General features: G+C 70.5%; 46 protein-coding genes (1 of these 46 running past the window's edge). 23 read left to right on the top strand and 23 right to left on the bottom strand.

Going from position 1 to position 57140, the window contains the following annotated elements:
• Window positions 1-519, top strand: the 3' portion of a protein-coding gene (locus tag K8638_RS25860; RefSeq protein ID WP_223757292.1) for a DUF6348 family protein. Its footprint begins 309 nt before the window's first position; the window shows 519 of its 828 coding nt (coding positions 310-828); its start codon lies off the left edge, out of view; the stop codon is at window positions 517-519.
• A 58-nt stretch (window positions 520-577) separates the two neighbouring features.
• On the opposite strand, the gene K8638_RS25855 is transcribed toward K8638_RS25860, so the two are convergent.
• Both K8638_RS25855 and K8638_RS25850 read right to left on the bottom strand, forming a co-directional pair.
• Window positions 578-2239, bottom strand: a complete 1662-nt coding sequence (locus K8638_RS25855) for an acyl-CoA dehydrogenase family protein (protein ID WP_223757291.1) — start codon at window positions 2237-2239, stop codon at window positions 578-580.
• 128 nt (window positions 2240-2367) lie between these two features.
• On the bottom strand, window positions 2368-3147 hold the full coding sequence (locus K8638_RS25850) for a DUF6209 family protein (protein WP_223757290.1): 780 nt from the start codon (window positions 3145-3147) through the stop codon (window positions 2368-2370).
• A gap of 232 nt (window positions 3148-3379) precedes the next feature.
• Between K8638_RS25850 and K8638_RS25845 the strand changes: the two genes are divergently transcribed.
• Window positions 3380-5161, top strand: coding sequence for an ATPase (locus K8638_RS25845; RefSeq protein WP_223757289.1), 1782 nt, complete (start codon window positions 3380-3382; stop codon window positions 5159-5161).
• Here K8638_RS25845 and K8638_RS25840 read toward each other — a convergent pair.
• Window positions 5147-5944 carry a WbqC family protein gene (locus tag K8638_RS25840; protein ID WP_223757288.1) on the bottom strand — a complete coding sequence of 266 codons (798 nt, stop codon included), beginning with the start codon at window positions 5942-5944 and terminating at the stop codon, window positions 5147-5149. The genes K8638_RS25845 and K8638_RS25840 overlap by 15 nt on opposite strands.
• A gap of 198 nt (window positions 5945-6142) precedes the next feature.
• Between K8638_RS25840 and K8638_RS25835 the strand changes: the two genes are divergently transcribed.
• Window positions 6143-8209 carry an ATP-binding protein gene (locus K8638_RS25835; protein ID WP_223757287.1) on the top strand — a complete coding sequence of 689 codons (2067 nt, stop codon included), beginning with the start codon at window positions 6143-6145 and terminating at the stop codon, window positions 8207-8209.
• A gap of 9 nt (window positions 8210-8218) precedes the next feature.
• Here K8638_RS25835 and K8638_RS25830 read toward each other — a convergent pair whose 3' ends face one another.
• Entirely contained in the window at window positions 8219-9001 is a 783-nt protein-coding gene (locus tag K8638_RS25830) for a phytanoyl-CoA dioxygenase family protein (protein WP_223757286.1), read from the bottom strand.
• A gap of 143 nt (window positions 9002-9144) precedes the next feature.
• Here K8638_RS25830 and K8638_RS25825 point away from each other — a divergent pair, with 143 nt between their 5' ends.
• The 5 genes from K8638_RS25825 (at window position 9145) to K8638_RS25805 (ending at window position 15223) form a co-directional block, all read left to right on the top strand.
• On the top strand, window positions 9145-10116 hold the full coding sequence (locus K8638_RS25825; RefSeq protein WP_223757285.1) for an alpha/beta fold hydrolase: 972 nt from the start codon (window positions 9145-9147) through the stop codon (window positions 10114-10116).
• Window positions 10117-10414: 298 nt separating this feature from the next.
• Entirely contained in the window at window positions 10415-11380 is a 966-nt protein-coding gene (locus K8638_RS25820; RefSeq protein WP_223757284.1) for a hypothetical protein, read from the top strand.
• Between the two features lie 161 nt (window positions 11381-11541).
• On the top strand, window positions 11542-13560 hold the full coding sequence (locus K8638_RS25815; RefSeq protein WP_223757283.1) for a lamin tail domain-containing protein: 2019 nt from the start codon (window positions 11542-11544) through the stop codon (window positions 13558-13560).
• Between the two features lie 79 nt (window positions 13561-13639).
• A complete protein-coding gene (locus K8638_RS25810; RefSeq protein ID WP_223757282.1) occupies window positions 13640-14422 on the top strand; it encodes an exodeoxyribonuclease III in 783 nt (260 codons plus the stop codon).
• Between the two features lie 18 nt (window positions 14423-14440).
• Complete coding sequence (locus K8638_RS25805; protein WP_223757281.1) at window positions 14441-15223, top strand: 1-acyl-sn-glycerol-3-phosphate acyltransferase; 783 nt, start codon at window positions 14441-14443, stop codon at window positions 15221-15223.
• Window positions 15224-15268: 45 nt separating this feature from the next.
• On the opposite strand, the gene K8638_RS25800 is transcribed toward K8638_RS25805, so the two are convergent.
• Window positions 15269-15793, bottom strand: a complete 525-nt coding sequence (locus tag K8638_RS25800; protein ID WP_223757280.1) for a hypothetical protein — start codon at window positions 15791-15793, stop codon at window positions 15269-15271.
• 187 nt (window positions 15794-15980) lie between these two features.
• Here K8638_RS25800 and K8638_RS25795 point away from each other — a divergent pair, with 187 nt between their 5' ends.
• The 5 genes from K8638_RS25795 (at window position 15981) to K8638_RS25775 (ending at window position 21827) form a co-directional block, all read left to right on the top strand.
• Window positions 15981-17417, top strand: a complete 1437-nt coding sequence (locus K8638_RS25795; protein ID WP_223757279.1) for a ferredoxin--NADP reductase — start codon at window positions 15981-15983, stop codon at window positions 17415-17417.
• 56 nt (window positions 17418-17473) lie between these two features.
• Window positions 17474-18217: a MerR family transcriptional regulator gene (locus tag K8638_RS25790; RefSeq protein WP_223757278.1), complete on the top strand. Its 744-nt coding sequence runs from the start codon at window positions 17474-17476 to the stop codon at window positions 18215-18217.
• A 33-nt stretch (window positions 18218-18250) separates the two neighbouring features.
• On the top strand, window positions 18251-19447 hold the full coding sequence (locus K8638_RS25785) for a ferritin-like domain-containing protein (RefSeq protein ID WP_223757277.1): 1197 nt from the start codon (window positions 18251-18253) through the stop codon (window positions 19445-19447).
• Between the two features lie 47 nt (window positions 19448-19494).
• A complete protein-coding gene (locus K8638_RS25780) occupies window positions 19495-20712 on the top strand; it encodes a retropepsin-like aspartic protease (RefSeq protein WP_223757276.1) in 1218 nt (405 codons plus the stop codon).
• Window positions 20713-20951: 239 nt separating this feature from the next.
• Window positions 20952-21827, top strand: coding sequence for a hypothetical protein (locus tag K8638_RS25775; protein ID WP_223757275.1), 876 nt, complete (start codon window positions 20952-20954; stop codon window positions 21825-21827).
• A gap of 16 nt (window positions 21828-21843) precedes the next feature.
• Here the strand turns inward: K8638_RS25775 and K8638_RS25770 are convergent, their stop codons facing one another.
• Entirely contained in the window at window positions 21844-22305 is a 462-nt protein-coding gene (locus K8638_RS25770; protein ID WP_223757274.1) for a universal stress protein, read from the bottom strand.
• A gap of 183 nt (window positions 22306-22488) precedes the next feature.
• On the opposite strand from K8638_RS25770, the gene K8638_RS25765 reads away from it, so the two are divergent.
• Window positions 22489-23361, top strand: coding sequence for an SDR family oxidoreductase (locus K8638_RS25765; protein WP_223757273.1), 873 nt, complete (start codon window positions 22489-22491; stop codon window positions 23359-23361).
• A 9-nt stretch (window positions 23362-23370) separates the two neighbouring features.
• Here the strand turns inward: K8638_RS25765 and K8638_RS25760 are convergent, their stop codons facing one another.
• From K8638_RS25760 to truD, 7 genes are all read right to left on the bottom strand, one after another.
• A complete protein-coding gene (locus K8638_RS25760) occupies window positions 23371-24165 on the bottom strand; it encodes a serine protease (RefSeq protein WP_223757272.1) in 795 nt (264 codons plus the stop codon).
• A 355-nt stretch (window positions 24166-24520) separates the two neighbouring features.
• Window positions 24521-26008, bottom strand: coding sequence for an FAD-dependent oxidoreductase (locus tag K8638_RS25755; RefSeq protein WP_223757271.1), 1488 nt, complete (start codon window positions 26006-26008; stop codon window positions 24521-24523).
• Window positions 26005-27351 (bottom strand): 2Fe-2S iron-sulfur cluster-binding protein, encoded by a 1347-nt coding sequence (locus tag K8638_RS25750; protein ID WP_223757270.1) that lies wholly within the window; start codon window positions 27349-27351, stop codon window positions 26005-26007. Before K8638_RS25750 ends, K8638_RS25755 begins: the two co-directional genes overlap by 4 nt.
• 225 nt (window positions 27352-27576) lie before the next feature.
• Window positions 27577-29100, bottom strand: a complete 1524-nt coding sequence (locus K8638_RS25745; RefSeq protein ID WP_223757269.1) for a polymer-forming cytoskeletal protein — start codon at window positions 29098-29100, stop codon at window positions 27577-27579.
• Between the two features lie 7 nt (window positions 29101-29107).
• Entirely contained in the window at window positions 29108-29611 is a 504-nt protein-coding gene (locus tag K8638_RS25740) for a hypothetical protein (RefSeq protein WP_223757268.1), read from the bottom strand.
• A complete protein-coding gene (locus tag K8638_RS25735) occupies window positions 29608-30180 on the bottom strand; it encodes an RNA polymerase sigma factor (protein ID WP_223757389.1) in 573 nt (190 codons plus the stop codon). Before K8638_RS25735 ends, K8638_RS25740 begins: the two co-directional genes overlap by 4 nt.
• Window positions 30181-30291: 111 nt before the next feature.
• Entirely contained in the window at window positions 30292-31881 is a 1590-nt protein-coding gene (gene truD / locus K8638_RS25730) for a tRNA pseudouridine(13) synthase TruD (RefSeq protein ID WP_223757267.1), read from the bottom strand.
• A 70-nt stretch (window positions 31882-31951) separates the two neighbouring features.
• On the opposite strand from truD, the gene K8638_RS25725 reads away from it, so the two are divergent.
• The 3 genes from K8638_RS25725 to K8638_RS25715 all read left to right on the top strand — a co-directional run bounded on the left by K8638_RS25725 (window position 31952) and on the right by K8638_RS25715 (window position 37082).
• Window positions 31952-32881 (top strand): hypothetical protein, encoded by a 930-nt coding sequence (locus K8638_RS25725; RefSeq protein WP_223757266.1) that lies wholly within the window; start codon window positions 31952-31954, stop codon window positions 32879-32881.
• Between the two features lie 128 nt (window positions 32882-33009).
• A complete protein-coding gene (locus K8638_RS25720; RefSeq protein ID WP_223757265.1) occupies window positions 33010-34671 on the top strand; it encodes an adenylate/guanylate cyclase domain-containing protein in 1662 nt (553 codons plus the stop codon).
• On the top strand, window positions 34668-37082 hold the full coding sequence (locus K8638_RS25715; protein WP_223757264.1) for a serine/threonine-protein kinase: 2415 nt from the start codon (window positions 34668-34670) through the stop codon (window positions 37080-37082). Before K8638_RS25720 ends, K8638_RS25715 begins: the two co-directional genes overlap by 4 nt.
• Before the next feature lie 7 nt (window positions 37083-37089).
• Here K8638_RS25715 and K8638_RS25710 read toward each other — a convergent pair whose 3' ends face one another.
• Window positions 37090-37854 (bottom strand): hypothetical protein, encoded by a 765-nt coding sequence (locus K8638_RS25710; protein ID WP_223757263.1) that lies wholly within the window; start codon window positions 37852-37854, stop codon window positions 37090-37092.
• Between the two features lie 307 nt (window positions 37855-38161).
• On the opposite strand from K8638_RS25710, the gene K8638_RS25705 reads away from it, so the two are divergent.
• Window positions 38162-39100 carry a hypothetical protein gene (locus K8638_RS25705; RefSeq protein WP_223757262.1) on the top strand — a complete coding sequence of 313 codons (939 nt, stop codon included), beginning with the start codon at window positions 38162-38164 and terminating at the stop codon, window positions 39098-39100.
• Between the two features lie 51 nt (window positions 39101-39151).
• Here the strand turns inward: K8638_RS25705 and K8638_RS25700 are convergent, their stop codons facing one another.
• From K8638_RS25700 to K8638_RS25690, 3 genes are all read right to left on the bottom strand, one after another.
• Window positions 39152-41527 carry a hypothetical protein gene (locus K8638_RS25700; protein ID WP_223757261.1) on the bottom strand — a complete coding sequence of 792 codons (2376 nt, stop codon included), beginning with the start codon at window positions 41525-41527 and terminating at the stop codon, window positions 39152-39154.
• 158 nt (window positions 41528-41685) lie between these two features.
• Window positions 41686-43281: a sigma 54-interacting transcriptional regulator gene (locus K8638_RS25695; RefSeq protein WP_223757260.1), complete on the bottom strand. Its 1596-nt coding sequence runs from the start codon at window positions 43279-43281 to the stop codon at window positions 41686-41688.
• A 14-nt stretch (window positions 43282-43295) separates the two neighbouring features.
• Window positions 43296-44129, bottom strand: coding sequence for an MBL fold metallo-hydrolase (locus K8638_RS25690; RefSeq protein WP_223757259.1), 834 nt, complete (start codon window positions 44127-44129; stop codon window positions 43296-43298).
• Between the two features lie 341 nt (window positions 44130-44470).
• Here K8638_RS25690 and K8638_RS25685 point away from each other — a divergent pair, with 341 nt between their 5' ends.
• From K8638_RS25685 to K8638_RS25675, 3 genes are all read left to right on the top strand, one after another.
• Window positions 44471-44716 (top strand): ParA family protein, encoded by a 246-nt coding sequence (locus K8638_RS25685; protein WP_223757258.1) that lies wholly within the window; start codon window positions 44471-44473, stop codon window positions 44714-44716.
• Window positions 44717-45036: 320 nt separating this feature from the next.
• Entirely contained in the window at window positions 45037-45696 is a 660-nt protein-coding gene (locus K8638_RS25680; protein WP_223757257.1) for a hypothetical protein, read from the top strand.
• 439 nt (window positions 45697-46135) lie between these two features.
• Entirely contained in the window at window positions 46136-47209 is a 1074-nt protein-coding gene (locus K8638_RS25675; protein WP_223757256.1) for a C39 family peptidase, read from the top strand.
• Between the two features lie 65 nt (window positions 47210-47274).
• Here K8638_RS25675 and K8638_RS25670 read toward each other — a convergent pair whose 3' ends face one another.
• From K8638_RS25670 to K8638_RS25660, 3 genes are all read right to left on the bottom strand, one after another.
• Complete coding sequence (locus K8638_RS25670; RefSeq protein ID WP_223757388.1) at window positions 47275-48642, bottom strand: serine/threonine-protein kinase; 1368 nt, start codon at window positions 48640-48642, stop codon at window positions 47275-47277.
• A gap of 226 nt (window positions 48643-48868) precedes the next feature.
• Window positions 48869-49123 carry a complement resistance protein TraT gene (locus tag K8638_RS25665; protein ID WP_223757255.1) on the bottom strand — a complete coding sequence of 85 codons (255 nt, stop codon included), beginning with the start codon at window positions 49121-49123 and terminating at the stop codon, window positions 48869-48871.
• Window positions 49124-49218: 95 nt separating this feature from the next.
• The gene (locus K8638_RS25660) at window positions 49219-50832 is read right to left on the bottom strand and encodes a glycine--tRNA ligase (RefSeq protein WP_223757254.1); all 1614 of its coding nucleotides are present in this window, start codon (window positions 50830-50832) and stop codon (window positions 49219-49221) included.
• 135 nt (window positions 50833-50967) lie between these two features.
• On the opposite strand from K8638_RS25660, the gene K8638_RS25655 reads away from it, so the two are divergent.
• A complete protein-coding gene (locus K8638_RS25655) occupies window positions 50968-51537 on the top strand; it encodes a tRNA-uridine aminocarboxypropyltransferase (RefSeq protein ID WP_223757253.1) in 570 nt (189 codons plus the stop codon).
• A 73-nt stretch (window positions 51538-51610) separates the two neighbouring features.
• Window positions 51611-52180 carry a hypothetical protein gene (locus K8638_RS25650; protein ID WP_223757252.1) on the top strand — a complete coding sequence of 190 codons (570 nt, stop codon included), beginning with the start codon at window positions 51611-51613 and terminating at the stop codon, window positions 52178-52180.
• Here K8638_RS25650 and K8638_RS25645 read toward each other — a convergent pair.
• The 3 genes from K8638_RS25645 to K8638_RS25635 all read right to left on the bottom strand — a co-directional run bounded on the left by K8638_RS25645 (window position 52137) and on the right by K8638_RS25635 (window position 56619).
• Complete coding sequence (locus tag K8638_RS25645; RefSeq protein WP_223757251.1) at window positions 52137-53696, bottom strand: glycosyltransferase family 39 protein; 1560 nt, start codon at window positions 53694-53696, stop codon at window positions 52137-52139. The genes K8638_RS25650 and K8638_RS25645 overlap by 44 nt on opposite strands.
• 231 nt (window positions 53697-53927) lie before the next feature.
• Entirely contained in the window at window positions 53928-54929 is a 1002-nt protein-coding gene (locus tag K8638_RS25640) for an alpha/beta fold hydrolase (protein ID WP_223757250.1), read from the bottom strand.
• A gap of 328 nt (window positions 54930-55257) precedes the next feature.
• Entirely contained in the window at window positions 55258-56619 is a 1362-nt protein-coding gene (locus tag K8638_RS25635; RefSeq protein WP_223757249.1) for a triacylglycerol lipase, read from the bottom strand.
• Between the last annotated feature and the right edge of the window lie 521 nt (window positions 56620-57140).

Here is a 57140-nt window from a genome sequence, read left to right as displayed (position 1 = left end):
GCCGCGCTGGACTTCTCCTGTGAGGTCGACGGAACCCCGATGAAGTCTCTCTATTCCGGCAGCATCGGTGTCGACACGAGCCGAGACAGTGCACTGCTGACCGCGGTTGTTGAATGGGTTGCACAGTACGGGTTCGCGATCGGCAGCGCGCTCGCGAGCCCCAGGCGGCAAGGCACGCTGGCTGTGGGGGGATTTCTCGTCCACGAGGGGGCCACGGGAGTTCGCGGCCAGGCTCCGCCGGGCTTCAGCCCCGACAAGGCCTTCCATGCACAGGTCCTGAATCACCTGGAGCCACTACTCCGGGAGAGCTTCTCAAAGGATCCCCCAGCAAGGCTGCATGCACTCACGTTGACGCTTGCGTTGGGGGGAGAACAAGCCCAGGGGGAGTGCCGGGCGGACGGTGTCGTGGCGCCACGACTCTGCGAGCGTGCGCTCGCGTTCGCGTGGCCGCAGGGGTCGGACCCGTACATGTTCAAGCAGTACTACGTGTTCGTGCCCGCTCAGCTCCAAGAAGAATGATTCAGTGGCGGTGCTGCGCGTGCACCTCCGTCAGGGAAGGTGGCACGACCAGCCCGATTCACCCCAGCAGCTGCGCATCATCCAAGTCCATCTCATCCCGGATGAGATCCACGCCATGCTGCGCGAACCGCCGCGCCGCCGCCTTGCTTCGCGGCCCGTGCCCATTATCGAGGCACCACTGCGCATGATCGCTCAGCAGCGCCAGTTCCAGGGTCCGTCCCAGCGTCAGTGAGAACCGCCGGGCCCCGGCCTCCAGCGTCGCGGGATTCCCCATCGCCCCAGCCACCCACGCCCGTGCGTGCTCCAGCGCGTTGTTCGCCGCGTCCACACAGGGCCGCAGGCCCGAATCGCGCACCTGCGCGAGCCGCCCCTCCACCTCGTGGAAGAACGCCTCCAGCGTGCCTTCCTTCGCCAGCGCCCGCAGCGCATCCAGCGACAGCACGTTCGTCGTGCCCTCCCAGATGGACAGGACCTGAGCGTCCGCCTGAATGCGCGGCACGCCCGTGTCCTCCACGTACCCCGCGCCGCCGAACGCTTCGGAGACCTCCGAGGTGACGTGCACCACCTGGCGCCCCGTCGTCAGCTTCGCCAGCGGCGTCACCAGCCGTTGCAGCAGCAGGTCCTGCTCCGTGGCCACCTTCGCCTCCAGCCGTCCCAGCAGCTCCACCGCGCGGAAGGCCAGGAGGAACCCCGCCTGGAACTCCGCCTCCAGGCCCGCCAGCGTGTCCATGTGCAGCGGCTTCTCCGACAGCTTCGCTCCGAACTGCACCCGCCGCTGTGCGTAGTCGCGCGCCAGCGCCAGCGCCCGGCGCATGCTCCATGCCGAGCCCGTGGCATTCCACGTGCGCGTCACGTTCAGCATCCACGCCATGTTCTTGATGCCGTCCGTCAGCCCCGCCACCGGAATGGCCAGCGTCCCATCCAGCGTCAGCTCCGCCGTGGGCACCTTCCGCGTCCCCAGCTTGTCCTTCAGCCGGTTGATCTGGATGCCGTTCAGCTTCCCCGCGGCGTCCCGGGTCTCCACGTAGAAGATCGCCAGCCCCTTGCCACCGGGGCCGTTCCCCTCGGGGCGCGCCAGCGTCAGCGCCATCTGCGCCGTCGTCGCGGAGGTGAACCACTTCGTCCCGTACAGCCGCCACCCCTCCGGAGACTGCCGCGCCACCGTCTGCGTCAGGCCCACGTCCGAGCCTCCGGTCCGCTCGGTCATCCACTGGCCGGACGTCCAGAACGTCGCCGGGTCGCGCGAGGTCAGATGGGGCAGGGCGCGGTCGATCAGCGCCTGGTTCCCCAGCATGAGCAGCGAGCGGGCCGCGCCGTCCGTCATCGCCAGCGGGCACGAGTACACGTCGAGCGACGCCTGCACGAGGTAGTTCAGGACGAACTGGTGCACGCGGCTGAGCTCGGCGCTCTTCTGCTCGTACGCCGTCGCCACCAGCCCGCGCCGCGCGGACAGGGCCTCGGCCTCCTTCCACAGCGGGGAGACCTCGATGTGGTCGATGCGCTGGCCCCATGCATCCCACTGCGTCAGCACGGGCTCGTTCAGCCGGTCCCGGAGCTGGAACTGGTAGAAATGGTTCCCGCCCAGGTCACCCAGCTCGCGGAACTCGTCCGTGAGCGAGCGGCGCAAGTCTTCAGGCAGGGTGCGCGCCAGGTAGCTCTGCAAGAGCGCGTCGTCGTCGTACTGATTCCCAAGCCTCGGCGGGTCCTGGAAGAAGCTCATGCGCCGAAGTTAACACCCGCGCCCGCTTCCCGGCGCCACTCCCATGTGCCTCCCCGCCTCACGGAAGACGGGGAGGCGGACGGGACACCGGCGCGGCTTCGATGCCGGCATCCGTTCACGGGCCCGGCCTACGGCTGCTGCAACCAGAAGGTGTAGTTCGCGCCGTAGTAGGAGTCCCAGCGCACGCAGGAGCCGCGGTCCCAGTTCTCGAACCACATCGTCACGGAGCGAGCCCCGGCCGGAGCGTTGAGCGTTACCGGCACGCCACGCCGGCTGTAGCCGGAGACCGCCGTCACGCTCGTCTTGGTGACGGGCCCGTTGTCGAAGCGGTAGTGCACCGCCACATCCCAGGTGGGAGCGCCGTTGTAGAGGAGCCGGCACTCGGGGAGCCGGTCGATGTCGTAGTCCACCACGAGCGGCTGGCCCGATTTCAGCGTGCCGGCGACGTACTCCACCCAGCCCTCCTGGAACACGATGGTGGGGGGCACGGCGGTGCCGGCCGGGTGGACGGTGAAGCGGAAGTTCGTCCCGTAGTTCGAGTCATACTGCTCGCAGTCCGTGCCATTCACGCGGAACCACACCTCCAGCGCGCCGGCCTCGGGCAGGGCGATGACCGGCGCGGCGCCGGTGGACGGCTGGCCCGCGACGTCGAAGCTGCCCGGGGTGCCGTTGTTGAGGCGGTAGTGGCCGGTGATGCTCCAGTTCGGGGTGCCGTCCGGCAGCGTGGTGCGGCACTGCGGCAGACGGGCGGCGTCGTAGGCGATCTGGACCTCGCCGCCGGCAACCAGAGGCGCGGACTCGCTGAGGCTCCAGTTGGCGTTGAAGGTGATGACGGGGGACGTCTGGGCCGCCGCCGCGGTGCCGAGCAGCAGCAGGGGCAGGGCGAGAAGGGACTGGAGTCGGTTCACGGCTGTGTCTCCGGGGGAGGGGGGATGCACTGCGACCGCGGAGGGCTCGGACGGACGCGCCACGCGAGGCCACCCTCCGCGGGGGCGGAAGGCGTACGCTTGATAGGGCGAAACCAGGAAATATGGAAAGCACACAGTGAAGCAGAAACCCCCGCCCACTCCGTCACCTCCGTGTTTCGTTCAAACCGGAGCAATGCGGTAGGCTCGCGCAAACACCCTCGAGCGAGCACGAATGTCCCTGTTCAGGAGGCCGTCCCCCCCGGCCGCAGGTCAGCCGGAGGACGATTCGAACCGCAGCGTCACTCCCGTGGAGACGCCCGCGGTACAGGCTCCCGCCCCCACCCCGGTGCTCTCCAGCCCGCCGCGCCCGCGCCCGGGGCTCACCGGCGCCACGCAGGCACTCCCTCCCCGTCCGCCCCCCGCGGCCCCGCGTCCTCCGGAAGAGGGCGCCGACATCGACACCGAGCGCCGCTCCGTCGTCGTCTCCCCGGACGCACTCATCCCCGAGCGCCGAGCGGCCCCTGCATCCCCGCTCACCGCCCCGCCCGAGCGCCGCGCGCCTCCACCTCCCGGCGCCGCTCCCGCCGGCCCCGACCGCCGCGCCCCCCAGGCCCCCGGCTACACGGGCCCCGATCGCCGAGGCTCCGCGCCCGCCGCCGCCGGCTACACGGGCCCCGAGCGCCGGGGCATGCGCCGGAGCTCCGACGGCCCCATGCCCCCGGCGCAGGGAGACCGCTACTGGCCCACGCAGCCGCGAACCCTGGAGGAGACGGGCCTCACCGCGACCTTCGTGGAGGAACTCGTCCTCAAGGCCCTCTTCGCCGCCGGAGAGATGCGGGGCATGGACCTGGCCGCCCGCCTCCAGCTCCCCACCTCCATCGTCGATGACATCATCGAGGGCCTGCGCCGCCAGAAGTACGTCGACATCCGCGGCGGTGGCGCCTCGGGCGTGGGCAAGTCGACGATGATCTACCAGCTCACCCCGTTCGTGACGGACGTGCTGCGGCAGATCAACGACCGCAACCGCTACAACGGCCCGGCGCCCGTGCCCTTCCAGGAGTGGGTGGCCGCGGTGAAGAAGCAGACCGTCCGCGGCAACCGCATCACCCGCGCGAGGATGCAGGACAAGTTCGGCGACCTCATCATCCGCGACTACATCTTCGACGGCATCGGCCCGGCGATGAACTCCGGCCGCGCCATCTTCTTCTACGGCCCGCCCGGCAACGGCAAGACGGCCATCTGCCAGGGCATGGTCAACTGCTTCGAGGGGGACATCTTCATCCCCCACGCCATCCTCATCGACGACTTCGTGGTGCGCATCTTCGACGCGAACCTCCACAAGACGGTGGAGGACGACGGCGCGTCCGCGTATGACAGGCGCTGGGTGCGCTGCCGGCGCCCGCTCGTCGTCGTGGGCGGAGAGCTGACGCTGGAGATGCTCGACCTCGTCTACTCGCCGGAGGTGAAGTACTACGAGGCCCCGTTCCAGATGAAGGCCACCAACGGGATGCTCCTCATCGACGACTTCGGCCGGCAGAAGGTGTCTCCGAAGGACCTCCTCAACCGGTGGATCGTCCCGCTGGAGAGCGACATCGACCTGCTCACCCTGCACACCGGCAAGAAGGTGCAGGTGCCCTTCGACGTGTTCGCCGCCTTCTCCACCAACCTGGACCCGAGCGACCTCGTGGACGACGCCTTCCTGCGCCGCGTCCGCTACAAGCTGGAGGTGCAGCGCCCGGACGAGGAGCAGTTCCACGAAATCTTCCAGCTCATGTGCCGCAAGCGGGGCGTCGCGTACGACGCGTCGGTGGTGGACCACCTCATCGACACGCACTACCGCCCGGTGGGGCGTCCCTTCGCGGCCTGCCAGCCACGGGACTTGCTCGACCAGGTCATCGACATGGCCCACTACCAGGGCACGGAGCCGCGCCTGACACCCGAGCTGCTGGACGCGGCGGTGCGCAGCTACTTCGTGCGCTTCGACAGGGACAGGGCCGCTTCAGGCCCCGCCTGAGCCACCGGGCGCAGGAGCGAAGGGGCCCCAGGGCGAGGGCTCCAACCACCGGCGCACCTCGTCCACCGGAACATTCGCCAGCACGTCCACCAGGGACATTCCGTGCACGAAGCGCCCCTCGCGGCCCTGCGCGTAGGGCGGGTGCCGGAAGCGCTGCCACAGCACGCGCACGTCCGCGTCGCGGAAGAGGCCCAGCTTCAGGTACAGCGACGAGCCCATGCCCGAGTAGTACGTGTGGGCCCCCACCTGCTGGCAGTACGCGACCAGGCGGCCTGTCTTGTCGTCGCCCTGGCGCTCCAGCGTGGAGGCCAGGACGATGTTCGGCCGCAGGCCCAGCGGCTCATGGAACAGCGCCATGCTCGCCAGCAGCACCCGCAGCAGCGAGCCCGGCCCGCCCTCGCGCGCCGCCGCGTCGTAGAAGGGCTCCAGGAGCGGCAGCACCTGTGTGCCGAAGTACGGCCGCTTCCCGTAGAGCGTCACCAGCGTCTGGAGGTGCTTGCGCGCCCACGGCTGGCGGGTGTCCACCGCGAGGTCCTGGATGAGCGTGTCCCGGTGCGGGTCCTCCAGGGGGATGGACAGCCACTGGAAGCCGGGCTCGGTGGGCGGGGGAGTGGGCACGTTGGCGGGCAGTGCCACCCGCGTGCGCCGCTGCCAGCCGCGCCGCAGCCACTGCACGTTGTCCAGCACCAGCAGGGTGCCCGAGCGCGCCACCTGCTCGTAGAAATCAACCCACGGCAGGTAATGGGGCTGCTCGGCGACCAGGACTCCGGGTATACCCGCCACGCTTCAATGATATGCGCCCGTGGCTCCTCCGGTGGCCACCTTCCTTCGACGCGAGTCCCTCCGTTGCACCCTGCCTGCATGGCAGCCCTGGGGCGCCCGGGACTCATCGTCCCGGGGTGCTGCGGCGTGGTGGATTTCCGTATGACGGAACTGTAAGATTCCAGGAAGGCCGCTCCTCAGGGGGCAGGGAAGGGCTGGATGAAGTTCCTGTGCATCACCGCTGATCTCCATCACCCCGTGGCGGAGGAGCTTCGCCGCCAGGGGCAGGACGTCTCGGCCGCCGCGAGCGTGGCCGAGGCGGGAGCAGCGCTGGTGCATGGGCCGGTGGACGTGCTGGTGGTGGAGGCGGCGGCGCTGGCGGAGGACGCGCGCTGGCTGGATTCGCTGCGGGTGCGCGCTCGGCCGGACGAGCCGCTCGTGCTGGGGCTGGCGCGGACCGCCACGGAGAAGGAGCTGGAGCCGCTGCTGGCGGCGGCGGTGGACGAGTACCTCGTGGAGCCCTTCACGCCCGGTGACGTGCGCGCGCGCACGTTGCTGCTGGAGCGGCGTGGCGCGGCACGGCGGCAGCGGCGCACGTCCGAGGCGGCGGCGCGCGGGGAGATGGACCGGCTGGCCGCCATCATCCAGACGCAGTCGGACGTGGCGCTGGCGGGGCTGGACCTGGACGAAATCATGCGCCTGCTGTGCGAGCGCTCGCGGGTGCTGTGCGGCGCGGACGGCGCGGCGGTGGCCCTGCTGGAGGGCGAAGAGGTGCATTACCGGGTGGCCACCGGCAGCGTGGAGGCCCACTCGGGCTTCCGGCTGAAGGTGGAGGGCAGCCTCACGGGCTCCAGCCTGCTGCGAGGTGACGTGATGCGCACGGACGACACGGAGGACGACGTGCGCGTCAACGTGCGCGCCACCCGTCAGGTCGGCGCGCGTTCGATGATCTGCGTCCCGCTGTGGCGCGAGGCGCGGCCGGTGGGGGCGCTCAACGTCATCTCCAGCCGGCCGCACGCGTTCGATGATCGCGACGTGCGCACGCTGGAGCTGATGGCGGGCCTGCTGGGCGCGGCCATGGGCAACGCGGCGGAGGCGCAGGCGCGCCAGGAGCTGATGGTCCAGCGCACCGCCGCGCTCGCCGCGCTGCAGGAGTCGCAGGAGCTGTTCGCCTCCTTCATGAACAACAGCCCGGTGGTGGCCTTCATCAAGGACGAGAAGGGCCGGCGCATCTGGGTGAACGAGCAGTACCGCCGCTTCTTCCGGCTGCCGGAGGGCGCGGACCTGACGAACATCGACGACACGGAGCTGATGCCCCCGGCGTCCGCGGAGCACGTGCGCCGGGATGACCGGGCGGTGCTGGCATCCGGCAAGCCCACCGCCACCGAGGGAATGATTCCGACGCCGGACGGCGACGTGCGCTACTGGCTCACCTACCGCTTCCTCGTGAGGGACCAGCCCGGGCGGAAGCTGCTGGGCGGCGTGGCGCTGGACATCACCGACCGCAAGGCCATGCAGGCGCAGCTCGTGGTGTCGGACCGGCTGGCCGCGGTGGGGACGCTGGCGGCCGGCGTGGCGCACGAAATCAACAACCCGCTGGCCTTCGTGCTGTCCAACCTGTCCTTCCTCTCCGGCGAGCTGCAAGGCGTGGCCCGCGAGCTGCCGCCGGGGCGCACCGCGGAGATGGAGGAGGTGCTGCGCGAGGCGTCCGACGGCGCGCACCGCGTGCGGCAGATCGTCCGGGATTTGCGCACGTTCTCCCGCGGCGACGACGAGGTGGCCACGTCCGTCAACATCCAGGCGGTGCTGGAGTCCGCCATCACCATGGCGCGCGGCGAGCTGAAGATGCGGGCGCAGATTGTCCGCGAGTACCGCGAGGTGCCGCTGGTGGAGGGCAACGAGGGCCGCTTCGGGCAGGTGTTCCTCAACCTGCTCATCAACGCCGCGCAGGCGATTCCGCCCGGCAAGCCGGAGCAGCACGAGGTGCGCCTGGTGCTGCGGCACTCGGGGGAGCGGGTCATCGTGGAGGTGCACGACACCGGCAGTGGCATGCCTCCGGAGGTGCGCGCGCGCATCTTCGACCCGTTCTTCACCACCAAGCCGGTGGGCGAGGGCACCGGGCTGGGGCTGTCCATCTGCCACGGCATCGTCACCGGCTTCGGCGGGGAGATCACCGTGGAGAGCGAGGAGGGGCGGGGCAGCACCTTCCGCGTGTCCCTGCCGGTGGCGCAGCGCGCGCGGGACTCGGGGATGCCGAGGCCCCTGCCGCTGCACCTGCTGAGCTGAGACGTCCCGCTACCCGCGGAACACGGGCGGGAAGACGCGGGGGGCCTTCTTCTTGCGCAGGCAGTGCACGTCCGCGCCCATGTAGCAGGCGGAGAAGGCGCGGCGGCGCAGCCCGGGACGGCCGCGTCCGGAGCGGTGCCACACGTGGTTGTGGACGAGGATGGACTCGCCGGCGCGGACGGGGAGGGGAATGGCGTGGCGCTCGGCCCCGGCGGCGGCCACCGCGTCCGCGGGGATGACGCCGCCCAGCGGTGTCACCAGCCCGCCCCGGTGACTGCCGGGGATGACCTCCAGGCAGCCGCCGTCCTCGGGCGCGTCGTCCAGCGCGGTCCAGATTTGAAGGTCGGGCTCGCGGCTGAGGCCCCACAGCCGGCCTCCGTCCTGGTGCCAGGGCAGGTTGCTGCCGCCGGCCTGGCCCTTGTGGAAGAGGATGGCGCGGTAGAGGACGATATCGCCGGGGATGCGGGCGCGGGCGATGCGCTCGAAGAGCGGGTTCTCCAGCCACGCCAGGAAGCACGGGTCCTTCTCCAGCTTCTCCAGCTTGCGGTAGTCCAGCGAGGGGCCCTGCCAGCCCAGGCCCAGGGGCGCGTCCTCGTAGCGGCCCGTGGTGGCGTCGGGCTGGAAGAACATGCCTTCGTGGACGACACGGCCGAGCATGAGGTCGTCCGCCCGCTCGCGCAGCAGGGCGAGGCCTTCGTCGGAGAGGACACGTCCCAGGCGTGCGTAGCCGTGCTCGGTGTAGTTCGCGAGCGGGGGAGCGATATCGAATTGTTCCGCGTCCACGCAGAGCATGGTCCTTCTCATAACCCGGCGGTGCGGGGTGGTGGGAGCGTCACGGTGGGGTGAGCGGGCAGGAGGGGGGGGCCGGATGGAGCCCGCCTGGCTACCGGGAGACCTTGCGCCCATGACGGGGGCGCCCCATGGTTGGGAGTGGCATGCCCTATCGTCGAGCCACCCGCTTCGTGACCGCCCCGGATGGGACCCGGGTGGCCTGGCATACGCACTTCGGGAACCTGCGGGAGGAGACCGCGGACGCGGAGATGGCCGGGCGTCGCACGGTGCTGCTGACCAATGGCATCGGCACGTCGGAGAACTTCTGGCGGTACATCGTCGCCAGCCTGGAGCAGGACCACCGGGTGGTGCACTGGGACTACCGAGGGCACGGCGGCAGCGAGGACTCGCGGAGCGGGGACTACCGCGTCCCCGTGCACGTGGAGGACCTGGAGCGCATCACCGAGGAGGTGATGGCGCGGGGCGACGGGAGCCCGCCGCTGCACGTGGCCTTCTCCATGGGCGTGCGCGTGCTGCTGGAGCTCTACCGGAGGCGGCCGGACCTGGTGCCCGCGATGACGCTCGTCGCCGGCACGCCCGGGGCGCCGGGCTCGGGGACGGGCCGGCTGCTTCCACGCGCGATTCTGTTCGCCACCCGTGGCGTCTTTCGCGCCGCCACGCCCGCCCTGCCGCTGGCCGCGCCGATGGCGCACTCGGTGATGGCCAGCCGCTTCGCGTACCCGCTGGGCCGGGCGGTGGGCGCCCTGAGGCCCCGGGCGCCGCGGGCCGACATCGACGAGTTCATGAAGGCCCTGCGGCGGATGAGCCCGGAGGCGTACTGGTACACGCTGCGAGGGCTGGCGGAGGGGCACGCCTGGGACGTGGTGCCCGGGGTGCGGGTGCCCACGCTCATCATCGCCGCGCGCGACGACACCCTCGTGCCGCTGCGCGAGATGGAGCGCATGCGGGATGCCATGCCGCACGCGCACTGGCTGCGGGTGGATGATGCAGGACATGCCGGGCTGCTGGAGGCGGGCACGGAGATCGCCGACGCCGTCCGCGGCTTCCTCATGCAGCACGGCATGGAGCCACCGGGAGTGGGGCGCGCGTCCGGGCCCGAGCCGTTCTCGGGTTGAGGGGCCGTGCGTCAGTTCAGCGGCGCGGGCTGCTGCCTGAGAAGTCTCAAGGAAATGCCGGTGTGACAGCCGCGAAGCGGCCACGCCGCGATTCATCCGATCATCCACTTCCGGATGAAGGCGCACGCGTACGTCCGGTTCCGGACGCGGAATGTGTCTGCCATTGGGAAGTAGCCGGGGGCGGAGGGGCAGGTGCTCGCGATACAGGTGCCATGGGCTTACAAGATTTCAAATGAGAGGGGGCACCGAGCGCGGGTGTCTCTGCTTCCCTTCCCGGGCGTCCTCCAAGGGGAATCACATGCATACCGTCGATCTCGGCCGCCGCCGCGGCATGATGTGTCGTGCTGGTTCGTGGGCCCTGGTGTCATGCGTCCTGCTGCTGGGGATGGGAGGCGGGTGTGGGCCGGCGGAGCTCCTGCCCGAGCCACCCGAGCCACCCGAGCCTCGCGCCCAGGTCCAGGACGTCTTGGTGGACAACGGCCTGTCGTTCAACGGGCTCTCGTTCAACGGGCTGTCTTTCAATGGCTTGTCATTCAACGGCCTCTCGTTCAACGGCCTGTCCACCGAGGCCTTCAAGAACTGGTTCCATTCGAATCCGGTGCTGGCGGACGAGGTGATGCGCTACGTCGTCCGTTGCGCCGTGCCCGCCGGACAGGCGCGCACGTACACGTGTCCGCAGACCGGAAAGACGTACGCCTGGACGGGCTCGCTGGGACTGGCACCCCGATGGGCAGGCGGCTCGGCCTCGTCGGAGCTCGAGCAGGAGCTCGTCTCCGCGTGCCTGGCCGCCCACGTCAACCCCTACAAGGTGAGCATCCCCATCTCCGTGCTGGGCAGACATGCGAGTGGGCAGGTCATCGCGTACACGAACGATGAGCTGAACATGTTCCCGAAGCATGAGTCGTGCTTCTTCGGCAACCTCTTCACCGGTCAGGGCATCTACGCGGGCAGCCGGGGGACGCTCTTGAGCCAGAACCAGAGCAGCGCGCGGGCGTGCGCGGTGGTGGACAACTCGGGTAGCCAGCGCCTGAAGTGCCCGCCCCTCGTCTACGTGGGGGACTGCTCCAGGCACTGCACGCTGGATTCCACGGGGCTGTTCTTCGACAGGTGCGTCTACTCGGGCGCCGAGTACCGGCCTCTCGCGACGAGGATGCGAGATCAGGACATCTACCGGTGCGGAGATGGCACCTGCCAGGTCACCGAGTCGTGCGGGACCGCCAACTGGTACAACAGCTGTCTGCCGGACTGCGGCATCTGCAGGTGAGCCCGCGTGGAGCTCCTGGTCGCTTCCCCAGCAGGGCCTGCCTTGCGAGCGGGCATGGGAGCGTGGCTTCCGGCGTGGTTGTAATCTGCCGCCAATTGCGTACTCGGTGACGTCCATGAGATGTGAGGAGCGCCCCCTCCCGCCGTACGGAGTCCACCCTCATGCCCTGGTCCTTCCGGCCGCTCATGGCTCCGCTGTCCGCGTTGCTGCTCCTCGCCTCGGCCTGCGGCGATGACCCGGTCTGCGGAAACGGCCTCGTGGAGGCGGGCGAGCAGTGCGACGACGGCAACACCGCGGACGGTGACGGTTGCGCGAGCAACTGCCAGTCCGCTCCAGAACCGGATGCCGGCGGCGCCGTGTGCGGCAACGGCCGGGTGGAGGGCACCGAACGCTGCGATGACGGCAACCGCACCCAGGGAGACGGCTGCGAGAACGACTGCACCCTTACTCCCGAGCAGCAGCCGGACGGCGGCGCGGATTCGGGGATACCGACGGACGCCGGGACGGAGGATGACGGCGGTACGGACGCGGGTGGTGGCAGCGACGCCGGCTCCGGCACGGACGCGGGGACAGGCACGGACGCGGGGACCGGCACCGACGCGGGCCCTGGCGCGGACGCGGGCTCGGACACCGACGCGGGGACAGGCACGGACGCGGGCAGCGATGCAGACGCGGGGGCTGATATCGACGCGGGAGCCGTCACGGATGCGGGCGCCGACGCCGACGCGGGCAGTGGCGCGGACGCCGGTTCTTCCCCGGACTCCGGCACCTGGCTGGACGCGGGCTCTGATACTGACGCGGGCACCGATACGGATGCGGGTAGCGACCCGGATGCGGGCTCCGGCTTCGATGCGGGCACGGACATCGATGCAGGCACCGATGCCGGTTCCGTCCTCGATGCTGGCGCCGACGCGGGGCCCGGCGCGGATGCCGGCACCGGCACCGACGCGGGTACCAGCAGCGATGCCGGCACCGACGCGGGCACCACGCAGGTGGCCCTGTCCACCTTCGGCCCGACGGGTACCTTCGTGCGCTCGGGCTTCACGGGCCCGACCTTCCCGGAACAGCTCACGCTCTCACTGAAGGAGCCCGCGCCCACGGACGTGTGGGTGGAGATGTCCTCCTCCAGCCCGGCCGTCGTGGTGGAGAGCGGCAACCTGGTGCGAATCCCGGTGGGCGCTCGCTCGGCCGTGGTGGTGGTGAGCGCGGACCTGGACGCGGAGCCGGGGGTGACCAAGGCGGTGCTGACGGCCAGGCTGGGCGCCGAGACGCGCGAGGCCACGGTGCGGGTGCTCGCGGTGGATCAGCCCGCGGCGCTGGCGCTGCTGACGCCCGAGGCGGCGGTGGTGGCCGGAGGCGGCACGCACACCTTCACGGTGATGTTGGACGTGCCCCCGCCGGTGGACACGCCGGTGGACCTCGTGCTCCAGCCCGCGGCGCTGGGCACCGCGCCGGTGCGTGTCACGGTGCCCGCCAACACGCTGTCCGCCAAGTTCGACTTCACGGCGGGCGGCGCGATCGGCGCGGGCCGGTTGGTCGCCATGCTCGGGACGCAGTCCGCCGCGTCGAGCATCCAGGTGACGGGCTCCACCGCGAACCACATCGTCATCAGCGAGCTCGCGCCCCGGAGCGTGAGCAGTGAGAACGACGAGTTCATCGAGCTGTACAACCCCACCGCGAGCACGGTGAACCTCGCCGGGTGGAAGGTGCAATACAAGAGCGCGGCGGGGGACAACTACGTCAGCTTCACCCTGCCTTCCGGTTCGAGCATCGCTCCGCGCGGCTACTTCCTGGTGGGCGGCAGGAGCTACTCGGCCGGCACGGGAGGGGCGACGCAGGACGCGAACTGGGACAATCTGTTCCTCATGGGGGCCAGCGGGGGCCACGTGCGCGTCGGCCCACCGGAGCTGACCGTGGACCCGGACGACCCGACGGCGGTGGACACGGTGGGCTACGGCACCGCCAACAGGCCGGAGGGCACCGCCATCCAGCCCGTTCCGGACGCGGCGGGCAGCTTCGAGCGCAAGGCCCACTCCGCCTCCACCACGGCCTCCATGGAGGAGACCGGCGCGGACGCGCTGAAGGGCAACGGGCACGACACGGGCAACAACGCCGCCGACTTCATCCTGAGGACGGCGCGCCAGCCGCAGAACAAGGCGAGCCCGGCCGAGCCCCAGTAGCCGGGCATGCCCCCACCCCTACCGGGAGTGCGCGCGGTAGGGGCTGGAAATACCGTGCGGGCCGGGTCATAAGCCTTCCGTGCGAGTCGTTTCCTGGAACGTCAACGGATTGCGCTCCGTCCACCGCAAGGGCTTCCTGCCGTGGCTGGCCGGGGCCCGGGCGCAGGTGGTCGCCGTGCAGGAGGTGCGCGCGCGGGCCGACCAGCTCCCGGATGAGGTGCGGGCGCCCTCGCGTTGGAAGACGCACTTCGTGGCGGCGGAGCGCCCCGGCTACAGCGGGGTGGGGCTGTTCTGCCGGACGGAGCCCGATGACGTGGAGACGCGCCTGGGCGAGGCGGAGTTCGACGTGGAGGGGCGGCTGCAGATTGCCCGCTTCGGCAAGCTCACGGTGGTGAACGGCTACTTTCCCAACGGCAATGGGAAGGACCGTGACCTCAGCCGCATCCCCTACAAGCTCGCCTTCTACCGGCGCCTCTTCGAGCAGCTGGAGAAGCCGCTGCGCGACGGGGGGCGGGTGTTGGTGGTTGGGGACTTCAACACGGCGCATCAGGACCTCGACCTGGCGCGCCCCCGGGAGAACCGCGAGACGAGCGGCTTCCGCCCGGAGGAGCGCGCGGAGTTCGACCGCTGGATTCGCGCCGGTTGGGTGGACACCTTCCGTCACTTCCACAAGGGCGGCGGGCACTACTCGTGGTGGAGCCAGCGCGTCGGAGTGCGGGAGAAGAACATCGGTTGGAGGATTGACTACGTCCTGGCCACGCCGGCGGCCATGGCCTACGTGAAGAAGGCCGCCATCCATCCGGATGTGACAGGCTCGGACCACTGTCCGGTGAGTGTGGACCTGGACCCGGCGGTCCGCTGAAGCTTGCTCGAGGCTCTCATGAACGCATTGCTGTCCATCTGGACGTGGATCGAGATTGGCCTGGTGGCGCTGGTCGGCTTCTTCGTGCAGCTCGCGCTCGCCATCGTCACCTGGCCGTTCGAACGGCGCCGTCACGTGACGGGGCGGTGCTTCCGGCTGGTGGGCGTCACCGCGGCGAAGCTGACGCCGTTCTGGCGCTTCGGCGTGCACGGCGATGTGCCGGCGCGGGTGGCGCCGAACACGGTGGTGGTGAGCAACCACGAGTCCAACGCGGACCCGTTCCTCATCTCGCACCTGCCGTGGGAGATGAAGTGGCTGGGCAAGGCCAGCCTCTTCAAGATTCCGGTGGTGGGCTGGATGATGTGGATGGCGGGGGACATCCCCGTGCACCGCGGCGATCGTGACTCCGCCACGGGGGCCATGGCCCGCTGCCGCGAATGGCTGGCGAAGGGCATGCCGGTGATGATCTTCCCGGAGGGCACGCGCTCGAAGACGGACGAGCTGCTGCCCTTCAAGGACGGCGCGTTCCGGCTGGCCATCGAGGCGCAGGCGGACGTGCTGCCGCTCGCGGTGAGTGGGACGCGCCGCGCGCTGCCGAAGCACTCGTGGCGCTTCGCCACGTCACGCGGGCTGGTGACGGTGGGCACGCCCATCTCCACCAAGGGGATGACGCTGGCGGACCTGGAGAAGCTGAAGGACCTGGCGCGCACGCAGATTCTCGCCCTGCGCGCCGGGCTGATGCCCCACACCAGCGCCGGGGCTCCGGCCTCCGAGTCCTCCGGCGCCGCTCCCGCCGCTTGACACCTGCCGTTTCCCGCGGAGAGGCCGACAAGGGCCCGCGGGCTGTCAGACGTCCTTGTCCTCGTTGTCGATGATGTGGCAGCGCATGTCCTTGTCGAGGGCCCCCTCGATGAGGCCGCGCACCACGTCCTTGCCGCCAATCTCGAAGGACAGGCTGACCTTGTCGCCCGCGACGGCGTCTTCCTTGTCCATGTTGAGCCTGCCGCCGAGCGCCACGGCGTCACCGTCGATGCGGGCGCCATTGTGGACGCGGACCTCTCCGCCGAGTGACACCGCGTCGCCCTTCACGCGGGCGCCGGCCTCGACGATGACCCGGCCGCGGATGGCGACGGCGTCCTCCACCACGGCGCCCTTGCGGATGATGACGTTGCCCTCCACGGCGACGGCGTCCTTCACCTTCTCCCCGGCCTCGATGACCAGGTCGGTGCCCTGGACGGCGCGGCTGCCATCCTTCGTGTTGGTGGCGCACACCACCCGCCAGTCATCAGGCTTCTTCGCGGCGTCCTCCGCGAGGGCCGGAGTGGCGAGGGTGAAGGCGAGGGCCAGGGCGGGCAGGGTAGGCAGGCGCATGGGCGGCTCCTGAAGATTCCGGGATACCCCTCCTACGGACGTGCCGCCGGTCGATTGCATGGCCCGTGAGTCCCTGTCGAATCAGGGGCTCGGGTGGGAGCACCCATCCGTCGGAAATGCGACTTCAGAACGTAAAGTGTCTAGTGGCACTTTGCACAACGGAGAGTGCGGGTCTACGCCTTTGGGGGTGAAGACCCCCTCGCGCCACAAGTTCGTCTCGGCCCTCGACGTCGCCGCCAGCGTCGCGGCCCGGCTGTTGCCGTCCGCGCTCACGCCGCGCATCGACCAGGCTCGCAGGGATGCCCGCATGGTGCTGGACGGTCTGCGGGGCGTGCACGAGCCGCCGGTGATGACGCGGGGGCTCGGTTCACGTGCCTCCCGGCCGCTGGAGGAGATAGACCCGGTCGCCGAGCTGCTCCCCGGGATGCTCTGCGAGCGCTACGGCGCACTGAAGCGGGACGTGGCCATGTTGGGGGCGACCGTGCTGGGGCGGCACCCTCCACCGCTGGTGGCGCGCCGCTCTCGCCCGGGGCCGCTGTCCTCCGTCGCGCCGGCCCCGGTTCCCGGCCTCCATTCGCGGACGCTGCGCGTGGAGCGCGTCGTGCGGGAGACCACGGACGCGGTGACGCTGGTGCTCGGGGACCCGAGCGGCGCGCCCATCACCTTCCAGCCCGGTCAGTTCTTCACCGTGCTCGTCACCGTGAACGGGCAGTCGCTGCGCCGTGCCTACTCGGCCTCGTGCGCGCCGGGCGGGGAGGGGCCTTCGCGCGTGGCCCTCACCGTCAAGCGCGTGCCCGGTGGATGCGTGTCCAACTTCCTCAACGACCGGGCCGAGCGGGGCATGCGCGTGGAGGTGCTCGGGCCCTCTGGAGCCTTCACGCCGGAGCCCTCTTCAGGCGCGCCCCGGCACCTCGTGCTGCTGGCGGGCGGCAGTGGCATCACTCCGCTCATGTCCATCGCGCGCACGGTGCTGGCCTCAGAGCCGGCCACCCGCGTGTCGCTCGTCTATGGCAACCGGCGGGAGGTGGACATCATCTTCCGCGAAGCCCTGGCCACGCTCGCCCGGGAGCGGCCCGGCCGCTTCGTCCTCCGCCACGTGCTCTCGGAGCCGCCCCCGGGTTGGGAGGGCGGGGTGGGCCTGCTGGAGCCGCGCCGGGTGGAGGAGGAGCTGGCCGCGCTGCCCATCCACGTCGAGGAGCCGGCCACGTACTTCCTCTGTGGCCCGGAGCCGATGATGCAGGGGGCCCGCGCGGCGCTGCTCGCCCGGGGCGTGCCTGCCGAGCGGATTCGCGAGGAGCGCTTCACCCGACCCCACCTGCGCCCATCGACTCCGAGCGCACCGGAGAGCGCGGGACATCAACCGCTGACGGTGCATCTCCGAGGCGCTGTGCGCGAACTGACCGTGCCGGCCGGCACCACGGTGCTGGAGGCGGCCCTGTCGGCGGGGCTGCCCATGCCGTACTCGTGTGCCATGGGAGGCTGCGGTGCATGCCGGGTGACGCTGCGCTCGGGTGAGGTGCGGATGGAAGAGCCCAACTGCCTGACCGTTGACGAGCACGAGCGAGGCCAGGTGCTGGCGTGCGTGGCCCGTCCGGTGACGCCGGTGACCGTGGAGGTGCCGTGAAGCGCGCGCGGACAGCGGCTCGGAATCGAGGCCCGGTGGGCGAGGGTGGCTCCTCGATGCCGGGGGCACGAGGTGCTGGCGCCACGGTGGACCGCCAGTCCTTCCCGTACCGGATGAAGGACCTGTGCGAGCGCGCGGGCCTGTCCCGGCAGGTGGTGCACTTCTACGTCCAGCAGGGCCTCTTGCCCGAGGGGCACAAGACGGGCCGCAACATGGCCTGGTACGGCGAGGCGCACCTGGAGCGCCTGCGCCTCATCCGCCAGCTCCAGGAGGAGCGCTTCCTGCCGCTCAAGGCCATCCGCGCCATGCTGGACGAGAAGGACGAGGCCTTCACGCCGCGCCAGCGGGAGCTCATCCACGAGGTCCGCCAGCGGCTCGGACCCACGCTCGGCGCGGGTGCCGATGCGTCGGCCACCGTGGACGCCGCGGAGCTGCTGCGGCGGACGGGCGTGAAGCGCGCGGAGCTGGACCGCATGGTGGAGCTGGGCCTGCTGGCCACGCGCCAGGAGCGCGGCCGCACGGTGCTCGCCTTCGACGACGTGTACATCGTCGAGCTGTGGGGCCAGCTCCGCACCGCGGGCTTCACGGCGGAGCTGGGCTTCACCGTGGACGACCTGTCCATGTACGTGGAGGCCATGTCGGGGCTGCTCGCCAACGAGGCCCGGCTGCTGGCGAAGCGGCTGTCGGGGCTGCCCCCGGGCCAGGGCGCGGAGCTGGTGCGGCGCGCGCTGCCGCTCATCAACACCTTCCTTGCCCGCTACCACACCACGCAGGCCCGGAACTTCCTGGCCGCGCACTGACGCCCCTCGGGGACGTCCGAAGAGGAGGAAGCCATGGTGGAGCTTCAGAGACTGGTGGGCCTCCTGCCCCCGCGGGTGCGGGACCAGGTGGACAGCTACCTGGAGACGCTGGAGGTGATGGCGGAGATGAAGGACCCGCGCGTGCGCTCCGCGCTGCTCCCCTCCGGCGTGCGCGGGCTCCTGCTGCGCCGGGGCAAGCAGGGCGTGCCCACGCGAATTCCCTCCTCGCACGAGGCCCACTTCGACTGGACGTACCCCAGCGACCAGCCGGCCATGGCGGAGCTGTACCGCCGCGCCAAGCAGGGCCAGTGGGACGGAGAGAGTCTGCCGTGGGCGACGAGCGTGGACCCGCTGAATCCGGAGGTGCCCATCCTCCCGGAGGACTTCGTGAACCTGCGCCGCCTGGAGGACGAAGGCGTGCGGCTGGACGCGAAGGAGAAGCAGGCGTTCCTCTACAGCATGACGTCGTGGCTGCTCTCGCAGTTCCTCCACGGCGAGCAGGGCGCGCTGTTCGCGGCGGCGCAGGTGACGGAGGCGGTGCAGTTCTTCGACGGCAAGCTGTACGGCGCCACGCAGGTGATGGACGAGGGCCGCCACGTCGAGGTGTTCCACCGCTACCTCGACCAGAAGCTGGAGAAGCTCTATCAAATCAACGACAACCTCTTCGTCATCATCGACGCGCTGATGAGCGACGGCCGCTGGGACATGAAGTTCCTCGGCATGCAGATCATGGTGGAGGGACTGGCGCTGGGCGCGTTCGGCATGCTGTACCGCCAGACGCACGAGCCGCTGCTGAAGGAGCTGCTCAAGCGCGTCATCCAGGACGAGGCGCGCCACGTCCACTACGGCGTGCTGGCCCTGCGCGAGCAGTACACGAAGGAGCTCACGGAGCGCGAGCGCCAGGAGCGCGAGGACTGGGCCTTCGAGGTGGCGCTGCTGATGCGCAACCGCTTCATGGCCTACGAGGTCTTCGAGGAGTGGTTCGAGGGACGCATCTCCCGCGCGAGGTGGCGCGAGCTCGTCCTGGAGGCGCCCGGCCTGCACCAGTTCCGGCAGGTGATGTTCAGCCGGCTGGTGCCCAACCTGCGCGAGATTGGCCTGCTCACTCCGCGTGTGATGCCGCGCTACGAAGCGGTGGGCCTGATGAAATACTTCCATGGCGCCGCAGCGGACCAGCTCACCGCGGAGCAGCTCCTGGGTGACCCGGCTCCGCCCTCCGCCGCGGCGTGAGGTGTCCTTTGCCCCGCTCCGGCGACGCGGGGTAGAAGGCGCCCGCCATGACCCAGTCCACCTGCTTCCAGCACCCCGACACCGCCGCCACCACCCGTTGTGGCGGCTGTGACAAGTCCCTCTGTGTGAAGTGCGCCACCTTCGAGGGCGGCAAGGACCGCTGCGCTGACTGCATCCAGCGCTATCACCAGGGGAAGAAGACGCGCGCGGTGGTGGTGGGCGCCGTGCTGGGCCTGGCCGCCGTCGGCGCGGGCACGTGGCTCGTGCTGCGTCCGGCCGGTGAGGAGACGGCACCGGAAGCCCAGGCCTTCGACTACGGCAAGAAGGACGTGCTCATCCGCCACCTGCGGAAGGAGCTGTCCCTCCAGCCCTGCGACAAGACGAAGGGCCGCGAGTACGCGCAGGCCCTGTTCGACGCCGGGGACCTGAAGGGCACCATCCAGGCCGGTGACGACTTCATCGCGAAGTGCGGGAAGTCCACCGCGCTCCGGCAGCTCACCTATACGGCGCACGTCCAGCTCCAGGAGTTCGACCTCGCCGCCCGCGACGTGACGGAGCTCATCGAGGGCGCCCCGAACAGCGCCAACTACTTCATCTGGCGCGGCATGGCCTACGACGCCAGCAGCGCGCTGGACAAGGCGGCCGCCGACTTCCGGCAGGCCTTCCTCCTCAAGCCCGCCGAGCCCCAGGTCACCAACCTGCTGGCCACCGCCGCCGCGCGCGGGGGGAAGGACTGCGAGGCACGGCTGGCCGTCCTGGAGCACCTCCAGGCCCGGGGTGGCGGCGCGCACGACCCGAAGATGCTGGAGCGGCTGGAGCAGCTTTCGGGCGCGAGCAACTGCGGGACGGACGGGCAGGGCCGCGCGGAGCTGTCCTTCCCCGAGAAGGGCCCCCGTCAGGTGGAGGCGCGCGCCGGTGGCGGGGTGCAGGGCCGCTTCCTCGTGGATACCGACTCCGCGCGGGTGGTGCTGTCGAAGGCGTTCGCGGAGAAGCTCGCCCTCCCGCTCGAGGGCGCACCCTCCGTCCGGCTCCAGGCGGGCCACGACATCCTCACCGTGCGGCTCGCGAAGGTGAGTGACCTGGAAGTGCAGGGCGCGAAGGCCACCAACGTCGAGGTGGCCGTGGCGGACACGCTGCCCGAGGGCGCGGATGGGCTGCTGGGGCTGAGCTTCCTTGCTCGCTTCGACGTGAAGGAGGACGCGAAGGCGGGCCGCATGACGCTCTCGGAGCGCGCGCCGGCGCCCCGGGCCTCCGCTGTTCCCTGAGGCCCCCGGCTTGCAAATAAGGTATCCAGGTCCACCCTTGGAGGTACGCCCTGGCATCCACGCCGCACGATGATTCCCACGACCTGACCATCTGGGCGTACGCCTTCGGCTACTTCGCGGCCTACGCCCCCTACAGCGCCCTGACGAAGGCGCTGTCCGGCGGGTCGCTGCCCGGCATGGAGCACGGCATCTCCGGCTTCACGCTGCTGCCGGTGAGCACCACCGCCTCGCTGGTGGGCATGTTCATCTTCCTCTCCCTCAAGCGCTGGTGGCCCTACGCGGGGCACCGCGAGGTGCTGGGCCTGCGCGTGCCCGTCCCGGGACGGTGGACGCTGCTGTCCGGCCTGTGCTCCGCGGCCATCATCGGCACCACCACGCTGGCGTACACCCTGCCGGGCGCGTCCATCGTCTTCATGATGCTGCTGATGCGGGGTGGGGTGCTCGTCCTCGCGCCGCTGGTGGACGCCATGAGCGGGCGCCGGGTGCGCTGGCCCTCGTGGGTGGCGCTGGGCCTGAGCCTGGCGGCGCTCGGCGTGGCCACGGGGACGAACGTGAGCGCCACGCTCACCCTGCTGGCCGCGCTGGACGTAGGCGTGTACCTCACGGCCTACTTCTTCCGGCTGCGCGCCATGAGCCACCTGGCGAAGTCCGGCGACCCCGCCGTGTCCATCCGCTACTTCGTGGAGGAGCAGATGGTGGCCACGCCCGCGCTGGTCCTCACGCTGGCGGCGCTGGCGCTCCTCGGTGGGGACGGCATCCCCGGACAGCTCCGCGACGGCTTCACCGGCTTCCTCGCTCGGGGCCACTTCCTGGAGGAGGTGCTGGTGGGGCTGCTGTCTCAAGGGACGGGCATCTTCGGGGGCCTCATCCTCCTGGACGCTCGCGAGAATGCCTTCACGGTGCCGGTGAACCGCGCCTCCAGCGTGCTCGCCGGCGTGGTGGCGACGGCGGGCCTGGCCGCGTGGCTGGGGCTGCCGGGCGTGGGGGCGCTGGAAATGGCCGGCGCCTCGCTCGTCATGGCGGCCATGGCGGTGCTCGCCGTGCCCACGGTGCGGGCGGCGCGCGAGAAGGCACGCCGTCAACAGGCCGACGCCCGGGTGCACCCCGGGCGGTAGCGGGCTCGCGCGGCGCCTACTTCTCCGGCGCCACGTGCAGCGTCAGCACGGGGCAGTGCGCGCGGGAGACGACCTTCTGCGCCACGCTGCCCAGCAGCAGCCGGCCCAGCCCGCGCCGGCCATGCGTGCCCATGACGATGAGGTCGTACTTCCCCTGCTCGGCCGTATCGAGGGTGGTGGAGCCGGCCTCGCCCACCAGGACCTTGTGCGTCAGCGGTACCGGCGGCTTCTCCAGCTTCTGGATGAGCGCCGTCAGGTCCTTGGTCGCCGTCTCCACGGCCACCTGCTCCAGCGACAGCGAGTTCCACCCGGGCGCGGCCACCAGCAGGTCAGGCGCCACGTACTGCGGCGGCTCCCAGACGTGGATGACGTGCACGGCGGCCCCGAAGGGGCGGGCGAGCTGGATGGCGTAGTCGATGACGGCCCGCGAGCCTTCCGACAGGTCCACGGGTACGAGGATGCGAGAGGGAGCAGCCATCGGGTCTTCTCCTTGCGGGGTCATTCCGCTTGCAGGCATGGGGTCGAAGTCTTCTCATTGGAAGAAGCGTGCCGGCGCCAGCATGCCGGTTTGCTCCGCCAGCGTGCAATCGTTGCGGGGCAGGGAGCGTGCAGCGCAGAGCATGCGCGGCATGGGCACCTTAACGACGCCGAGGACACCCCCATGCATCCTCCTCCCATTGACCAAGGTACCGTCCTCATCATCGGCGCGACGGGGGGGATCGGCCGGGAGCTCTCCCGGTTGCTCTCCCGGCGGGTGCGCACCCTGGTGCTCGTGGACCGGCACGCCGAGCGCCTGGAGCCGCTGCGCGAGGAGTTGCTCGCGCGAAACCCCACCCTGGGCGTGCTCATCCACCGGTGCGACGTGGGCGCCCCGCGCGAGGTGGACGCGCTGCTGGCCTACCTGGACGCGCACTTCGTCCGGGTGGACGTGCTGGTGAACAACGCGGCCGTGGGAGACCGGAGCCTCTACGCCGAGGAACGCTGGGGCCGGGTGGAGGAGATGCTGCGGGCCAACGTGTGGCTGCCCGCGCTGCTGACGCACCGGCTGCTCGGCCCCATGCTGGAGCGGGGCCGGGGCGGCGTGCTCAACGTCGGCTCGGGCGCGGCGCACCTCATCCTGCCCGGCTCGGCCGCCTTCGCCGCCACGCAGCGCTTCCTGGATGGCTTCACGGAGGCGCTGCGGCTGGAGGTGAAGGACCGCGGCATCACCGTCACCCGCGTGGCCCCGGGGCCTCTCTGGGACGAGGGCGCGGAGGACGTCACCGGCGAGGTGGCGCCCTTCTTCCGCATCTCCCTGGCGCGGTGCGCCCGCGAGGCGCTGGCCGGCTTCGAGCGCGGCGAGCCGGTGGTGTACCCGGGCTTCGGCCACCGCTGGGTGATGCGGCTGCTGCCGCTGCTGCCGCGCGGCCTCAAGCGGAGCCTGGGCCGGCTGGCACTGCGGGGCCTGCGGCGGGAAGCGCTGCTGCCGCCACAGGCCCCCACGGTGGGGCCCGAACAGCCGGTGCTGCTGGCCGGCGAGCCCTCATCCGCGTGAGCCGGGAGACTACAGGCCGATCTCCGCCAGGCGCGCCTTGACGCGGGTGGCCTTCACGCCGGTGTTGGCGGTGCCGCGGCCGGACGAGTTGCCGCCCAGGCCGATGTGGTGCAGGCCCACCACCTGGTGCGTGGTGGAGGAAATCACCGGAGAGCCCGAGGAGCCGCCCAGCGTGTCCGCGTCGTAGGACAGGTCCGTGGTGCTGTAGTTGGCGTTCTTCACCACGCCCGGCGAGGACTTCTTCGTCGGCGAGCAGCCGCTCGTCGTGTAGTAGTCGCAGTTCTGGTGGACGACGTAGATGCTGGCGCCCGTGGCGGCGTTGGTGCTGGACACCGTCAGCCAGCCGTACACGTCACCGGGGAGCTGGCCGTTGGTGGCGGCGCAGCGCAGCGCCGTCATGTCGTCGCCCGACCACGTCTTGATGAAGGTGCCGCAGTTGTACCAGACGCGGCTGGTGGAGGCGACGCCGTCCTCGTAGTTGAAGGACACGCGCGCGCCCGTCGCCTCGGAGCTGCTGCCGATGCAGTGGTTGTTGGTGATGATGACGTCGCGAGATACCAGCCACGCCGTGCAGCGCGAGCCCACCGCGGGGATGGACAGGTAGCCCACCGCGAGCGAGCGCGTGCGCTGCGTGCCGGTCAGCGTCGTCGCGCTGACCCAGTTCACCGTGCCCACGATGACCGTGGACTCCTGGGACTGCAGCGGCTCGTTGGCCTCCACCTCCGGGACATCCGGCGGCGCCTCGGTACCGCAGGCCGAAAGGGCACCCACCAGGAACAGCGCACGAACGCTCTTCGCGAACATCGGACCACCTCCTCGCGCGGGATTGCGCGGCGTGTGGCCCAGGCACGCTCCGTGCCAGCGCGGCCCGGAAGGGGCGCTCACTCGGGCGCCCCCACGGCCCGGTGTCCCGGGTGGAGCATCCATGTACCTGCAACTGAGTTGCGGTTTGTAAAGTCCCTTCACGCCGCGCCACCAATGTGCAGTCACAACCAGGACTTGCGGGGTTTCCACGGAGTGTTGTTTCCGTGGGCAGCAGCGGCCTTCCTTCCTGTCTCCGTCCAGGACAGGGGCCATGAAAGGACAAGGGCCGCGTCCAGGGCCCACGGGGAGGCCCGGGACGCGGCCCGGAAGGGATGCAGCGGACGGGCCGGCTGCCTCAGCCGATGATCATGTCCTCGCGCTCCAGGGTGCCCTCGGAGAAGCGGCGCAGGTTGAAGCGGGTGAAGAGCTCGTCGGACTCGCCGGTGGCCATCCACTTCGCCATCCGCTCGGCGACGGCGGGGGCCATCATGAAGCCGTGGCCCACGAAGCCGGACATCTGCAGGAGGTTGTCCAGGCCCGGCGTGCGGCCAAGAATCGGGTTGTTGTCCGGCGTCACGTCGTAGCAGCCGGCCCACTGGCGCAGCACCTTCACGTGCCCCACCTGCGGCATCTGCTCCATCAGCGCCCGGGCGAAGCGCGACACGAAGCGCAGCGTGCTGCCCATGTTGAGGCCCGCCGGCTCCTTCGGGTCACCCATGCCGCCCACGATTTCGCCGCGCATGGACTGGCTGAAGTAGAGGCCCGTGTCCAGCACCGACACCAGCGGCCCCAGGAAGGGCTTGAGCGGCTCGGTGCTGAGGATTTCGTGCCGGTGCGGCTCGTTGGGGAGCGGCACGCCCACGAGCTTCGCCACCTCGGGGCTCCACGCGCCCGCGGCCAGCACCACGGTGTCGCAGGCGATGTCGCCGCGCGTCGTCTTCACCTTGCGCACCTGGCCGCCGCTCGTCTCGAAGCCGGTGACGTCCGTGTACGTCTCCACGCGGACGCCCTTCTTCTTGCAGCCCTGCGCGTAGCCCCAGAGGAAGGGCCAGGGGAAGATGACGCCGTCCTCCGGGTTGAAGGACGCCGTCAGGCAGTCCTTCAGGGTGAGGCCGGGGACGATTTCACGCGCCTCGTCCGGGCTGATGATGCGGGTGGGCACGCCGAACTTGTTGTGCAGCGCCGCGTTGCGGTCCAACCGCTGCGCCACCGGCTTCGTCTTCGCGAGGAAGAGGTAGCCGCCCTGGCGCAGCCACACGTTGATGCCCAGCTCGCGGGCGAAGCCCTTCATCAGGTCGATGGAGCGCCTGGCCAGCTCCACGAGCGCGGGGGTGCCCCACTGCATGCGCACGCCGCCGCCGTTGCGGCCGGACGCGCCCGCGCAGAGGTAGCCGCGCTCCAGCACCACCACGTCCGTCTCGCCCTCGCGGGCCAGGTTGTACGCCAGCGCCAGCCCCATGATGCCGCCGCCGATGATGACCACCTTCGCCTTCGCCGGCAGCGGCGCCTCCGGGCGCAGCGCGGGAGGGAAGGCGTCCACCTCCTGGGGCACTCCGCCCACGGGCGGCTGGGACTCGTCCACCGGGGCGGTGGCCAGCACGCGCAGCTCGGTGGGGTAGAGCGGCGGGCGCGGGGTGAAGGGCACCACCGCCGGGGGCTTGAGCGCCTTCTCCTGCTCCAGCAGCGAGGCCACCGCGGCCAGGCAGCTCTTGCCCTGGCAGATGCCGGTACCGAAGCCGGTGTAGCGCTTCACCGACTCCACGTCGCAGAAGCCCCGGGACACCGCGTGCCGGACGTCGTCGACGGTGACGTCCTCGCACGAGCAGATCATCGCCTTGCTCATGACAGCCCTCCCACCAGCGCCTCGGCCGCGCGGCGGCCGGCGGCCCCCGCTTCCTTCGCGGTGCCACCGCCGGTGAGGTCCCCGGCGGCGAACACGTCCCGTGCCTGCGTGCGTCCGTCCGCGTCCGCCTCCACCACGAAGAGGCCCCGCCCGGCGTCGAACGTCACCTTCGCGCCGCCCTGCCGCGCCAGCTCGAAGCTGGGGCTGACGGGCACGGACACCAGCACGGCGTCACAGTCCACCTTCTTCCGCCCGCCGTCCTTCGCCGTGTAGCTGAAGGCGCCCACGCGCCGCAGGCCGTGCGCCTTGGGCTCCGAGCCCTGCACCGCGGTGGGGTGCGCGCCGGAGGGAGGCGCGGCCTTCAGGTCCACCACCGCCACCACCTTCACGCCGCGCTCCTGCATCAGGTTCGCGAGCGCATGCAGCTCCGGGCCCCAGCCCACCAGCGCGGCGACTTCCGGCGCCACGTCGTAGCGGCGCAGCAGCAGGCTGGCCGCGCGGCCCGAGTACACGCCGGGCAGGTCGTTGTTCTCGAACGGCACCATCGGCGGGTGGCCGCCCGGCGCCAGCAGGAAGCGCTCCGCGTACACCTTCAGCAGGCGCGGGCCCTCCGGCTCCCAGGCGCCCACCGCGAGGAAGCGCCCGTCCTCGTCGTCATACAGGCCGAGCACGGGGGCGCGGGTGAGGATGCTGCCCTTGGGGAACGTGCTGTCCTCCGGCACCGCGGGTGCGTCCGCCTCCGGGGCGCCGTGCGCGAGCCGCCCGCCCAGGTGGCCGTCGCGCTCGAAGAGGAGGAAGGGCACGCCGCGGTCCGCCAGCACGCGCGCCGCCGCGAGCCCCGCCGCGCCGCCGCCCACCACCGCCACGCGGGTGCGCAGCGTGCGCGCCGGAGGCGGGGTGGGGGCCGGCTCCTTCGGCAGCAGGCCGAGGCCCGCGAGCTGCCGCGCCACCTTGGCCATCACCTGCTCGGCCACCGGCACGCCGGCGAACATCTCGTGGTGGTCCAGCCCGCGGGGGAAGAACCAGTCGATGGTCTCGAAGACGTCCACCTTCGCGGAGGGGTACGCGTTCTGCCGCTCCAGCCGCATGCCGTCTCGCGCGGGCGTGCGGCACGTGTAGACGTTGGGTTGGCCGTCCACCCGCATCAGGCAGTGGGAGCAGGCCGCCGCGAAGCAGTACGGGCTCCGGGGGCGGTGGTACTTCACGGAACGGGCGAGCACTTGCTCGTCGGCCGCGATCAGGGAGCACGCCACCGGCTCGCCTTCGATGGCGGGGATGCTCTCGCCCTCGAGGTCCACGGTGATGGCCCTGCCGCGCGGGGAAGCGTCTGGGAGGCGTCGCATGGGTGGGCGCAAAATGGCGCACCCGGACCGGACGGTCAAAGCCTGTCGGGTCATGACGCGCCACGGCGATTCCGGACAGGCGACAGTGGCGGTGATGGGCCGTGAGACCTTCTCTAAGGCGCACCCGGAGAGCCCCGGCGGCAGACCCGAAAAACACACCGGGGACCGCCCCGGGCCGTGTCGGCCTCGTGACGATCCCCGGAGAGGATGGAGCTTTACTTCAACCTACACCGGGTGGTCGGCGGTGGGCATGATGGGCTCGGGCATGCCGCTCGGCCGGATGTTGCCGAACCGGGTGCGGATGACCGCCCCCAGCGCCATCAGGCAGATGAAGGTGGAGACGATGGCGCCCAGCACGGGGATGGCTCCAATCACCATCAGCACCAGCAGCCCCAGGGCCAGCACCACCGCCTGCGTCTTGCGCCCGCGCAGCACCGGCAGCCGCGTGCCGACCTCGCTCGCCACCGCCGCGTAGCCCAGCGCCGCCGCCAGGGGCGCCGCCATCCACAGCACCATCGCCGCGGGGATGCCGATGATGGTGATGCACAGCACCACCGTGAGGGGAATCATCGCCAGCAGGCCGAGGAACCCGGTGAGTCCCGACTGCAGCGGCTTGCGGCGGATCTCGTCCCCGAGCTGCTTCATCCGCGCCGGGAAGAACATCTGCCCCAGGAAGCCCAGGCCGAACATCACCGCGAAGGTGAGGATGAACGCCGCCAGTCCCCCGCCGTCATCGTCGTCGCGGACCTCCGCGCCGGCGTTCCGGCTCTCCTTCACGCCCTTCTTGATTTCACCCGCCACCATGCGGCCGATGCCGGCGCCGCCGAAGGTGTCGATGCTGCCCTCCACCTCCGCGCCGTCCGCCCGCTCCACCACGCCGCCGAAGGAGGACACATCTCCCTCCACGTGCGCATCGGGCCCGAGGATGACGTTGCCGCCGAAGGAGTGCGCGTCTCCCTCCACGTGGCCGTTGACCTCCAGGTTGCCGCCGAAGGCGACCGCGTCCTCCTCCACGTGGCCGTTCACCAAGAGGTTGCCGCCGTACACCACGGCGCTCTCGACGTTCTGCCCTTCCTTCACCTCCAGGTTCTGTCCGCGCGCCACCACGTTGCGGCCGCCGGAGCGGTGCTTGCGCCGCAGCTCCTCACGCGTCTTGCGCATCTCCTCGCGCGCCCGGTCCATCTCCTGCCGGGTCTCCTCGCGCGCCTCGCGCATCGCCTCCTCGCTCAAGCTGGACGGGAGCGGCGGCATGGGCGGCATCGGAGGCATGGCCGGCATCGACGGCATGTCCGGCGTCGCTGGAGCCTCCGGCGCGGCGACGGCTTCCGGGGCCGCGGGGGCCTCGGCCGGCGCCGGAGGTGTAGGGGCCGTCTCACCCGAGGCAGCCGCGTCCTTCTCCTTCGCCGTCATGGGGCGCAGCGTGTAGATGGTGCCGTCCTGCTCCATCCGCAGCGAGTAGGCACGCGCCACGGTGCTCAGGGCCTGGTGGGCGGTGACGCCGCGCAGGTGCACCTCGGCGGGCGTGTCCAGGTCGCCGGTGACGACGAGGTTGAGGCCCCCCTTGTCGGCGATGGTCTTCAGCGCGTCGCGCAGGCTGCCGCGGAAGCTGATGTCCACGGTGCGCGTGGCGGGCGCGGCGGCCTCGGCCTTCGGGGCGTTGGGGGTCTCCGCGCCGAGCGCCAGGGGCGCGAGCGCCAGGGGCGCGCCGAGGAGCAGAGCGGGAACGAGGCTTCGAGAGGAGATCTTCATGGGGCGCTCAGGCTTCGGAAGGAGTGGGGATGCCGCCAGCCAGCCGCTTCAGGCCGTACAGCGAGGTCAGGAGGAGGAACGTGAGGAAGCAGGCCACCGCCAGTCCCGCGGTGGCCCACAGCGCGTGGGCGCCGCTGAGGACGCCATCGACGAACTGCGGTCCCTCCACCATGACGGAGGCGATGCTGGTGCCCAGGTGGCCGAGCGCCTGGTCGTTCATCAGCAGGTAGCCCAGGCCTCCCACGAGCGAGGTGAGCAGGATGGCCACGCCGGACCAGACCTCGCGCCGCTGCGGTACGGGCTCGGCGGCCACGCGCGCCATGACGCTCGCCACCAGGGTGGGGGGCGGGAGCGGATCCGCCAGCCGGTACAGGTCCTGCTCCATCAGCCGGTGCTCTTCCAGGACGGCGCTGCACGCCTCGCACTCGGCGGCGTGGTCCAGGGCGGGGCCCTCGCCGGCCTCCAGCTCCGTGAAGAGAAGCTCCAGGTCCGGGCACGGTTGCGACGTCATCGGGGAGCCTCCTCGGTGGGGGTCATCTTCTTGCGCAGCTTCTCCCGCGCGCGGAACAGCCGGGCCATGATGGTGCCGGGAGCGCAGCCCATGACCTGGGCAATCTCCTTCGTCGTGCGCTTCTGGACGTAGTAGAGCGCGAGAACCTCCCGGTCCTCGGCGGACAGGGTGGCCATCGCCTCCTCGAGCGACTGCCGCTCCTGCGTGGCGATGGCGCAATCCTCCTGCGACGCGTCGCCGCTGGGGAGGACCTCCTTCATGGGCTCCAGCTCCTCCGTCTTCACCTTGGTGCGGCGGCGGAGCAGGTCCAGGCAGAGGTTGCGTGTGATCGCCAGCACCCAGAGGTCGAACGGGCGCGAGTCGTCATAGCGGTGGAGGTTCTGGTAGGCGCGCAGCAGGGCCTCCTGCGCCACCTCCGCGGCCTCCGCCTCGCGCTGGAGCAGCCGCAGGGCCAGGCCGTACACCGGGCGCTGCACGCTGCGCACGAGGGACTCGAAGGCGGACGGATCGCCGCGGCGAGCGGCCTGCACGTCCGCCTTCCAGGGGAGCGGGGGGGCCTCTTCAGCCATCAGCATCCCGATGGCGAGGGCGAGCGACCCGGGAGCGTCGTCGAGGGCAAGAGCGTTCACGCCTTGCCCTACGGCGTGCCCGTCCGCCCATTGCGTCCGGCCGTGACATCTCTATTTCTTCCGTGATTTCGAGGCCTTGGCCGCCCGCTTGGCGGCTGACTCCGCTCGGGCGACTTCCTTCGCCGCCTTGCGCTGGCGCTGCCGCTCGCGGAAGCCCACGGGCTCCGGAGGGGCCTCCGGGCGCTGGGCGGCCGGGGCGGCCTGCCGGGCCAGCGAGCGGTGGCGGGCGGGCGCCTCGGGGGCGCGCTCCTCACGGCGTCCGCGCTCCTCACGGCCTCCGCGCTCCTCACGGCGTCCGCGCTCCTCACGGCCTCCGCGCTCCTCACGGCCTCCGCGCTCCTCACGACCCACGGGCGCCCGGCGGCGGGCTCCACTGGTGCCCCGCTCCTCGTGGTCCTCGCGGCCGGCCTGCTCGGCAGCCACGAAGCGCGGGCGCTGAGAGGCGCGGATGGTCTCCGCGGTGTCCTCGGCGTACTCGAAGTGGAAGAGGCGCTTGATGACGAGGGTGGCGTAGGCGCCCGGCGGCAGGGTGAAGGCGACGTTGACCTTCACGGAGCCGCGGTTGAGCTCGTCCTGCTGGGTGCGGCCGATGACGAGCTTGTGCGGGAAGACGAGCAGCGGCCGCTCCTCGTGCTTGAAGAAGAGCCTGCGCGGCTCCTCCTCGATGCGCAGGTCCGCCAGCTTCAGCTTCTCGCGGCCCAGCACCCACGTCATGGCCTCCTCCACCTTCGGGTCCGTGAAGGTGGTGTCGGGGGCGAGCAGGGGGAAGGTGGCGTCGCGCAGGGTGCGCAGCACCTCCGGGCTGGCGTCCCGGTGGAACAGCAGCGTGCCGGCCTGGTAGCGCAGGGGGAAGAGGTGCTCGCGCGGCAGGAGGAGCTGGAGGTAGCGCCGGACGCCCTCGTTCCAGAGGTAGCTCTGGTAGGTGAAGAGCAGCATCGCCCGGTAATCCGAGTCGATCTGCATGAAGGCACGGACGAAGTCCTTCGGCTCCTCGCGCAGGGACTTGAGGATGCGGTGGTACTTGCGCGTGCCCTCGAAGGGGACGCGCGAGTTCCATCGGCCCCAGTTGTCGCGCCAGAAGGCCTTCACCTTGGCGTCCTCGGTGCGGTCCAGCTCCGAGGGCGCGGCCATGTAGTTGTGCAGCGCGGCCTCGAAGTCACCGCGGATGAGGTCCTTGGCGATGAAGCCCTGGCCGTGCTTCAGCGAGCCGAAGCGCTGGCTGTCGAAGTAGTTCACCACGCCCAGGCGGTTGACCTCGGCGGTGGCGACGTTGAGGGGCCCCAGCGACGCCGGGCTCATTGCGCGCACGGTGACGGAGAAGCGGTTGGAGGTGATGTTGGCGGCGGACAGGGGCTTGTCCGTGCGGCCCAGGTACTTCAGGCGCAGGTCGGGCTCCTGCATGTCCACGTCCGCGCCGTCCACGGCGATGATCTGCTCGGTGCGGCCCTGCTTGTCCTTGAGGCCGCAGTAGCTGATGGAGCCGGGCTTGAGCCCGAAGGCGTCCCTCAGCCGGGTCACCGCGTCGAACGTGGACAGCTTCTGCTTGTCCATGAGGTAGACGCGGTGGCGTCCGCTCGCGACCTCGTCGAAACGGTAGGACTCCTTGACGGAGAAGTCTTCGGGCTTCTGTTTGATTCTCACGTGCCCCCCTTAGCAGCGTGGGCCCGCGGATTGAAGCGCGAGCGCCAGAAACGGACTAACGTCCGGCGCCATGCGGCTTCTTCCCGTCCCACTGCTCTTCCTGGGCCTCGTCCTGGGCCCTGGCTGTGCCACGACGCTGTCCACCATGCAGACGGCCCGGACGCTGGCGCCCGGGCAGGTGCAGGTGACGGGGGGGATGGGGGTCTACCTCCCCGTGGGCAACCTGGTCCGGGTGGTGGACACCGGCATCGAGCAGGGCGAGGAGGCGAGGGACGCCATCGAGGAGGACCGGCCATACACACTGGACGAGGAGGCCCAGCAGCGGCTCCTCACGGCGGGCGTGGCGCTGATGGTGGCCCCGCCGGGCGTCAACCCGGAGCTGATGGTGCGGGTGGGGGTGGTGGACCGGGTGGACGTGGGGCTTCGCTACAGCGGCATCTCCCTGAGGGCGGACGCCAAGGTGCTGCTGCTCCATGGCGGGGACGCCGGCGGGGGGCGGATGGAGCCCGGGCAGCGCTCCTACGACGTGGCCCTGGGCCTGGGCGCGGCGCGTCACTTCTTCTCCAGCCCCGTCCTGGACGTGCTGGAGGTGGTCCAGATGGGCGACTTCAGCCGCTACGACGTGGAGGTGCCCCTGTACGTCAGCGCGGACTTCGGGGACATCTTCAAGCTGTACGGGGCGCCCAAGTACGTCTTCAGCCGCACCCGGCTGGACGAGCGGCTGGTCGACTACTCCCAGGAGGGCAAGCCCGTGACGGGCTTCGACGCCTCGCTTCCGGCCACCGTCAACAGCCACTTCGTGGGCAGTACCCTGGGGGTGGCCCTGGGCTACCGGTACGTCCACGTCTTCGCGGAGCTGACAGGGGGGTACGTCATCTGCAAGCCCAACCTGTTCGGTGCCGAGCGGGAGCTGGGAGGCGTCACCCTCTTTCCCTCCTTCGGGCTGGCGATCCGGACGGGGGGCCCGAAGGGGGGCCGGGGGAGCCTGCGGGAGCACTGAGGGTCCGGGCGGCGGGACGCTGACCGGCCGTGCAGGCCTCCGGATGTTGGCTGGGAGGGGGGGAGGGCGTCGAGCGTTCCCCGGTTTCGAGCGGCTCTGATACTGTCCGGGCCGGTGAGGACTCGCGCGTGACTCAGGCCCCCGCCCCATTCGCTCCGAAACCCGGGCAGATCCGCGGCCCCCGCCTGACCGGGCGCTTCGCGGACGGCAGCCTGGGAGAATTCCCCCTGGGACCGACGACGTCCCTGGGCCGGCATCCGTCCAATACGCTCCGGCTGGTGGACCGGGAGGTCTCCAAGGAGCACGCACTCATCGAGCGCGTGGGCAAGGACTTCGTCCTCAAGGACCTGGGCTCCTCCAACGGCACGTTCGTCAACGGCCGGCGGGTGAAGGAGCTGAAGCTGCGGGACGGGGACGAGATTGCCCTGGGCTCCTCGCGGCTCATCTTCCACAGCGGCGAGCCGGCGGTGAACCACAGCGCGCCCACCGCGCCCGGTGTGACGGTGGTGGCGCAGTCGGTGTCCATGCCCGCCTTCCTGGCGCAGATGGACCAGGTGCCGCAGAACTTCCGCCCCGCGGACATGGTGACGGACGTGGACGCGCTGCGCCGCGACTACGAGAAGCTGCGCATCGCCCACGAGTTCCACCGGCAGGTGAGCCTCCAGGGCAACCAGACGGGGCTGTTCGAGCAGATTCTCAAGGTGGCCTTCCAGCTCCTGGCGGCGGACCATGGCGTCATCCTGAAGGTGGCGGACGACGGCCAGTTCATCCCCGCGGCGGTGCACCACCGCTCGGGCAAGGCCGTCAACGTCATGCTGTCCGACACCGTGCTCAAGCGCGTGGTGGAGACGCGCAAGGCGGTGCTGACGGCGGACGCCATCATCGACGAGCGCTTCTCCGCGGCGGAGAGCATCGTGGCGCAGGGCATCCGCTCCGCCATGGCGGTGCCGCTGATGGTGAAGGAGAAGATCCAGGCGGTGCTGTTCCTGGACAGCCGGCAGCAGATCAACGCCTTCTCGGAGAAGGACCTGACCATCCTCTCCGGCATCGCCGCGCAGGCGGGCATCGCCCTGGAGAACGCGTCCCTGGCCGAGCAGATCCGCGCCGAGGCGGTGACGCGCGCCGAGCTGAGCCGCTTCCTGTCCAAGGCGGTGGCGGACGCGGTGATTGCCGGCGAGACGGAGGACCTGGCGCAGAGCCGGCTGGCGGAGGTGAGCTGCCTCTTCGCGGACATCCGCGGCTTCACCACCCTCTCGGAGAGCGATCCGCCGCAGGAAGTGGTGTCCATGCTCAACACCTTCTTCTCCGCGATGGCGGACGTGGTGTTCCGCTACGAGGGGAACCTGGACAAGTTCATCGGCGACTGTGTCATGGCCGTGTGGGGCCCGCCGCTGTCCCACCCGGACGACGCGGCGCGGGCCCTGCGCGCGGCGCTGGAGATGCAGGACGCGGTGGTGGCCATGAACCGGGCGCGCGTGGACGCGGGCAAGATGCCGATTGAAGTGGGCATCGGCGTCAACACGGGCCAGGCCGTCGTCGGGTACATGGGCAGCGCCGAGCGGCACGAGTTCACGGCCATCGGCGACACGGTGAACACGGCGTCGCGGCTGTGCGGGCTGGCGAAGAGCGGCGAGGTGCTGGCCTCGGAGACGACGGTGCGCAAGGCGGGGCACGGCTTCGACGTGGAGGAGCTGCCGGCCATGCAGGTGAAGGGGAAGGAGAAGGCCGTTCCGACGTACCGCATCCATGGGCTGGAGTACTCCACCGCCGCCTCCCCGCGCCGCGCATGATGACGACGCAGGCCTGTCCCAACTGTGGGACGCAGCACGACATCCGGGTGTACGTCACCGGGCAGAAGGCGACCTGCCGTTGCGGCATCCGGTTCGAGGTGCGCCGTGGTGACACGCCGTCGGCCGTGGGCTCGCGGAACACGGTGGTGCCGGGCGCCAGCGGCGTTTTCGACAGGAATTCGCGCGTGGGGGTGTCACCTCCGGCGGGCTCCGGTGTTGGTACTTCCAGCATGTCCTCGCACGAGGCCTCCCGTGGGCTGGGGAACAACGTGACGGTGGTACCGGGCGGGGCCCCGGAGGGCACCTTCGTGTCCGCGCAGGGCCAGGGAGCCGCCTCCCGGCCCGCGCCCGCCGGCTCCGGCGTGTCCGTGCAGGGCATCGGGGTGTCCGCGGTCCGCCCCACGCCGGCCCAGGGCTCCGGCGTGGCGGGGCCGGAGGAGGCCGATTCGCGGGCCGATGACGAGTCCTTCCCGCCGAGCGCCGTGCCGCTTCCGGGCGTGGCGGCCCCCTCCGACGCGACGAGCGGGGTGGCGCTGCCCTCCGACGTGGTGGGGCGTGAAGCGCCGGTGGAGCCCACGGTGGTGCGCTCCTCCGCGAAGACGGGGAAGGGGAGCGCGAACTCGGACCTGGGCGACCACGACCTGAGCACCTTCGTCACGGGCGGGAAGGTGGACCTGCCGGGCTTCGAGTTGATGGAGATGCTGGGCCGGGGCGGCATGGGCGAGGTGTGGCTCGCGCGGCAGCAGTCCCTGGGGCGCACGGTGGCGGTGAAGCTCCTGCCGCCGCGGCTGGCGAAGGACCCGGAGTTCGTCACCCGGTTCGAGAAGGAGGCCACCGCGCTGGCCGCCCTCAACCACCCGCACATCATCCAGATCATCGACCGGGGCGTCGCGGGCGAGCACTACTTCTTCGTCATGGAGTACGTGGAGGGCCGCTCGCTGCGCGAGGCGATGTCGGCCGGGCTCACGCCGGAGCGGGGGCTGAAGATCCTCCTGGCGGTGGCGCGCGCCATCGAATGCGCGCACGACAAGGGCATCATCCACCGCGACCTGAAGCCGGAGAACATCCTGCTGGACGGGCGCGGCCACGTGAAGGTGGCGGACTTCGGGCTGGCGGGCATCCGCGCGCAGGACTCGCGCCTGCAGCTCACCGCGACGGCGGTGGCCATGGGCACGCTGAACTACATGGCCCCGGAGCAGCGGCGCGACGCGAAGAACGTGGACGGGCGCGCGGACCTCTTCTCCCTCGGCGTCATGCTGTACGAGGTGCTCACCGGCGAGCTGCCGCTGGGGCGCTTCAAGCTGCCGTCCGCGAAGGTGCCGGGGCTGGACCCGCGCGTGGACGCGGTGGTGGAGCGGCTGCTGGAGACGGAGCCGGAGGCACGCTACGCGCGCGCGGGCGAGCTGGCCGCGGAGCTGGAGGCGATGGTTTCGGCCACGTCCGCACCGGGGCTGTCGCAGGGCGACGTGGAGGGGCGGGTGGTGCCCGCGGCCGCGCGTCCGGCCAGCAACCTGTCTCGCCGGGTGAAGGCGGGCTGGCGGCGGGCTCGCGCGGGCCTGTCGGTGGTGGGCGGGCTGGCGCTGCTGGGCATCGCGGTGCAGTGGCTCGTGGGGCCGGTGAGCGTGCACGTGGGCAAGGGCGACAAGGTCGTCATCGGTACCCAGGGCGTGACGGTGCGGGCCGGTGAGAAGCAGTGGCCGCCGAATACCTACGGCGAGGTGTTCACCTCGGTGAACCTGGTGGAGCCGGCGAAGCCGGGAGGCGCGTCGCGCTTCGAGGTGGGCTTCGACAAGGGCGAGGAGGAGCTCAACGTCCACAGCGGCCAGTGGACGCTGGTGGACGGGCAGCTCCGCGCGGTGCAGGGCGGCAAGGAGACGAACGGGAAGCGGCTGGTGCCGCGCGCCTACGTGGCGCACCGCTACTTCTCCACGAATGACTTCCGGGCGGACGTGGTGATGGACGTGAAGCCGCTAGGGAAGCAGTACCCCGAGGAGCCCGACGCGCAGCACTACGGCGAGCTGGCCCTGCGCATCAAGGACCTGCAGGTGTCCGCCTTCGCCATCCCCGAGGCGGGGATGCGGCTGGCCTGGCGCTACTTCACGGAGGACGGCCAGGAGGTGGTGGGCAACAGCGCGCTGGACACGGACAACCTCGTCGAGGACGAGATGCCGCTGCCCAAGCACGGCCCCTATCTGGTGGGCCTGCGGATGCAGCGCGCGAAGAATGGCGTGCTGGTGGAGGCGTTCCTCAACAACCAGCGCTTCGCGCGCAAGCTGCTGCCCGGCCTGGAAGACCGCGTGGGCAAGGTGGCGCTGGGGTGCCGGAACCTGGAGTGCACGTTCGACGACCTCAAGGTGCGCGGCGTGCTGGAGTCCCGTCCCCAGCGCAAGGTGGCCGGGGGCGCGGAGTAGGGCGCGCTCAGAGCGGGAGCCAGGCGACGCGGACGCCCAGCGTGAACAGCGCGTGGAAGCCGTCGTCCGCCGGAGGCACGGGGCCCGTCTGGGCGGGGAGGCCGGGCAGCGTCACCGTCTGCTCACCCGTGTGCACCGTGTAGCTGCCGATGGAGACGGTGAGGATGGGGCCCAGGAACACGCCCCGGGTGAGCCTCGCGTCGCCTCCGACGGTCAGCCGGGCGTAGGTCGGGCCCCGGTCGGTGAGGCTCACCTCGGCGCCGGCCGGCACCGTGCCCACGCCGGGCACGGGGACTTCCAGCTCGCCGTCCAGGTCGGTCCGGGCAATCTCCAGGCCCACGCCGAGCCCCACCCAGGGGTCGAAGCCCGCGCCGGGTGAGAAGTGGTACTGGACCTCCGGTCCGAAGCGCCACTGCCAGGACGAGCAATCGAAGCCCTCCGGGCAGGACTTGTCGCTCGTCTTCAGGAACACCTTCTCGTAGGAGCCCCATACGCCGAGATAGAGCCTGGGGCTCACGCGGTAGCCCAGCTCGAGGAGGACCGGGAGCGACACGCTGGAAGCGTCGGTGATCTTCAGGTCCTCCGGCTCCCCGGTCACCAGCGACACGCCGTCCGTGTAGATGTAGCCCAGCCCCGCGCCGATGCCGGAGCTCAGGGCGACCTGCGGCCCGGCGAGGCACTCCTCCGACGAGTCCGGCCCCCAGGCCATCGCATTTCCCGCGAGGCCCAGCGTGACAGCCATCAGCCATGTGCGGCAGCGCCTTCCAGCCATGTGCGTTCCCCTTCGTGAACAGCAACGCGCCGGAGCAACACCCCCGTGTCGAGGAAGAAGCGCGGCTCGCGCGGGCTGCATTCGGTGACCCGGCGGGCATGTACTGCTCGCACCTGTCCGTTGGCCAGCGGCCGGACGTCGGGGCGGGTGGGGACAGGCGCCGGTTCACATTCCTCACCCCTGTGCCGTCAATTGACGAACAGAGTGGCGCCCCGGGAGCGGCCTTGCACGGGTGGGGAATCGTCTCCACCCTGCTCCGGTCGTGGCCTGCCATGGGGAGGCCGCGCCGAGCCTGGTGGGGAACGGGATGGACGTCTGGCGCATCCTGCTGGCACCGCTGTACGCGATGTGCCTTTCGGCGCTGGTGGTGGCGGCTTTCACCTTCGGACGGAGGGAACCGGCCGCGCGCCCGTGGCGCCTGCCCCTGGGGTGGTTCGGGCTTCTGGCGGTGGGCTCGTGCTGCGTCGCGCTTCAGTTCCCCGATGGGGCCACCCCGGTGCTGTCCGCGGAGGCGGTGGCCCGGGCCGGAGGCGCTGCGTTGTTGATCGTGGCCGCGGGGGTGGCGGTGCGCGGCGCGCGGGCGCGTTCCCTGTCGGACCCGTTGCGGGTGTCGGCGCCCATGTCATTGGACGAAGCCGTGGCGTCGCTGCGCATGGGCGGGACGCCGGGCTGGGGCGTGTACCAGGGGACGCTGGATGCCGCCGAAGTGCTGACGTCTCCGGGCGGTGTGCCCTGCGCCTTCTACGAGGCCGAGGTGCGCGAGGTCGCGGAGGACGGGCGCAAGGGACCGCTGCTGTCGCGCGAGCGCGCCTATGCGCCGGTGCTGGTGCTTCGCGGCGAGCGCGTGAGGGCGTCGGTGCGCTTCGCTCCATCGTCGCTGGTGGCTCCGGTGGAGGTCCGCCGGTGCCGTGCATTGCCCGGGACGGGGCCCGCGTCCTGGTACGAGGAGGTGCCCGCCCTTGGAGCTGGCATCCAGGCCCAGGTGGAGGCCACGGAGCCGGAGGTGCTCTCCTGGGAGCGGGTGGGGACGGTGGGAGGGCCGTGCCTCGTGGTCGGTGAGCTGCGGCGCGGCCCCGACGAAGGTTCCTACGTGCTGTGCGGGCGTGACGGTCGGCCGGCGCTGGTCGTGCCTGGCCCCGAGACCCCGGCGACGGGTGGCACGTTGGCGCGCAAGGCCTGGAAGCACTTCGCGGCGGCCGGAGCGCTCTCCATGGCCGCCGCGTTGGTCCTGTACCGGGTTGGATGAGCCGGGGCCCGGGACACGTCTCCCGGGCTCCGGTGACTCAGGAGCGGTGACTCACGCGCCGCTTCCCGTCCCCCGCGAGGTGGAGAACACGAGCTGCTCGCCGCGGTCCGCCATCGTCACGGAGAAGGTCCGCTCCACGCCGGCCAGCCCCAGCGGGGTGGACTTCGCCAGCTCCGCCAGCAGTGAGCCCGCGGCGCGCAGGTGGAAGCCCGTGTTCCACATGCCCTCCATCTCGTTGAACACGGTGCGCAGCTCGTCCGGGGCCTTGCGCTCGTCAATCGCCCGGCGCAGGCGCACCATGCCACTGACGAAGGCCTGGCACTTGGCCAGCGTGCCGCGGTTCTTCTCAATCACCTCGGCGAAGGTGAAGTTGCCGCCCGGAGGCCGCCACTCGCTCTCGATGAGCAGCAGGTCCTTGCCCAGCTCCTTCACGGACGGGTCGTGCTTGAGGAAGTGCTCGGCGATCTGCGCCGCGCGCGTCGGAGGCAGGTCGCCGGTCATCAGGCTGCCCTTCTCCTGCACCTCGCGCAGGTACGCCTGCCAGATGGGGCCGTACACCACGCGCCGGAACTCGGCGGAGGAGCGTGCCGTCTGCTCGCTCCACGGCATGGCCCGCGCCAGCGCCCGCGAGAAGAGCGCCAGGTCGAAGTCCTGGAGCCGCGGCACCAGCGCCCGGAAGGTGTCGTCCGCCATCTTCAGCTCGAGCCGCGTCTCGATGGGCTCCTTGTTGAGGTCCGCCTGCATCGTCCCCATGACGGCCGCCGCGTCGGCGGCGTCCAGCACGCCCCACACGACGGCGTCATCCACCGCGGCCTGCAGCTCCTTGCGGCTCATCTTCTTCTGCCGGCCCCACAGCATCAGGTGCAGGCCGTAGCGGAAGTCCGAGGCCACCGGGGCGGGGGAGAACCGCTCCATGTCCGCCTTCAGGTCCACCACCCACTGCCCGCGGTTGCCCAGCAGCTTGTCCTCGTAGCCGCGCCGGCCGAGGAACGCCATGCGCCGGGCGCCCTGCGCGTTCTCCTGCGTCACCCAGCTCTGCTTCTTCGTGCCCTGTACCTTGAGCACCTCGAACGAGCCCAGCCCCAGCGAGAAGCCATACGCCTGCTGCCGCGTCAGCGTGGTGGAGTGGAGATAGTTCTTCAGCTCGAAGGACTTCTGGTTCTCCGGCAGCTCCCGCATCCACTTCAGCAGGTCCACCAGGTTGCCCCGCAGCAGCGAGCCGTGGAAGCGCATCGCCGTGGCGTCATCCACCACCACCTCCAGCAGCGTGGAGGACTCGGACAGGCGCAGGTACTCGTACTGGAAGCCGGTGGCGATCTGCGTCTTCGCCACCTCGTCCAGCTTGCCCTCCACCTTCTTCTTGAAGTCGTCCCAGACGACCTTGATGTTGGTCAGCTCCGCGAGCTTCGGGTCCAGGCCGATTCGCTCCAGCGCGGCGCGCAGCACCTTCTTCGACAGGTCGTCCAGCTTCAGCTTGCTGGCCTTGTCCACCAGCGCGTCCATGACCTGCAAGGCCGTGGCGTCCGTCGGAGTCCCCAGCTTGCCGGCCAGCTCGCGCAGGGCCGGGCCGAGCAGGGCGTCCAGCACCCGGGCGAGCTGGTCCTTCACCGCCTTCACGTCCGCGAACTCCACGGTGACACCGAGGCCCGCGCCGAGCGTCCCCTCGCGGGACTTCGCCTTGCGCACCGACACCTGGATGCGTCCGGGCCGAGGCCGCGAGAAGGTGAGCTGGTAGTCATCCGTGAGCCCCACCTTCGCGGACACGCCGGCCTTGATGTCCGTCTTCAGCGCCAGCAGCTCACTGCCGCGGACGAAGGCCAGGCGGCCCAGGTTGGCGGTGAAGAGGTCCGCCCAGTTCAGCTCCAGGCGCGTCTGGAGGTGGCCTCGCGCCTGCCACGACATCGCGTCGCCCGTGGCCAGCTTCGCCAGGTCGGTGGCCTGCATCAGCCGCGGGTCGGCCAGGTCCGTGCGCGCGGCCTCTCGCATGTTCATGGCCAGCGGGTGGGCGCGATAGTCGCTGAGGGTGACGGACAGCTCGCCCTGAACGTCCCCCGCGAGGAAGGACAGGCTGGCCCCCGCCGCGGCCTTCACGCGCGCGGTGACCTGGTAGCGCATCCACCCCTGGTCCCCGCCCAGCAGCAGCTGGGGCCGGGGCGCGTCGGGTGTCGCCTCCGCCGCGGCCTCGCCCACCACGTGGTTCTCGTCCACGTCGCCGGGCGAGTTGAAGTTGCGGATGGAGGCCTCGCCGCCGGCCTCGAAGGAGAGGGTGAAGTCCGTCAGGTTCAGCTTGGGCGGCAGGATGTTCTCCTGCGTGAAGGTCCCCTGGGCCAGGGGCACCTTGATGTCCTGGTCCATCAGCTTCACGTCGGGAACCTGCCGGGCCACCTCGTCCGGAAGCTTCGCCAGCAGCTTGTTGACCACCTTCATTCGGTCCCCCTGGGGTATGGCACCACGGCCATGGAGTTCGGTGCCCTCTGGTCGTACGCCGACCGCGCGCCCGGAACAAGCCACACCCCTGAAAAGACCAGCAGTCACCGGAAGGACTGCCCCCGAGGACGGGGCCGCGAGCACCCTCGTGCGGCGCGTCAGGCCTCGTCGCCCAGGCCGTATTCCTTGAGCTTCCGCGCCAGCGTGTTGCGGCCAATCTCCAGCACCCGGGCCGCCGCGGTGCGGTTGCCCTTCACCGCGTCCAGCACGCGCAGGATGTGGCGCCGCTCCACCTCCGCCAGCGGCAGCAGCCCGGCGGCCTCGCCCGGGGCACGCTCCTCATCGGGAGCGGGCAGGGCGGGGGCGGCGGTGACGGGCGCGGGCGCCGGGCGGTCCACGTTGGGCAGCGGCAGGTGCTCCTCGAGGATTTCGCCCTCGCACAGCACCACGGCGCTCTCGATGCAGTTCTCCAGCTCGCGCACGTTGCCGGGCCAGCGGTAGCGCTTGAGGCGCTCCAGCGCGGCGGCGCTGAGCTTCGGTGGTGGCAGGCGGTTGCGCCGGGCCACGGTGGCGACGAAGTGCCGGGCCAGCCGCTCGATGTCCTCCGCGCCGCGCTCGCGCAGGGGCGGCAGCACCACCTCCACCACCTTGATGCGGTAGTAGAGGTCCTCGCGGAAGCGCCCCTCGGCCACCATGCGGGCCAGGTCTCGGTGCGTGGCGGCGACGATGCGCACGTCCACCTTCACCGCCTGGGTGCCGCCCACGCGCTCGAACTCGCGGTCCTGGATGACGCGCAGGAGCTTGCCCTGCACGGGCAGCGGCAGCTCGCCAATCTCGTCGATGAACACCGTGCCGCCGTTGGCCGCCTCGAACTTGCCGGGCACCCGGTGGTCCGCGCCGGTGAAGGCGCCGCGCTCGTGGCCGAACAGCTCGTTTTCAATCAGCGTGGCGGGCAGCGCGGCGCAGTCCACCTTGATGAAGGGCTGGTCTCTCCGGGGGCCGTTGACGTGGATGGCGCGGGCGAACAGCTCCTTGCCGCAGCCGCTCTCGCCGCGCAGCAGCACCGTGGCGTCCGTGGGCGCGGCCTTGCGCACCAGGCGGTAGATGGACTGGAGCTGGGGGGACTCGCCGATGATGTGGTTGAAGAAGTAGCCGACGGGGGCCTGGGGCTGGTCCTTGGCGCGCTGCAGCTCCTGGTAGAGGGTGGTGCTCTGGAGCGCGGTGCTCACCTGGGAGGCAATGGCGGTGAGCCGCTCGGTGTCCTCGGCGGTGAAGTTGTCGCCGCCGCGGCGGTTGAGGACCTGGAGCACGCCGTAGAGGGCGCCGTCGGCGTCGCGCAGGGGGACCGCGAGCAGGCTGTTGGTGCGGTAGCCCGTCATCCGGTCGATGTCCGCGAAGAAGCGGCGCTCGCCGCGCGGGTCCGGGACGTTGATGGCCTGGCCCAGCTCGGCCACGGTGCCGGCGACACCCTGGCCCAGCTTCACGCGAATCTGCGACACCTCCGGCAGGTGGGCCGCGCGGCTGAACAGCTCGCGGCGCGCCGGGTCCAGCAGCCACAGGGTGCCCCGGTCCGCCTGCATGGAGGCGGCGATGCGGTCCATCAGCGTCTGGAGGAAGGCGTCGAGGTCCACCTCCCGTCCGACGAGACCCCCGAGGGGGAGGAGGACCTGGGTGACGTCCGAGGGGGGAGGGGGCATGGGAGGCAGGGGCGGAAGGACGAAGGCCGCGGCCTCACCATAACATCCGGAGGGCATGGGGCCGCCCCCTCTCAGGCCGCGCGGCCCAGGACGAGCCGCTGGCCCTCACGCGCCGGCTCGCAGACGGGGAAGAGGGCGCGGGCCTGCTCGGCCATGTCCTCCACCACGTCGTCCGGGTGGGCCGGGTCGTGGTGGAAGAGGCACAGCCGGCGCGCGCCGACCAGCTTCGCCACGCCCGCCGCGTCCATCATCGTCGAGTGGCCCCAGCCCTTCTTGGAGATGCCCTTGCGGCCCTCGTACTCGTCGGGCGTGTACTGGGCGTCCAGGCAGAGGACGTCCACGCCGTCGAAGAGGCGGGCCACCTCGGGGTCGAGGTCCTCCCGGCGGACCTCCACGTCCGTGGCGTAGATGAACGAGTGGCCGTCCGCCTCCACGCGGTAGGCCAGGCAGCCCTGGGGGTGCGGCACGTCGATGGGCGTCACCTTGAACGGCCCCACCTCCACCGGCTGCGCGTGCAGCGCGGAGCGGAAGTCCATGCGCGAGCGCATGGTGGACAGCGGCACCGGGAAGTGCGGCGGCTGCATCTGCGCGGCCAGCTCCGACTGGAGCGCCTGGGCGCCATTGGCGCCGGGGCCGTACATCACGAACTCCGACGTGGGCAGGTACGCGGGCGTGAAGAAGGGGAAGCCCTGCACGTGGTCCCAGTGCAGGTGCGAGAAGAACATCGTGGCCTTCTGGGGCGCGCCCTCGCGCATCATGACCTCGCCCAGCGTCCGGATGCCCGTGCCCGCGTCCAGGATGAGACGGTGGCCCTGGCTCGTCACCTCCACACACGCCGTGTTGCCGCCAATGCGCGAGCCGGACACCGCGATGCTCCCCCGTACCCCGTAGAACCGGACTTCCATGATGAGCCTCCTGAAGTGGGGGACATCCTCTTCGGACGTCCTGACACCCGGGGGCTAGAGCACGTGGAATGCCAAGGCTAAGTGATTGAAATCACTTGAGTGGGGCCGCCCGATGTTGAGCGGTGCACCATTCTGGATCGCCTTGGGATGGGGCGGTCGCGCCATTCCGGAGCATCTGGGTTGGCGGGGGTTGCGGCTCTAGAACGTGGGCCGGGCGGCGGTATTCACGCGGGTCTGGTGGATACGGGTGGGCGGGCAAGCGGGTTACCGGAGTGGGGGGGCGGGTATGAGCGCGGCCGGCCAGTTCTCATCCCCTGCGCCGTCCGGCGTAGGGCGGGGACATGGGGTCCATTGCGTTCTCCACCATCAAGGGCGGGGTCAGGAAGACCACGCTGCGCGCGCGCGTGGCGTCGGCCCTGGTGGACGCGGGGCACAGCGTGCTGCTGCTGGACCTGGATCCGCAGGCGCATTCCTCGCTGGTGCTCGGGCTGGATGGCCGGGAAGGGCCGTGCGCGGCGGAGATGCGTTCGGCCCGAGGTCGAAGCGCCGGCTGGACGAATGCGTGGGGCTTCGTTGGGTCTGCCTGACGGACGCAGGTGGGCGTCCATGAGCGCCACCTGCAGGGCACTGGAATCGAGCGCCTGCAGTTGCGAAGCGTGGTGGAGTGCACGGGGTAATGCCCGCGTGCTCATCTGGAGAAGGAACGCCGGTGAATGTTGTGCATGATAAAGCCTCCAAGCGCGTGTTCCGGAGCAACGAATGATGCCTAATGATGAGTCCTTGTTGAGAGTCGTCTCGATGATGGTGGGCTTGGAAGGCCGGCGCGATCTGCTTGGCAACAAAGCTCGCCTAAGACTGGCAAATGAAGTCATGACATGGGCACGGGAAGTGGCGCGCGCATCTTGTCTTGTTCCCGGCTGGGTACTTCTTCGCTGCGGATTTGGCGGAAGCGAGGGAACTCGCAAACCAGCTCGCGGCCGTCGCGCGACAGAACGCTCTTGCCGTCGTGCTGGGGGTGGACACCTGCGATACCGAAGCGTCCAAGGAGGGCGAAGCCAAACGTGGAAGCGAACACACTGAGGTGCTCGTGGCGCAGGGGCACCTCCCCTTCTTCATCTTGGGTTGGTCACCGGGCATGCCCAACCCAATTGAATGGAGGCAGCGTTCGACGACGGGGAACAACTGGAAGCTTGCCCCCGCCTTGACTCGTGGCGCACGGCGCATCCTGGAGGTTCACGGCAGGTCGGTTGACGTGGTGGCATGTGGTGAGGGCTTCAACAGGGCCCTCCGCTTCAGCATCGAGCAGGATCCGAAGAGGACCGCAGCGATCGTCATTGCCGCCCATACGTCTCAGGGCTCGCGTATCTGGAATGCGACCAAGTACTTCGCCAGCGACCTTGGACTGCCGACCCTTCTGTCGGTGCACCAAGCGCTCACCCAATACGGAGAGATGCTACATCCGGGCAACCGTGTGGGTTACGCGGAGGCGGAGGTGTTTAGGTCGTTTGGAGACTCACCCCAGCTCCACGCGGGCGCATTTGCTGTGCCGACTCCGGCTCATTCCTGATGCCCTGTCTGGGGCTAACTTCAGATTTCTTCCGCAACAGGCGTGGACCTGGCGGGCCCTGCGGAATGGAGGCTCCATTCCGGCCTGGGCAACCCGGGGGCGGGCCTGTCAGGGATGCAGGGCGCACATTGCGAATCGCGACCGTTGTGACGATGCTCCAGCAATCAGTGAATCGCCTCGAACTGGACGAGGTGACGTTCCGCGAGTTGGAGACTCGCTGAGCATCAACCTCCGCACGCGCTGACCCGATGAGGAAACCTGAGTGCTTTGAGGAGGCCGCGCCACGGGCCGCCATGCCACCGCCCCGGGCGTCGAGGAGCCGCGCGCCCTGTGGCGCAGGCCCGTTCATGAGGGCGCGCGAACGTGACCTGCCGCGGCGTGTGCATGGCGTCAGGGATGACCGACGATTCGGCCGCGTCGTGCATGCAGAGGGGGACACATGAACATGAAGGTCCAGCGGCATCACCTCCAGAAGGCCGGCTCCATCGAGGCACCCCGGTCCGAGGCGCGTCCGAAGGCGGGCGGTCCAAAGGACTACCTCCCGGAAGCACTCACGGGCGACACGTTCGAGGCACCTCGAGCCCATGCCCAGACGCGCGTGAATGTCGACCTCACCGGGGGACAGCCCCTGATGCTCAAGGGCGATGGGCCCGTCATGCAGGTCCGCGGAAAGGAGGAGGCCCAGGGCGAGAAACGGCGTGTCGTCAACCCCGACCTGCAGGCGTTCATGGCGGAGCATGAAGGGATGGAGACGACGCAGGACCTGGTCGACTACGCGTACGCCAACGGCGGAGACGCCACGCTGCAAAGGCTCTGCGAGGACCTCCACCTGGACTACGACGAGGTGAGCCAGCTCCGCTCGGTGCGGCTGGAGGAATACGTGTACTCCGGCCCCGTGCTCTCGGACGACCTGCCGAGCACCATGGCGGAAGCCGATGCTGCCTTCATCACGCAGTTCGGTGACCCCACGTACAATCCGGACGGCGCCGACTCCACGCACAACTGCGGGCCCACGAGCCTCGCCATGGCACTGCGCGCCTCGGGAAACATGCCAGAGGGGCTCACCCCGGAGCAGGAGATCGACTACGCCCGCGCGCTCATGTTCCCCAGCGACGACCACCCCACCATCACCGTCAACGGCCAGGAGATTCCACAGCTCGACGATGATGGCACCGACACCAGCCTCACCAGTATCGCCGGGGGCGCCCGGCGCAGCGAGGCCAACGCGGGCATGAACCAGACCGGTTGGGACAACCTGGATGCCGCGCTCGCGAACGGACAGCCGGTGGTGGTGAACGGAACGCTCAGCCAGGAATGGGCGGATCAGTTCCCGGGGGACTACCACCTGGAAGGCAGCGGGCACATGGTCGCCATCGTGGGACGCACTGAGGACGGCAACTACCTCGTGTGTGATCCGCTCCACCCGGACGGGCCGGTGGAGATGACTCGAATGCAGCTGGCCACCTTCACGTCCAGGGACCCGGCGTTCGTCACGGTCGGCGGCGGCGAGTAGCGGGCAATCCCGGCGCATCATCAGCAGCCATGCGCGCAGACGGCCTCGGCTTTCCGCACCCCGGATTACGGCGTGTCGTCCCCAGCGGGCCTCGAGGTGGGAGGGCGCGCCGGCGGGAAGGTGGGGCCGTAACACGCGCCTTTGTGCACGACATAGTTCAGGCTCGGGTCGCAGTCCTTCAAGCTCACGTTCAGTTCCACCCAGCACCCACCGTTGATGGGAATCTGTGTCTTGCTGGGGCAGCGGCCAGCAGCATCTGGCCGTGTCTGCCCAGGGAGCGGCCTGGGAGGCAGATCCACGGAGATGGTCGACGACGCGGAAGGGGCGCGACCCGGTGGCAGCGGCGCCGTCAGTACGGCGTCTCCGACAGCCACGGTGCCGCCATCCTCCGTCTCCTCGTCCGCTGACGCCTGTGCCTGCTCGGCCTCGTCGCCGGGACGTGCGCTCAGCATCCACCCGGTGCCAAGCGCCACGGCTCCGCCCAGGCTGGCTGCGATGAGCCAGGAGCGGCGGGGACTCCCAGACGCGCGACGCACAGCGTGTTTGGAGGCGGCCCGTGCGTCTACGGACTGGAGCTCCACCGGGACGAAGAGAGGCACATCCGCCTCTGGCCCCGCCGTCCTCGCGGCTTGCTCCAGCGCCTCGGCCAGCTCGCGGGCGCTGCCCCGTGCCTCGGGGCGCACGGAGAGCATCCGGGAGACGAGCGCGCTCAGCTCGGCGCAGCAGCGGACGTTGAGGGCGCGCGGAGGTCGAGGGCCGGTGCCCTCCAGGCTCCAGATATGGGACTCCTCGTCCATGGGCGCCGTGGTGGGAGGGTAGTCGTCGGTCACCAGCCGGTAGGCGGTCATTCCCAGAGCGAAGACGTCATCGGCCGGCCCGGGAGCGTAGGGCGGGGTGGAGGCATGGAAGGGGAGCTTCACGGAGCGCCAGGCCTCCGGGGAGCGGTAGGGAGGAGTGCCAGGAGGAAAGGGAGGCGAGGTGAGCGTGGCGGCGCCCAGGAAGTGTCCGGAGCCAAAGTCGGTGAGGAAGACGTGGCCGTCGGCTGCGCGGACGAGGACGTTGTCACCCTTCACGTCTCTGTGGACGCCTCCTGCGGAATGGGTGGCCGCCAGGGCGCGAGCGAGGCATGAGAGGGCGTGGAGGACCTGGCGGGAGGAGGGGCGGCGCACGCGCGCCCATTCGTAAAGGGAGACGCCCTCGACCCACTCCATGGAGAGGAAGGGGTAGGGGATGCCCACGGGAGACAGCCAGCTGCCATGGTCCACGAGACGAGGGACGCAGGGGTGGTGGATGCGGGAGAGCAACTCGACTTCACGAGCGAAGCGCGCATCGGCCGGGTGAAGGGCCAGCTTGAGTGCGACGGGCCCGGGGACGCCGTCCATGCCGAGGGCGCGGTAGACGGCGCCGTAGGTGCCCCAGCCTCGCGGCTCCATCACATACCACGGACCTACCCGGGTACCCCGTGGGAGGCTTGCCGGATTCAGGTGGACAGGCTGCATGGAATGTCCCGCGAGGAGGGAAGGGGTTCGCTGCGCTCGCGGCGAGCCTACTTCCTGCATTGGCACGTGTCAGCGCAATCCCCAGGGTGGGGCCGTCAGCGCCTCCTCTCGGAGTCCATAACCTTTCAGATGGCTCGCTCGTCAGTCTGCGCGGTTGTGGCTACGCATCACCCGGTGGGCGGCGTGTGCCAGGGCCCTCGCGAAAGAGGCTCAAGACATGGCGGGGCCCGAAGCGCACGGTGAGGAAGAGCAGTCCGAGGAAGATGAAGACGAAGGGACCGGCCAGCCCCCCGAGCACGGCTCCCACCAGCAGGCCGCCGGTTCCCCAGAGCGGGCCCGATGCAAAGCCCAGGACCGCTCCCATCACGGCCCCCACCGCCGCTCCAGCCAGCATGCAAGGCTCAATGAGGTTCATGGGGACGCTCCACAGACGGAAGCAGACCGCTGGCGCCCCCCGCAAGCACAATCCCCTCCCGGCTGAAGAGGGTGATGATACTGACCCGGGATGGCTCAGGCCATCTTCTCGCGCAGGTAGCTCTCGAGCTCGGAGGTGGCAACGCGCTCCTGGGCCATCGAGTCGCGGTGGCGCACGGTGACGGTGTCCTTCGAGGACGCGTCCTTGCCGTCGCCGAGGGTGTCGAAGTCGACCGTGACGCAGAAGGGGGTGCCAATCTCGTCCTGGCGCCGGTACAGCTTTCCGATGGCGCCGGTGTCGTCGTAGACGACCCGCATCGAGCCCGAGGACTGAAGCTGCCGGCGGATGCCCTTGGCCACGCTCACGATGCCCGGGTGGTTCTTCTTCAGCGGCAGCACGGCCACCTTGATGGGCGCCAGGCGCGGCTTGAAGTGCAGCACCGTCCGGTAGAACTCGTCGACGACGGGGTCCACCTGGCCGCGGAGCTTCTTCGCGACCTCGATGCTCTCCGCGCCCGGCATGGAGAGCAGGCCGGTGATGGACGCGAGCCGCTCACCCAGCGCTCCCGCGATGCGCTCACCCTCGGCGATGATGGCGTTCTTCGCGTCCGCCGGGAGCTTCTCGTTGCGGCTGACGGACTTGAGGAACGTGCCGAGCGCCTCCTCGACGGGCTTCAGGCGATCCGCCGGGGCCGGCTTCACCTGCTCCTCGGCATACGCCTCGCTGAGCACCGCGAGCACGCCGCGGTCGACGCCGGCGGACGGCTCGATGACGAACGGCACCACGTGCTGCTTCGTCTCCGGGTCGAAGTACGTGAGCTTCTCGGTGCTGTGGCCGTTCGGGGACACACGCGCCTTCAAGCCGAGCGAGCCCTGGTCCTTGCTGTGCGACCCCAGGTCGTAGTCGGTGCGGTTGGCGATGCCCTCGAGCTCCTCGAGGCCATGCGGGAAGCGGTAGAGCAGGTCGACCGTGGCCTTGGCGTAGTGCGCGAGCTCGTTCGCCTTCTGGTGGTACGGCTCCAGGTTCTGGCGGGAGAGCCCGACGGAGAGCCACCAGTTGATGCGGTCCTCGACCCACTTCTGGTGCCACGCCTCGTCTTCGCCGGGCTTCACGAAGAACTCGATCTCCATCTGCTCGAACTCGCGCACGCGGAAGATGAAGTTGCGCGGGGTGATCTCGTTGCGGAACGCCTTGCCAATCTGCGCGATGCCGAACGGGAGCTTGCGGGAGGTCGAATCGAGGACGTGCTTGAAGTTGGCGAAGATGCCCTGCGCGGTCTCCGGGCGCAGATACGAGAACGACTCGGGGTCCGGCACCGGTCCGACCTGCGTCTTGAACATCAGGTTGAACGGGCGGGGCTCGGTGAGCTCGGCGGAGCCGCAGTTCGGGCACTTGCCCGCGATCTGGTCCGCGCGCCAGCGCATCTTGCATTCCTTGCAGTCGACCATCGGGTCCACGAAGGTCTCTTCGTGCCCCGAGTAGCGCCACGTGAGCTTGTTCATGAGGATGGCGGCGTCGAGGCCCTCCATGTCCTCGCGCTCCCAGACGTTGGCGCGCCACCAGGCGAGCTTCAGGTTGTTCTTCAGCTCGACGCCGAGCGGGCCGTAGTCGTACGTGCCCTGCAGCCCCCCGTAGATCGCGGACCCTGGGAAGATGAAGCCCCGGCGCTTACACAGGGAAACGAGCTGCTCCATCGTCTGCGCGGCCATCTGGGTGTAGCTCCTTCGTGAACGTTGAGGCTCCACACCCTACACCGTTCGCGGCGGAAATCCGCGTGCTCCGAGCGGGGGGCGGGACCAATGAACGCTTCTCTTCCCGCCGCCACCGGAACAGGATGGCGGAGGATGTCTCCCCGCGCTGCCCGTCCCCGCTGTGATCGTTGCAACCTCCCGTCGCACCTGTGCCTGTGTGCCGAGATACCGCGGGTGGAGACGCGCACCCGGTTCCTCCTCCTCCAGCACGTGATGGAGATCGCGAAGAAGAGCAACACCGGGCGGGTGGCGGCGCTGGCGCTCGCGAATGCCAGGCTGCTCACCCATGGCTCACCGGTCGAGCCCTTCGACACCGCCGTGCTCGCCGAGCCCGGCACCTGGCTGCTCTACCCCGATGGCGCCCCCGCGCCGCCGGACGCCCCCGCGCCGAGGCAACTGGTGGTGCTGGACGCGAGCTGGTCGCAGGCACGGCGGATGACCCAGCGGCTCCCCGTGCTGCGGACGCTTCCCCGGCTGGTGTTGCCGCCGCCCGAGCCCGGAATGCTCCGGCTCCGCGAGCCCACGCATCCGGCCGGGATGTCCACCCTGGATGCGGTCGCCCGCGCGGTGGCGATGCTCGAAGGACCGGAGGCGGCGGCCCCGCTGGAGCGGCTGGCCGCGCTTCGTGTGCAGCGGATCGCCGAGTGCGGAACGCTGAATTGAGCCCGCGAGGGTGTGGAGGAAGGGGAGGGCTCGTCAGCCCGTCCGCCCGGTAGGCGGGCCCGGCGGCGCGCTCATGGCGTTGCTGCCGCAGCGCGCCCGCACTTGGTGCAGCCTCTTTCGTTCCTATCTGGCGGGCCTCGATGCGCTCGGGCTTCGGGCCGAAGTGCACAGGCGCGTGCCTCCCGCGGTGGCCAGGCTGATGGACGCGCCGCCCCTGCACACCGCTTGGGTGGAAATCGACGCGGTTGCTCCGCTCCTGCAGGTGGTGTTCTCCCTGAAGGGACGCGAGGGCGTCCGGCACCTCGGTTACGAGGCCACGCGAAGCTCGACGCTGAAGTTCCTCAAGCCGCAGATGCAGACCATCATCTCGATGGGCGGCCGGGACCCCGCGACCCTCTTCGCCGCGCTGGACTCCCTGTGCCGGCCCTTCTTCACCGGCCTCTCGTTCCGCTGGACGCGGGAGTCCCCGCGCTCCGGGATGCTGGAGCTGCGCTCCACGTATGCGATGGAGACGACCTCCTTCGCCGCATGGGAGGGCACGCTGATGCTCCTCTTCGACGAGTGCGGTGTGAGCACGGGCACCATCAGCCCCGCTGTCATCACCGAGGGAGGCCGCGTCGGGGCCATGCGCGTCCAGTGGTAGGGCGTCTCTCGCTGAGGCGCGGCCTCGGCGCGGCCGGGTGCCAGTGTAGGACGTGGGGACAGCGGCCGGAGAGCACGGGGCTGGATGGGGACCCCGCGCCTTCGACCCGGGCCGTACCGTCTCCGCCCTGGACGAGCCGCTGCAGGATGCCACCGTTGAACCTGCGTGACTCCACGACCCTCCAGGAGTGCTCCAGGCCCGGAGGGAGCGCGCCCGCGACGGCCCGCATCCTCAGCAGCCAGAGCTGCTTCGCGCCATGGTGCGCGGCCAGGGCTTCGAGCTGCGCGTCTCCTGGCGCGCACGTCTCCTGGCTGTCGCAGCACAACATCACCAGCTCGGTCGCCGGATCGAGGTAGTAGCGGTAGAAGGCGGAAGGGTCATAGCGGGGGTGGTAGGCGACGACGAGGTCCGTGGGCGCGCGCTCCCGCTCGACGGTGGTGACCATCTCCCTCCATTGCTCGCGTTCATAGGTGCGGTAGCCGAGCGTGGTGACCGCCAGCGAGCCGAAGGCCCACACCGCTGCGACGGCGCCGCTCCAGGCCCCGGGCAGGCGCGTCATCCCCCGGGCCGACAGCAGCGCCATCGGCGCCAGCACCGCGATGGCGCTCTTGGCATGCAGGATGGGCTGACCGACGCGGGACAGCACGAACGGCACGCCCAGCAGGAACACCCCCCAGAGCAGCAGCCACGCGAGCATGGCTGACTCCCGGGTCCATGGCAGGCTGGGAGACCCCTGGGATGGGGCGTCCTCTTCCGCGCCGCGCGTCCGCGGGGCGCCCCAGAGCGCGAGGGCACTGGCGCCCAGGGCGGCCAGCCCCAGCAGCGCGTGCCCCGCGTATTGCCGCAGGTAGTCCACCCAGAAGAGCACCTCGGGCCGGGGAATCCAGAACCCCTGCTGGACACGTGTGGCCTGGCTCCACAGGCATGGCCCCCAGGGCGCCATCCCCAGGGCGATGCCCCCGTACGTTCCCAGCAGCCGCCGCCCGGGCATGCGCCGCCGCAGCACCCGCGCCAGGTCCGTCAGTCCCAGGAAGGCCACGAGCAGCATTCCGAACAGGTGCGTGTACGCCACCAGCAGGGCCGCCACCCCGTAGAGCAGCGCGTCCCCGAGCGAGGGCGCCGCTTGCCGCGCCCACTGGTACCAGGCCAGCACCGCGACAGTGCTCAGCAGGAGCAGCAGGCTGTAGCTACGTGCCTCCTGGCTGTAGTGGATGGCGAACGCGTTCACCGCCAGCCACCCCGCGGCCAGTCTCGCTGTCGCCGGCCCGAACATCCGCTGTCCCAGCGCGTACACGGCGGCCACGCTCAGCGCACCGAACAGGGCCGACGGCAGCCGCAGGCTCAGCTCCCCCGTTGAGCCCACCAGCCGCGACCATCCCAGCATCAGGAGGGGATAGAGCGGCGGGTGCACGTCCTCGTTCGCCAGGTGCTGGAGGAGCTCCCGGAAGCTCATCCGCGACTGCATCGCGATGTACAGCTCGTCGAACCAGAGCCCTTCGCTGGTGACGAAGGCCATGCGTAATCCCAGTGCAAGCAGCAGGAGCCCCACGGGCACCGCGAGCCTACGCGGTCCCTCCGCCGTCCAGCGCTTGCCCATGGCTCCCCCCGGGGTCTTCAAGGCAGCGCTACCCTACGCGCCGCCACGGAGTGGAAGAGAGGGCCGCCGGGAGCGAGGTGTAGAGCACCCGACGCAAAGCGGGATGGCCTGGAACGTCTTCCCCGCTCACCAGCGGCGCGCGAGCCGCCGTCAACGGCGCGGGGTGGGCTGCCTCACGTGCTTCGCGAGGAAGCGGCGCATGTGCCCGGCGATGACCGCGCCGTCCTCCTCGAGCGCGAAGTGGCCCGTGTCCAGCAGGTGCAGCTCCGCGCCCTTCAAGTCTCTCAGGTAGGGCGTGGCGCCCTCGGCCGGGAAGATGTGATCGTTCTTGCCCCAGACGATGAGCGTGGGCGGCTGGTGCTTGCGGAGGTACGCCTGCCACTGGGGATAGAGCGGCACGTTGGTGCGGTAGTCGTAGAAGAGCGCCAGCTGGATGTCCTGGTTCCCCAGCCGGTCGAGCAGCCGCTGGTCGAGGGTCCAGGTGTCCGGGCTGATGCGCGTGACGTCTCGCACGCCGTGGGTGTACTGCCAGCGGGTGGCGTCGAGCGTCAGCAGCCCACGCAGCGCGTCCCTGTTCTTCGGGCTCGGCTCACGCCAGTACGCCTTGACGGGCTCCCAGAACTCGCGCAGCCCCTCGTTGTAGGCATTGCCGTTCTGGATGATGAGCGCCTCCACGCGCCCGGGGTGCCGCGCCGCGAGCCGGAAGCCCACGGGCGCTCCGTAGTCCATCAGGTAGAGGCTGTAGGAGCCGAGGCCGACCGCCTCCGTGAAGCGCTCCATCACGCGCGAGAGCCGCTCGAAGCTGTACTCGAATTCCCCCACTGCCGGCATGCTGCTCTGCCCGAAGCCGGGGAAGTCCGGCGCCACCACGTGGTAGCGGTCCGCGAGTGCCGGGATGAGGTTGCGGAACATGTGTGAGGACGTCGGGAAGCCGTGCAGCAGCAGTACCGTGGGCGCATCCCGGGGGCCGGCCTCCCGGTAGAAGATGTCCAGGCCGTCCACCTTCACCGTGCGGTAGGCCACGGCGCTTGCGGACGCGGCGGGAGGGTGGAGCGAGGCGTCTGGCGGGGTCGCGCCCGCGAGCGCCGGAACGAAGAGGAGCACGCCGAGCAACAGCGCTCGAATGCGAGGTGTGGAGAGAAGCGGGGACATGGCTCGTTGCTCCGGGGAGATGACTGCGGAAATGCAGTGCCCCCGGCCGATGCAGTTGCCCTGCCATGCCTCGCACCCGGGCGAGTCCCAGCAAAGTCCACGGGTTGGCGTGCGGACTCGCGCCGCGAGAGTTCGTGGGCCACGAGAGTTCGTGGCTCGTCACAGCGACTGCTCGCGGTGGGCGCATGGGTGCGCGCAGTCCTGACGACCGAGGAGGGAGGTGCGCGTCGTCAGCGCGATGCCGTGCGGTTTCCGCCGTGCCCGCGCGGAAGCTGGAGCGCCTGGCCACGACGGACGTCACCCTTCACTGAGGCCCAGCCTCGCTTCCTCAGGGCCGGAAGGCGGCAGGCTGCTGAGTGTCGGTGGCGGAGGGCCTGGGCCGTGGCTCCCGCCGCTCCCGTCGTGCCCCGGCCCGCTCCAGGGCGAACTGGCCCACCTTCCGCCAGAGCGCCGTGAAGGCCTCCTCGTCGAAGTCCGAGTTCGAACTCAGCAGGTCATACTGGCGGAACGCGAAGAAGTCCCCGTCCCGCGTGGCCGGCGGCGCGTGGAAGTGGCCGATGACGTCCGCGTGGTCGCCCTCGACAAGGTAGCTGTGCGCCTCGTCCGGCCACACCTGGGAGACGGAGTTGACGAAGCCGTCATTCTCCGTGGGCCGCAGCGTGCGCTCGTTCCGTGGGTTCATCAGCTCGCGCACGGTGCGGGACTGGAGCCGCTCGGGAGGATTCAGGGCCGTCAGCCCGTACGTCACCCCGTAGAGGGTTGGCAGGCGCCCCCGCCGCGGCGGAGGCGCACCGGCCACCGTGACGATGGAGCGCACTCGGATGTGGCGCTCGCGCAGGAAGCGCGTGTCCTCCTCGTAGTCCTTCTCATCCTGGTGCGCGGGGCTGGCGGGAGCACCGGACGGAGGCTTGCAGGGGTCCAGGTCCGTGATGGCATTGAAGTCGGTCCCCATGTCCAGCAGCCAGCGCAGCAGCTCGAAGTACGAGCTGCGCGCAGTGGCACGTTCGAGGCTGCCATGCGCGATGTACGTACCGCGCAGGGTGTCGAGCAGTGCGTCCACCCAGTCGGGAGTCCGGGCGGAGGGCGCCAGCACCTTGCCGAGCCGGCCCAGCTGGCCGCTGCCGCGCTCGCCGAACGCACGCAGGGACTGGTATGCGCCGTACAGGAATGCCCGGCAGGCCGTGCGGCGAAGCCGCGTGCGGCTGAGGTGGTAGGCCAGGGCGGTGCCGCGGTGGGGCGTGGAGAGGAACTGCACGGAGGCAATCCGGTCCAGGACCGGCGACCATGAGCCGCCCGTGCCGCGCGCATGCTGCTGGTACTGCACGCGGTGGTCGGTGAGCAGCTGGCGGATGTCCAGCCCGCCGGTGGAGTGGCCGATGAGGTGGATGCGATCCGCCGGCAGGAAGTTCAGCCGGTCCCACAGCGCCGCGAGCCAGCGCTGGAGCTGCCGGGCCCGCGTCTGGACACTGGCCGTGGGCAGGTTCGGGAAGTAGTGCACGGACAGCTCCGAGCCAGGCTCCAGCTCGCGCAGCACCTCGGTCACCCCGTGGTAGTAGCGCAGCGAGCCCAGCGCATCGAAGCCGCCGAAGCCTGGGACGAGCACCAGGTGGTCTCGGCCCCCGGGCCGCCCGTCCAGCACATGCACCTGTCCGGACTTCAGGTGCCCGGAGTCCCTCGGACGCTCCGCCATTGTGACCTCCATCAGCGAGTGCAGAGGGCCGGCACCCAGACCCATCGCTTGCCTGATAGGTGTTGCGCGGGAGCGGCGAGCGCATCTCGTCTGGAAGGGCTGCGGACAGCTCAGTTCTTCACATGCGCCCCGTGCGTCGCTTTCCCGGAGAGCATGACCCGGCACCACTCCGTCGGAGACGGGCGCCTCTGGCGATGCAGCACCGGTGGCCAACGCGGGGCCGCCAGTGCTCTCGGCCTCGACGTGCTCCGCGACAGGCGCAAGCGTGCCGGTGCCTCCAGGCTCGAAGTCTTCCGTCCTCGCCGCCCCAGAAGGAGGCGTGTCGGAGCCTCGGGAGGGCGAGTCTTCCTCCGCGGCCAAAGCCTTCCAGAGGGCCCGGCCCGCGGCGTTGACGTCCTCTTCGACCAGCGACGCCTCCTCGCCCCGGGCCAGCGCGCGAACCAACTCCGCCAGCGCTCCCCAGATGAGTCCCTCGCCCACCCGGACGCTGCCCGGCGCCAGCGCCCCCTCGCGCTCACCGA

The organism is Myxococcus sp. RHSTA-1-4, assembly GCF_020037125.1.
GTDB lineage: Bacteria > Myxococcota > Myxococcia > Myxococcales > Myxococcaceae > Myxococcus.
Note: the sequence above shows the minus strand (reverse complement) of the source record. Positions and strands in the feature narration are given on the sequence as shown.

Excerpts from the sequence above, each read along its gene's own strand:
- K8638_RS25645 (WP_223757251.1), bottom strand. The coding sequence starts at position 53,696 with ATGGCCTTCGTCACCAGCGAAGGGCTCTGGTTCGACGAGCTGTACATC.
- K8638_RS25775 (WP_223757275.1), top strand. The coding sequence starts at position 20,952 with ATGTTCATCTTCCTCTCCCTCAAGCGCTGGTGGCCCTACGCGGGGCAC.
- K8638_RS25665 (WP_223757255.1), bottom strand. The coding sequence starts at position 49,123 with ATGAACCTCATTGAGCCTTGCATGCTGGCTGGAGCGGCGGTGGGGGCC.
- K8638_RS25695 (WP_223757260.1), bottom strand. The coding sequence starts at position 43,281 with ATGCCCTCCGGATGTTATGGTGAGGCCGCGGCCTTCGTCCTTCCGCCC.
- K8638_RS25780 (WP_223757276.1), top strand. The coding sequence starts at position 19,495 with ATGACCCAGTCCACCTGCTTCCAGCACCCCGACACCGCCGCCACCACC.
- K8638_RS25725 (WP_223757266.1), top strand. The coding sequence starts at position 31,952 with ATGCGGCTTCTTCCCGTCCCACTGCTCTTCCTGGGCCTCGTCCTGGGC.
- K8638_RS25790 (WP_223757278.1), top strand. The coding sequence starts at position 17,474 with ATGCCGGGGGCACGAGGTGCTGGCGCCACGGTGGACCGCCAGTCCTTC.
- K8638_RS25830 (WP_223757286.1), bottom strand. The coding sequence starts at position 9,001 with ATGCTCTGCGTGGACGCGGAACAATTCGATATCGCTCCCCCGCTCGCG.
- K8638_RS25685 (WP_223757258.1), top strand. The coding sequence starts at position 44,471 with ATGGGGTCCATTGCGTTCTCCACCATCAAGGGCGGGGTCAGGAAGACC.
- K8638_RS25660 (WP_223757254.1), bottom strand. The coding sequence starts at position 50,832 with ATGGCCGCGCAGACGATGGAGCAGCTCGTTTCCCTGTGTAAGCGCCGG.
- K8638_RS25825 (WP_223757285.1), top strand. The coding sequence starts at position 9,145 with ATGCCCTATCGTCGAGCCACCCGCTTCGTGACCGCCCCGGATGGGACC.
- K8638_RS25675 (WP_223757256.1), top strand. The coding sequence starts at position 46,136 with ATGAACATGAAGGTCCAGCGGCATCACCTCCAGAAGGCCGGCTCCATC.
- K8638_RS25655 (WP_223757253.1), top strand. The coding sequence starts at position 50,968 with ATGTCTCCCCGCGCTGCCCGTCCCCGCTGTGATCGTTGCAACCTCCCG.
- K8638_RS25715 (WP_223757264.1), top strand. The coding sequence starts at position 34,668 with ATGATGACGACGCAGGCCTGTCCCAACTGTGGGACGCAGCACGACATC.
- K8638_RS25805 (WP_223757281.1), top strand. The coding sequence starts at position 14,441 with ATGAACGCATTGCTGTCCATCTGGACGTGGATCGAGATTGGCCTGGTG.
- K8638_RS25815 (WP_223757283.1), top strand. The coding sequence starts at position 11,542 with ATGCCCTGGTCCTTCCGGCCGCTCATGGCTCCGCTGTCCGCGTTGCTG.
- K8638_RS25750 (WP_223757270.1), bottom strand. The coding sequence starts at position 27,351 with ATGCGACGCCTCCCAGACGCTTCCCCGCGCGGCAGGGCCATCACCGTG.
- K8638_RS25760 (WP_223757272.1), bottom strand. The coding sequence starts at position 24,165 with ATGTTCGCGAAGAGCGTTCGTGCGCTGTTCCTGGTGGGTGCCCTTTCG.
- K8638_RS25820 (WP_223757284.1), top strand. The coding sequence starts at position 10,415 with ATGCATACCGTCGATCTCGGCCGCCGCCGCGGCATGATGTGTCGTGCT.
- K8638_RS25800 (WP_223757280.1), bottom strand. The coding sequence starts at position 15,793 with ATGCGCCTGCCTACCCTGCCCGCCCTGGCCCTCGCCTTCACCCTCGCC.
- K8638_RS25745 (WP_223757269.1), bottom strand. The coding sequence starts at position 29,100 with ATGAAGATCTCCTCTCGAAGCCTCGTTCCCGCTCTGCTCCTCGGCGCG.
- K8638_RS25640 (WP_223757250.1), bottom strand. The coding sequence starts at position 54,929 with ATGTCCCCGCTTCTCTCCACACCTCGCATTCGAGCGCTGTTGCTCGGC.
- K8638_RS25855 (WP_223757291.1), bottom strand. The coding sequence starts at position 2,239 with ATGAGCTTCTTCCAGGACCCGCCGAGGCTTGGGAATCAGTACGACGAC.
- K8638_RS25705 (WP_223757262.1), top strand. The coding sequence starts at position 38,162 with ATGGACGTCTGGCGCATCCTGCTGGCACCGCTGTACGCGATGTGCCTT.
- K8638_RS25735 (WP_223757389.1), bottom strand. The coding sequence starts at position 30,180 with ATGGCTGAAGAGGCCCCCCCGCTCCCCTGGAAGGCGGACGTGCAGGCC.
- K8638_RS25755 (WP_223757271.1), bottom strand. The coding sequence starts at position 26,008 with ATGAGCAAGGCGATGATCTGCTCGTGCGAGGACGTCACCGTCGACGAC.
- K8638_RS25650 (WP_223757252.1), top strand. The coding sequence starts at position 51,611 with ATGGCGTTGCTGCCGCAGCGCGCCCGCACTTGGTGCAGCCTCTTTCGT.
- K8638_RS25785 (WP_223757277.1), top strand. The coding sequence starts at position 18,251 with ATGGTGGAGCTTCAGAGACTGGTGGGCCTCCTGCCCCCGCGGGTGCGG.
- K8638_RS25740 (WP_223757268.1), bottom strand. The coding sequence starts at position 29,611 with ATGACGTCGCAACCGTGCCCGGACCTGGAGCTTCTCTTCACGGAGCTG.
- K8638_RS25690 (WP_223757259.1), bottom strand. The coding sequence starts at position 44,129 with ATGGAAGTCCGGTTCTACGGGGTACGGGGGAGCATCGCGGTGTCCGGC.
- K8638_RS25710 (WP_223757263.1), bottom strand. The coding sequence starts at position 37,854 with ATGGCTGGAAGGCGCTGCCGCACATGGCTGATGGCTGTCACGCTGGGC.
- K8638_RS25765 (WP_223757273.1), top strand. The coding sequence starts at position 22,489 with ATGCATCCTCCTCCCATTGACCAAGGTACCGTCCTCATCATCGGCGCG.
- K8638_RS25835 (WP_223757287.1), top strand. The coding sequence starts at position 6,143 with ATGAAGTTCCTGTGCATCACCGCTGATCTCCATCACCCCGTGGCGGAG.
- K8638_RS25670 (WP_223757388.1), bottom strand. The coding sequence starts at position 48,642 with ATGGAGCCGCGAGGCTGGGGCACCTACGGCGCCGTCTACCGCGCCCTC.
- K8638_RS25770 (WP_223757274.1), bottom strand. The coding sequence starts at position 22,305 with ATGGCTGCTCCCTCTCGCATCCTCGTACCCGTGGACCTGTCGGAAGGC.
- K8638_RS25845 (WP_223757289.1), top strand. The coding sequence starts at position 3,380 with ATGTCCCTGTTCAGGAGGCCGTCCCCCCCGGCCGCAGGTCAGCCGGAG.
- K8638_RS25635 (WP_223757249.1), bottom strand. The coding sequence starts at position 56,619 with ATGGCGGAGCGTCCGAGGGACTCCGGGCACCTGAAGTCCGGACAGGTG.
- K8638_RS25700 (WP_223757261.1), bottom strand. The coding sequence starts at position 41,527 with ATGAAGGTGGTCAACAAGCTGCTGGCGAAGCTTCCGGACGAGGTGGCC.